We start from the raw sequence: 57,422 nt of genomic DNA, 5'->3' as shown, positions 1-57,422 counted from the left end.
ACCACATTCCCCCGTTTGCCGAGCTGCTTGCTGAATTGCAGGTGGCCCGGGATGTGGCGGGTATCGCTGCGGCCGCATGAAACTGATCGACCTGCAACGCGCGCTGCTGGCATCGCTCGCCGGCGTAGAGGGCGCCATCGCGGCCGACCCTCGCGGCGTGCGTGTGTATGCCAACAACCATCGCGGCCAGTTGCTCGGCGCGTTGCGCGAAACGTATGAACGGGTCGCCCTGTGGGTGGGCGATGAGGTGTTCGACGCGCTGGCCCAGGGCTATATCGACGACAACCCCTCAGCGGCGTGGAGCCTGAACGACTACGGGCACGGCTTTCCCGCCTTTGTCGCCAACACGCTCGTGCAACCCGACCCCGCAGCGGAACTGGCGTGGCTGGATCACGCCCTGCGTCAGGCGTTCTATGCGCAGGATGCTTCCCCGCTGACGTTACGGGCCGTGGTGGTCGCCGACTGGGAACAGGCGACCTTCACGTTCGTGCCTTCGTTACGCTTCCGGCACCTGCATACGAATGCGGCGGCCATCTGGTCGGCGCTTTCCACCGTGGAGGGGCACCCAGCGCCTGCTCTTCTCCCAGCCCCCGTAGCGGTCAGGGTCTGGCGCAGCGACCTCGCACCGCGCTTTGTCAGCATGCCTCCGCATGAAACCGCCTGCCTCGACCTTGCGATGGCTGGGGGCACCTTTGGCGACCTGTGTGCATTGCTTGCGGCGCAACAACCCGATGCGGATATCGCTACCGTGGCTGGGCAGCTCTTGCGGGAATGGTTCGAGGATGGTCTTGTGGCATCGGTGGCCTGAGCGCTGCCCGGCACGCCGCGCCTGTACAAGACAGCGCGCGCCGCCACGGCAGAATGCCAGCGTTACACGACCATCAGGACCAGGAGCTCGCCGTGACCATCGATCGCTATCCCGCTGTTTCATTCATTGGCCGCCTGCTCATGTGCAGCCTGTTCCTTGTGTCTGGCATCGGCAAGGTGGCGGCTCCCGCGGCTACCAAGGCGTACATCGCCTCGGCCGGCCTCCCGTTGCCCGATATCGCCTACCTCGCCGCCATCGCTGTCGAGCTTGGCCTGGGCACCCTTCTGCTGCTTGGCTACCGCACTAAACTGGTCGCAGGGCTCATGGCGCTGTTTACCCTCGCGACGGCCTTCGCCTTCCACGCTCACTTCGATGATGCGAACCAGCAGATCCACTTCCTGAAGAACCTGTCGATCGCCGGCGGGCTTATCCAGTTCGCCGTGTGGGGCGCGGGTGCGTGGAGCCTGGATGGCCTGCGGGCTCGCCGGATCTGAACTTACAGCTTGCTGTGCTCCACCTGCCGTTCGCGCTGCATGAGCGTCCACTCGGCGTGTTCGGTGAGGGCCGCTTCACCCAGCGCGTGCAGGATCGCGCGTTGCTGGGCCGGGTCGTGGGCGCGGTCGAGCGCGCAGCGCGCACTCGTGAAAATCCGCTGCATGAAGCAGTACTGGCGCATGAGCTCACGATCGGCCTTGCGGTATGCGTAGGCCTCACGAACCGCCGCGATGATGGATAGCACCGCCATCAAGGTCACCAGGGTGACCTTGGTTTCCTCGCCGAGCCTCAGCGCGAACACGGCAAGGAACACACTGATCGCAATGCCGCCCCACAGACTGATGCGGCCCACGGTCTCGGTGATGTGATGCAACCCGGTGCGCTCGGCGGTCTTGGATTCGTAGTAGTGCAGCTGCCCTGACTTGCCGGATTCGCCGACCCATTCGTCAATGACTTCCTGCAGGCTCACGTCGCCGGGCTCTTCGGGGTGAGTGGACGGGTACAGGCTTGCCGCCCGCATCACGTTGCGGATCCAGCCCAGTTCGATGTTCTGCTTCTGCAGGAAGTTATCGTGCGCGAACTCGTGGTCGGCGCTGGCCGCTATGCCTGCGCGGCGCCAGCACGACTGGATGCGCAAGCCTTCCGCCAGGGCGCGGTAATCAAGGTACTTGCGATGCCATCCACGCCTTCCTGCCAGCATCGCGACGAAACCGCCCGTGGCGAACAGCAGGAGGAACCCGTAGATGAGCGAATTATTGCCTGGCAGGTGAGCGTAGAACGTAAACGCGATACCCATCAGCGCGGCGACCGTGTATGTGGCGCGCAGCGCCAGCACCACGCGCTTGCGGAAATGGATGGCAAGCCAGTCGGCTTGGTGGAACACCTCTTCGATGATGGCTGTGGCGCCAGAGGGGCTGCCATGCAGGCTGCGCGGTGCAGCGTCGATCTCGCCGGCATGGCGCTTCGCGTCATCGCTGAATTCCGCCATGCGCTCGAACATGAGGCGGAAATCCCCGGGTAGCTTCGGCTGGAACGCCATGTCTTCGGCAATCCGCCAGCCTGCCTCCCACCGGTTCAGGCCCTCGGCCACAGGTTCACCCGCGCGCGGGCACACGATGTGGTAAAGCAGGCTTTCGTCGCCACCCGCCAACACATGACGCATGCGGTTGTGATGCAGTGTCGGCCCAGGCAGCCCACCCGTCAGGTGGTAGTGCACGATCTGCGCGGTGCCCCCTACCCCATTGGCCTCATTACCGTCCCACAGGGCAAGCAGCACATGGCAATGGCTGGCAATGTACACGCCGGCCTTCGCGTACTGCCGGTCGCGGGCCGCCCCCGGTGAGCCCACGATATGCCGCGGTATATCCATCAACCGCGGCAGCAGCACCACCTCCGCCCGTTTCCGCAGCGATTCGAAGGTGGCGTGAACTCCCGCGTCATCGAAGTCGTCGACGTACAGCTCGGGCGGCAGGGGCAAGGGCGCAACCAGTCGCGCCCCCACCCCAAGCGCTTCTTCCGCCACGAGCTGGTCACCTCCTTCGGCCAGCGCAGAGAGCACGAGCAAGGGTAGCCCCGGGAAATCTTCCTGGAGTTGCGCGAAGAATGCCCGGACCTTTTCGCGAACCGGCTCGATGTCGCCGGGCGCGATATCGCGATGGCTGGTGACACCGACGACCAGTGGGATCATGAGGGTTTGATGCCTGGCTTCCTGGTGACCAGCGCCTCTTTCAGGTTCGCGGGCATCGGGCTGTCGGAATCATCCGGGTTGTTATCGCGGAGGTCGTGGCGATCTTCGCTGCTGGGTTCGTCATCGGGCTTATCGGACATGTCGTTCTCCTGGTGCAGTGGTGGATCATTAACGGTCCCTGCTACCTGCCTCCCACCGTCGCGGCCACCAGCTCGCGCTGGAAGGCCTGGTTGACGGGGTAATCGATGTGCGCGCGACGTAGTTGCTGGACAAGCGCGGGGTCGCGGTAGCCCGCGTTCCATAGCGTGCGGATGAGCGGTTCGGCCTCGGCGTGTCGTCCAAGTGCAAGCATCGCCTCTACCTGGAACGCGACCAGGCGGGGATCCGTTTGCCCATGGGTCGGCGTCGCGGCATCATGCAATGCGCCTTCGCGAAGCGCGCGGGCCTCGGCCGGATCAGGCGAGACATCCGCTGCGGCGAGGTGCGCCGATAATGTCGCCAGCAGCGTGGCGCGATCACCGGGTTGCGCGGCCTTCAGTGGCTCGAGCACCGCCATCGCCTCCGCCGCACTAGCCCTGGCCAGCGCTGTATCGCCACGCTGGCCGGCCTGCAACGATTCCTCTGTACGCGCTTCGGCGTATTCGCGCTGCCAGCCGGCGTTATGCGCATCCTGCTTTCGTAGCCCCATGAAAATGGGCAGCGCCGTGGCCATCAGCTCACGTGCCGCGGAGGCGTCACCCGTCAGGCGTCGCAACCGGGCCAGGTGGGTAGAGAACAGCGCGACATGCTCCTGCGCATCCGTGTTGGTCGCATCGAGCGCCACAAGGGTGTGTGCTGCATCGACCGCTCGTTGCAAGCGTTGCATGCCAGCCGGGACGTCGCCGGCCAGCGCCTGTGCACGCCCAAGAATCGCCTGCACGGTAAGCAAGCTGTCCTTACGATTGGCGTCCTTCGGGTCTGCACTGCTGAGGCGGGCCTGGATCGCCTCGTCGGCCGAGTACTGCGCAATGGCGTTTGCAATCTCGCCGCGCAACAGCGCGACCTTGCCAAGGTTGTAGTGCGCCGAACCCAGCCACTCCGCGACGTCCGCGTCGTGGGGTTCGGCTACCGCGAGCCGCTGCATCCGCGCGAGCATGTCGCCGTAGTGCTTCTCGGCTTCGTCGATCGCACCCCGTGCCTCCATGACACGGCCCATGTTGTTATCCAGCATGGCGAGCTGGAAATGCAGGTCGTTGTTTTCTGGCGCCGTTTGTTCGGCCCGCGCAAGCGTGGCGCGCGCATCGGCGAACGCATGCTGCGCATCATCCAGCCGCGCCTGGCGCCAGTGCACCATGCCGATGAAGGTGACGATTTCCGCGAGCAACACCTGGCGCGGGATGTTCGCAGGGTCCTTCGCCGTGAGGTTGGCGGCTACGGAGCGCGCAGCTTCATAGGATGCCAGGGCCGCATCGAGCCTCCCCTGGTCAAGGCGTACACTCCCGATCTTCTCGAGCGCGGTGGCACGCTGGAGCAGCGCCCTGCCACTCACCTCATGCGTGGGCTGCGCCTGGAAATAGGCCATGGCGCGATCATCCACCGCCTCGAGGATATCCAGGCGGGAGACTTGCGCCAGCTTATCGTTGAGGTCGCCGAGCATGAACGCGACGAGGTCTTCCGCATCCTTCTGCCTGCGCTCAGCCACATGACTGGCCGCTACAGCATCCCGGCGCGCGATGGTCGCGCTGATCGCAAGAATCGTTGTAACGATCATCACAGCTACGGCAACGGTCGATATCGCGACGGCTCGCCGGGCCCGACGCTGCAAGTCCCTGCGTTTAAGCTCATCCAGTCCGACGCCAAGCATGCCGGCCACGAGCTTGCAGAGGGCGTCGTGCTTGCCATCACCACCGAGACGCACATCGGCCGCCAAGGGCTCGATCACATCATCGGTGAGGTTGCCTTCCGCGTCGTAGCGCTGCCTTAGTGCCGGCGGGAAGCATTCCTCTGCGCCACGCCCGGTCATCCGGCTTGCGTTGGGCTCACCCGCCACAACCAGGCAGAAGATGCGTTCCGCGCCGCCGAGGCGTTGGTAAGTGCGGATTTCTTCGTCGACCCAACGTGACAGTGCCGCCTCGGGGGAGCACACGACCAGCAGGCATGCCGACTGCGCAAGGGCATCGCTTACTTCCTTACCCAGGTCGCGCGCGGTGGCCAGTTCATCGGTGTCGCGGAAGATAGGCACCAGGCGTTTGGGCACGGCCCCACGATCCGTGACGCGCCCGATGAGCCGGTGCGGCACGGCGTACGTTTCCAGCGCACGATGCAGCCACGCCGCCCAGGTCTTGTCCCGGTGGCTGTAGCTGATAAAGGCCCGGTAGCGGACCGCCTGCGCCGTCGACCGTTGCGCCACCACGCGTGCTCTCCCCACGACCTGCGCCGAGGACGCCCCATCCCCCCCCAAGGGATAAGGCACGGACCTGTCCGCCTGCCCGGACACGCGAGTTCTTACGCTAGCACCAAAACGTGACCACCATCACACACTCTACGTATTACCCGGGTCAAACAATGCTCTACCTCGACTTTTTGAGCAGCCACAGATTTCTTCCATAGAGGGCAGGCAAAAACACGTAGCTGAGAATGACAGGGAGTTTGTCCAGATGGACGGCGTAGACGAGGGATACAAGGCTCCCCCAAAAACTGAGGTGCCAGAACGCGGAAGGAACGACGATTCGTCCCTTGCGCTCGGAGCGCAGCCATTGGATCAGGAAGCGGCTGCTGAAGAGGAAGCCTCCGAACAGGCCAACGCAAGTCCAGATCGGAGAGTCGGCATATAGCCACGAGACAACAGGTTCCAGGTGTTGTCTCAGCAAGGATTCGTTTGTCATTTTTATCGTCGCGCTGGGTAACTAGGTGGGCGCGTGCTAAGCACGCGCCCACTTCTTAGATGCCGGACCGGAAGAAGGAGCCCAGCCAACGGTCAATCCAACCGCCTTCCACCTGACCGTCGCCAGGAATGCACATCAGGATCTCGTGGTTACCCTTGAGCGACGCTTCCAGTTTGCGTTCGTATTCGTTCATTGCTAGTCCTTTTGCATGGATGAAGATCCTTCACCAGGAGCACGGTCATCACGTTCCGTGCTCAGCGATGATCGCGTGACCGGCGCATGATCGAAGCAACTCTCGGACCGCGTGTGGCACAACTGGTGGTTGCGCCATCAAGGTAATAGCGGGTCTCGCGACACCACTTACGTCGACGCCTTTGAATGGGCACCTGCATAGGTGGCGGTTTACCACGCACGCTCAGGACGCTCGACGCTTCTCGGCCAGGATCCGCTTTGCGGCATCGATGCCGATGACCCACGCGCCGGCCATCATGAGGGTGTCCTTCAGCACCAGGCGCCCGGCGCCCGAGAGGTACGGGAAGCCGTGTTGTGCATCGCCGAGTGCAGGCACCCATGCTTCAGGCGTGGTGATCAGGAACGATAGCGTTACGACGGTCGTGGCGAACGAGAGGAACGCGCCCAGCAGCCCGAGTCGCTTCGAGAACGGGAACGACAGCACAAGGGCGGCGATCGTCAGTTCAACGACGCCAAGGCCGCGGGAAAAACCATAGGTGTTGTTCTGTTCTTGCCACGCGCGTTGTTCGGGAACGAGCTGGCCTTCACGCGTCAGGTGCGGCTTGTATTCCGTGGGGTGCTCGTAGAAGAACGACATCACCGGGCTGTTTGCTACGAACGGGGTGATGCTGTCGGCCTCGAAAGGTACGAACTTCAATGCGCCGATCCAGATAAAGACGATGGCGATGGCAAGGCGAATGAGGGTTGGCCCCACCGATTCGAGGCGGACAAAGCGCTCCAGGAGGGAACGAAAGGCAGTGGTCATGGCAGCTCCAGGGTTCATCGGGCGGTGTTGCCCGGCTGGTGCACATGGTCCACCGCGAACTGCGAGACGATAAGACTCTTGATACTCATGTTCTGGCGCAATCGTCTCACGCGACCGTGAACGTTTAGATGTCGTGTTTTCCATTCGATTCAGCCGCTCGGCTGGGTTTCGTGCCATGCTGGCCCCACGTTTCACCTAACACGTCGAACACCGACAGGAGCAGCAATGAAGCGTTTCACGATCCTGGCAGCGATTCTTGGCACGGCCGCCTCCCTTTACATCGCGGGCTTCGCCACGGGCGCCATGTTCCTCTTCGCCGCTGGTGCGCTTTTTGAAGGCGCCTTCTGGATCACCCTGCTCCGCAAGCCGCGCCCGGTACGCATCGTGGTCAAGCGCGATGAGCCGCCGCGCCGTCGCTACCGCTGAACCGTTAATCCCGTCGCCACGACGGGCTTTGCCATGCCGCCAGCGCATCCAGGAATACCTGCAGGCGCTGGGGCATGAACCGGCGGGTGGGATAGACGGCGTGCACCGGGAACTCCGGTGATGACCACTCCGGTAGCAGCCGCACCAACTCGCCCGCGGCGATCTTCTCGTCGCAATAGGCCGATGGCAGGAAGCCCACGCCATGGCCGCGATAAACGAACGCACTTACCGAATTGAAGTCGCGGCTGGTTAGCGGCCCGCTCACGTGCACGCGCTCGGCGTGCCTCCCCTTGATCAGCAGCCACTCGGCCTGGTTGTTGCGGGCGTTGATCATCACGCAATCGAACGCCTGCAGGTCCTGCGGCTTTTGCGGGAGCTTGCGCCCGGCGAGGTATTCCGGCGTCGCTACGATATAGCGGAAGCTCGTGCCGAGGCGACGTGCCACCAGCGCCGAATCGTGCAGGTCGCCGTAGCGGATGGCCACGTCGATGTTTTCCCCGATCAGATCGAGGAAGGCATTGGTGATGTGCAGATCCACCCGGATGCGCGGGAACGCGCGCATGAATTCCGACACGAACTCAAAAAAGGGCGCCTGGCCCAGGATGACCGGAACAGATACGCGCAAGAGGCCTTCCGCGGTCTTCTGTGTCTGCGTCAGCGCCCGCTCCGCGTCATGCAGTTCGTTGAGCGGCTCGCTGCACTGCTCGTAATACGCCCTGCCCTGCACGGTGAGGCTGAGCTTGCGCGTGCTGCGCTGGATCAGCGTGACTCCCAACTCATCTTCGAGCGCCGTGACCCGCCGGCTTACGGTCGATACCGGCATGCCCAGCGCCTGGGCGGCACGGCTGAAGCTGCCCAACTGGGCCACCCGGATAAACACCGCGATGTCGTTGAGGTCGAGCATGTCGCGACTTTTGCACAGATGGAAAAGAGATTCCAGACTTTTCCGTCTAATCAAGTAATGCGGATCGGCGGAGGATACCCATCCAGCAAGACACCTCCCCTACCGATTCGGAGTCACTTATGAACGCTAAAACCATCATTGTCACCGGCGCTTCGCAGGGCATCGGCGCCGGGCTCGTCAAGACCTTCCTCGATCGCGGCTATAACGTGGTCGCGACGTCGCGCAAGGTCAGCGAGTCGAAAGAGCTGCCGGTCTCCGATCGCCTGATCCGCGTGGACGGCGATGTCGCCGACGCCGCCACCGCCGAAGCCGTCGTGAAGGCCGCCGTGAAGGCGTTCGGCAAGGTCGATGGCCTGGTCAATAACGCCGGCATCTTCATCGCCAAGCCGTTCACCGATACCACCGAAGAAGACTACCGCCAGCTGCTGTCGATCAACCTGGATGGTTTCGTGTACATGACCCAGCGCGTGATCACGCAGATGCTTGCCCAGGGTACTGGTGGCGCCATTACCAGCATTACTTCGCCCCTGGCCGATCACCCGATCGCGGGCGTCCCCGCCGCGGTGGCCATGATCACCAAGGGTGGCATTGAGTCGGCCTCACTGAACCTCGCCATGGAATACGCGCAACAGGGTATCCGCGTGAACACCGTCGGCCCCGGCATCGTCGATACGCCGATGCACGCCAACGGCCCGAAGGACATCCTGGCGACGCTCTCGCCGATCCATGGCATCTCGGCCATCCAGGAAGTTGTCGATGCCGTGGTGTTCGTCACCGAGGCGCCGCGCGTCACTGGCGAAGCGCTCCGTGTGGATGGCGGCGCCCACCTGGGTAAGTGGTGATGAACGCCCCGCAAGCGCAGGCCGCTGGCGCAGAACAGCGGCTGGTGGAACTGGGTATCACGCTCCCCCCGCCACCGTCGCCGTTTGGCAAGTACGTCGAAGCGGTGCGCGTTGGCAACATGGTGTACTTCAGCGGCATGCTACCCGCCGTGGGCCATGACCTGCCCCTGCTGGGCCGCGTAGGCGAGGCGCTGACGGTAGCCGATGGCCGCAAGGCGGCAGAAATGGCCGCCCTCAGCGCACTGGCCGCCGCGAAAGCGTTCCTGGGCTCGCTCGATAGGGTGACGGCCGTCGCGAAGCTGGGCATCTACATCGCAACGGTTGGTGATTTTCGCGAGCATCCCGCGATCGCTGACGGCGCCTCGGAGCTGATGGCCAGCGTGTTTGGCGAGGACAAGCTCGCTCCTCGCGTTGTCCTGGGCATGGCCAGCCTGCCGCTGGGCGTGCCGGTGGAACTGGAAGTACTGCTCGAAGTCGCGTATTGATCGTGACCTGGCGGGCGGCTCAAGTTTTTGCGCCGCCCGTCGTTACCCAAGGGAGCCATAAGACGAAGGATCGTTGTGAATCCCCTGCTGCTGAAAACGACTCAAGACTCGCCTGCCGCATCGTGGCAGGACAGGCTTTACGCGTTGACCTCGAAGCCTGCTGCGTCGACCCACGCGCCGATGAAGCCATCGGTCGTCTACGAGGCAAGCACGCCCGCACCTGACCCCACCTATGGCGGCGCGGCGACGGCAACCGTTGATCCCTCGTCGGACGATGCGCTCGCCGCCCTGATGGCGCGCAACAGTGCATCCAGCCAGCCCGCCGGTCTTTTCGCTGGGCTTGGCCAGGCGCTGCTGGGCCGCTTTGCCACCGATGGGGCGAATTTCGTCTCCGACGCGCCGGGTACAGGTAGTGCTGATGCGTCCATCAGCCTTGGCATCCGCACGGCCAGCGGCGCCACGGTCAAGCTCTCCTTGAGCGGGACCCAGAGCGGCCTCTCCGTTAGCCTTACCTCCGACCGAACCCTCACCGATAGCGAGAAGCAGGCAGTGGCCGGCCTTGCCCGTGCCTTCCAGGATGCCGTCGATGGCCTTGGCAAGCAGCCGCCCACGCTTTCGCTCGATGGCCTGATGTCCGCCGATCCCTCGGTGCTCACCAGCGTGGACCTCAACGCATCGATCGCCACCGCGCCAGGTGTGCACGAATCCATCGCACTTCACACCGGTAGCGACAGCCGCTCGCTCAAGGTCGATGGCGCAGGTGGCTCAATCGCGCTGGACCTCGACATGAGCAACCCCGCGACCTGGGGCAATCGTGCGCAGCGCGATGCCTCGGTGGCCAGCTACCTTGACCAGATCGATGCCGCTGCGCGACGCGGGCATGCCGATGCGTCGCTGGTAAGCCTGTTCAAGGATGGCTTCAGCCAACTCAACAGCAACTACCCGCCATCACCCTCGGACGCGGCAACGCGGGCCAGCGTTCGCGGCCTCTCGGGCAACGATCATGCGTTGTTAACGGGGCTCGCGGATTTCGATGTATCCATCTCGCAGGCAACCCAGGCGTCCAACCCACGGCAAGGCAGCGAACTGGATACGTTCAACTACGACGCGTCCCAATCCACCACGCTCAGCGGACGCAACGCCAGTGACCGCCACATCGCGCAATCGCAAACCAGCCACCTGACCGCGAGCTTCCACACCTCGCCGTGGCCAGACACACCCCTCAACCTCACCGACAAGCTCGGCTCGCAGAACTACAACTACACGACGATCGACGACTCCGCGCACGCCAGTACAAATATCGCGTACGCCAAGGGCAAGCTGATTACCGCCTCCGTGAGCCACGATGCCAGCCAGGATACGCACGTACTCAAGTACATGGTCGGCCAGCTGGTTGATGACACGGATACACCGGCACACCAGGAAGCCACGCGCGACCTTCTGCCGCTGCTGACGGAAAATGCACGGCACCCCGGCTCGGCGGCGGACCAGGCCAATGCTGCCGATGTGCTCCATGCGTACAGCAAGCTGCAGGCGGATCCGTCACGACTGGGACCGCGCGGCTAGAGCTTGTACTTCTCCATGACGTCACCCCGCCAGACGTGCAGCTCGAAGCGCCGGCGGGTGAGCGAGTGAACCACCTCGACCATCGCGTGATCGGCATCCGCAGCCAACGCTTCCGCGCGGGCGCGTAACCCCTCGGGCAATGCCGACAACGCCACCTCGTACTCCACTTCCGGGGCTTCATCGCGGCGAAGCTCCAGCGTGGCCACGCGCCCGAACCCATGGATACGGGCATCGACGCCGCCGTGGACACGTCGCGGCTCGACCGCAAGCCCATGGCGTGCGACCAACTCACTACCCGCGCCTAGCAGCATCGCGGTGCCGGCAATCACCATGGAGGCGTAGCCCACCCGGCGAAACACGGATTCGCTGATCAGCGGAAGCACGTAACGCACGCCAAGTGTCGCGGCGATCGCCCCCGCACCAAGGACCCCGCCCGCGACAAGCGACTCGCCTGTCACCAGACCGAAATACGCATAGATCGCCAGTTTCACACCATGCAGTGCGATCTCGTTGGCCGCGCGCGTGGCCACCAGGTGCTCTTTCGACAGGCCGTAGCGAAGGTAGAAGCCGTTGAACAGCAGACCAACCGCGCCCGTAAATCCGGAAACCGCTCCCGCCAGTACCCCGACGCAAACCAGCAGCGGCCGTGCCGGGGCACGCTGCGCAACGCCACGCTGCGGTTTGCGCCACAGCATGGGGAAGTTCGCCACAAGGAACAGGCCAACCATCCATTGTGCGTAGGCGGGACTCACGTACTGGAGAAGCCACGCACCCATGAGCGCGCCCGGCAAGGAACACGGAACAAACCAGCGCACGATCCCCCACTCGATGTGCCGGCAGAACGCGCCGATACGTGCGATCGAACTGGCTGCGCTGCCCAGCGATAGCGCGACCGGCACTTGCTCCATGCCGAGCCCCATCCTTAGCACTGGCATCAACACCAGGCCGGCACCGCCGCCACTGACAGCACTAACCGCGAACGCCGCCACCGTGCAAATGAAAAGTACGACCAGGAACATGCAACGCCTCCATGAAGCGGGGCAGCATCGCGGCGCGACCTTAGCGGGAGCTTCGGCTTGACCCTGTGCATCACGCGATCGTTCATCTAAGGCCGTACTAAGTAAGCATCCTGTCATACGGCTGACAGGAGGCTCTAAGGTGACGACGGCAAGGTGTGCGCAACGCTCACTCCCTCCGCGCCACCGGAATCTGCATGCCCATGATCGCCGCCGCTTCACGCACCGCGACCTCCCCGGACGGGAAGCGCACGCCCATGCATGGACGACTGCAATCATTTCGCCGGCAAGCTGCCGCGTGGATGGCGAAGCGGGTATTTCCGCATGCGGCCAACCTGGTCGCCCCAGGCGAACTGCCGCGGGGCGGCATCCAGCGCATCCTCGTGTGCCGGCCGAACCACCGGTTAGGCAACACCTTGATGGTGACGCCGCTGATCGCCGAACTGGAGGCGCGTTTTCCCGGCGCTGAAGTCGACATCCTCGGCTCAGGAGGCGCAACGCAAAGTGTGTTCGCGGGCTATCCCTCGATCGGTGAACTCTTTCTTCTGGACCGGCGTGCCCTGCGCAGGCCTATCGCCACCGCCCGCACCATCAGCCGCCTGCGCACGAAACGCTACGATCTGGTGATCGATGCCGCGTCCGGCTCGTCGTCCGGGCGCATCGCCTCCAGCATGGCGCAGGCGCGGTTCCAGGTACGCGTCGATGGCACGCCGGGCGCGCCTGCGCACTTTGCGATGCGCCCGGTGCACGCGTTACGCGTGGCACTGGGTATGCCTGCTGCGGATTGGCCATCGCTCGACCTGCGCTTGCGCGATACCGAACGCACCACCGGCATGGAGACACTGCAGCGCGTCCTGCGCGCAGGGCCCGAAGGCAGCACCGCCCCTGTCCTCGCCATCTTCCCGAACGCCACGGGCGCCAAGCGCCACGACACTGCGTGGTGGCAACGCTTTATCGCCGTGCTCACGGCGGGCATCGGCGAGCGCCGGATCGTTGAACTGGTCGCGGCCGACGGCATGTCACGGCTGGACAACGCCTACCCCACCTACTTCACGAGCGACCCGCGCAAACTTGCTGCCTTTATCGAGGCCGCGGGCACTTACATCAGTGCCGATTGCGGCGTGATGCACCTTGCCGCTGCGACACGTGCCACCACGATTGGCCTGTTCAACCGCACGGATCCAAAACGGTACGCACCCTTTGGCGACGGGAACGCTGCCGTGCCCTGTGAGGATGGCTGCCCGGAACGCACGGCGGCGCGGGTCGCCACGATCCTCACGAGCAAAGGCACCTTCGCTTAGCTCACCCATCCTGTACCGTACGCACGGCGAGCGGCAGGCGGACACGCACCCGCAAACCACGTCCCCACGGCGCGTCATCCAGGCTTACGACGGCGCCGTGCAGCTGTGCCACGCGCTGCACGATGGAAAGGCCCACGCCAAACCCATCGCCCAGGCCGGTCGCTTCGCGATGGAAGCGCCGGAACACGGCATCACGCCGTTCGGTCGGAATGCCCGGTCCGTCATCGACCACGTCGATCATCGCTTCACCATCGCGGGCTTCGATCACCAGCATCAACCGGCCGTTCGCGGGTACATGCCGCGCGGCGTTTTCGAGCAGGTTCCGGAGCATCGCGGCGAGAGCCTCCGGGTAACCCATGACCGTCACCGGTTCATCCGGCATGCGCACCGTCAGCGTAAAGCGGGTGCAATCGACCGTCGGGGACCATTCGGCGAGAACGTCGCGAGCGACGCGCTGCAGTTCGACCCGCACGAGCGGCAGGTGCGCGTGGTCGTCCAGATGGGCCAGTACCAGTAGTTGCTCCGTGCGGCGTGAGAGCTGACGCAGGCTGGCCAGCGCATCAGGCAATGATGCAGGCGATGTCCCCGCCGTGCCGAACGCTACTGCGCTATCGAGGTTGATCATGGTCGCGGCGATCGGCGTCCGCAGCTCATGGGCCACATCGGCGCTGAAGCGGCGCTCGCGATCCAGGGCGGCTTCAATGCTGTCAATCTGCGCATTGAGTGCATCCACGATGGGCGCGATTTCGCGTGGTGAATCGGCCACCACGACCGGCTCACGGGCGCCGGGCTTACGCCTGGCAAGCAACGTAGCAAGCTTTGCGAGCGGCCGCAGCCCCCGCCGTACCGCCCAGCGCAGGGCGATAAACAACAACGGCAAGCCGATCAGGATGGGCAGCGTCCGTTCCATCGCCACGGCGTTGGTCACGTCACGGCGCGTGTCGTGCCGTTCGGCCACGCTGATCGTGACACCCAGCGTCGGATCCATGCGTGTGTAGACGTGCCAGCGGCGGCGGCGCACTTCGAGCGATACCACCTTGCCATCTGCAGGCAGGTCGCGGGGCAGTTCGCGCATGTTGTCGGTGATAAGGATCGGATCGCCATCCCTGTCGGTGACCCGGTAACCCACTTCGGCTTCATAGGTCGACGCCGGCCCTACGCCATTCGCGATCACCGGTACCGAGGGCAGCGCTTCAAGCCGCGCGTGATTCTGCACCGCCATGACGCCGGTCTGGCGCAACAACGCATCAAGGGTCTCCGCCGTCTGGCGCAGCCGTACGTCGGAGAGTTCGTTGAGTTCGGAGATGGTCCGGTAGGCGGCCAACAGCCCGAGCGGCAGCAGCACCGCGAGAACGGCCACGGCAACACGCCGGCGGAGCCGCCGCTGGAGCGAACCGTCGCTCACGCAGGATCGGCCGGCACCATGTAGCCGAAACCGCGCACCGTGCGGATGCTATCGGCCCCCAGCTTGCGACGGAGCGAGTGCACCAGCACTTCCAGTGCGTTCGGCCCTACGTCGGATTCGCTGCCATAGACCGAACTCTCGATGGTATCGCGGCGGACAATGCGCCCTGCCCGCTCCATCAGCACATGCATCAGGGCGAATTCGCGCCGGGTCAGGTCCACGCGCTCGCCGGCCATCAGTAGCTCCATGCGGCCCACATCAAGGCGCAAGGGGCCAGCCTCGATCAGGTTATCGGCCAGGCCCTGGGCGCGGCGAGCGATGGAACGAATGCGCGCGGCCAGTTCGTCCAGGTGAAACGGCTTGACCAGATAGTCATCCGCGCCAGCATCGAGCCCTTCCACCCTGGCCTCGATGCTGTCACGTGCCGTGACCACGAGAACGGGCGTGCGGATCCCGGCCCGGCGCGCCTCGCGCAGCACCTGGACCCCGTCCTTATTCGGCAGCCCAAGGTCGAGCAGGACCAGGTCAACACTCTCCTGGCGCAGCGCCTCCAGCGCCTCGTTACCCGTGCGCAGCCACATCACCACGTGGGTGAGCTGCTCCAGTGCGCGCTTGATCGCGGCACCCAGCCGTTCGTCGTCCTCGACCACGATGATGTTCACAGGGACCTCCGGGGCTTCATGGCCTCTATTCTGCTACATCAAAGCCGAACGAAAACCTGCGGCGTCAATGTCCCGGTGCCGAACGGGCGTCTTCCTTATCGTGGGTACCCAGGCGCGCGACCAGCGTGGCGCTCGCACGATTCAGCCCGCGAACCTCAACCGGTATAGCGCGATCACGGAATTTGAGCACCACCTTGTCTAGCGCCCCCACCGCGGTCAGGTCCCAAAAGTGGGCCTCCTCGACGTCGATGACCACGCCAGAAAGGCCATCCTCATGCCCATCGAACGCCTCGACGAACGCCTCGGATGACGCGAAGAAAATCTGCCCTTTGACCGAATACGTGCGTTCGCCCTGACCGGAGAGCGAGCTATCCACATCCAGCAGCCGCCCCACCTTCGTGGCAAAAAAGACGGCCGAGAGCAGCACCCCGGTCAGTACGCCCCGGGCAAGGTCATGGGTCCACACGGTAACCACCACTGTAGCCAGCATGACTACGCTGCTGGAGGTGGGGTGCGAACGGAGCGTAGCCAGCGAGCGCCAGCTGAAGGTGCTCAGTGACACCATGATCATGACGGCGACGAGCGCGGCCATCGGGATCTGGCTGACCCAGGGCGCGCCAAACACCACGAGGATGAGCAGCACCACGCCAGCTACGAGTGTCGAAAGACGCCCACGACCGCCCGATTTTACGTTGATCACGGATTGGCCGATCATCGCGCAACCCGCCATGCCGCCGATCATGCCCGTGGCGATATTCGCCAGGCCCTGGCCCACGCACTCACGATTCTTGTCCGAGCGCGTATCGGTCATGTCATTGACGATCTGCAAGGTCATCATCGACTCGAGCAGGCCCACCACCGCCATGGTCAAGGCATGCGGCAGCACGATCTGCAGCGTATCCAGGTTCAGCGGCACATCGGGCCAAAGGAACCGTGGCAGTGAATCAGGCAGTGCGCCCATATCGCCCACGCGGTGGATATCCATGCGGAACACGACGGCGACAATCGTGAGCACGACGATGGCCACCAGCGGCGAAGGTACCGCCTTCGTCACATACGGGAACAGGTAGATGATCGCGAGACCTGCCGCGCACATGGGATAGACCATCCAGGCCACCCCCACCAGTTCCGGCAACTGAGCCAGGAAGATCAGGATCGCCAGCGCGTTGACGAAGCCGGTCACCACGGAACGCGAGACGAAACGCATCAGCGAACCGAGCTTCAGCGCACCGATAGCCATCTGGATCAGGCCCGTGCAGATCGTGGTGAGGAACAGATACTGCAGGCCGTGCTCCTTCACCAACCCCACCATGAGCAGGGCCATGGCGCCGGTGGCGGCCGAGATCATGGCCGGGCGCCCGCCGGCGAATGCGATCACCACCGCCATCGAGAACGAGGCGTACAAGCCGATCTTGGGATCCACGCCCGCGATGATCGAGAAGGCGATGGCTTCGGGAATAAGGGCAAGCGCGACGACGAGGCCCGAAAGGACGTCGCCACGCACATTGAAGAACCATTGCTGGCTCCAACGGGTGGTATGCATGGGTATGTTTTCCAGATGCGCCGGCGGAACGCGCGGCAAGCGTCAACCCCGCGGCCAGTGGCCGCGGCCGTTACAGGGGAAACGGCGGTGGATCAGGGTGGCGTAAGCACCGGGGAGGACTCAGATAGCGTGAATAGCCCATAAGAATAGCACGCGCTTGCGCTATTAGGCCTGCGTCAGGGATTACATTCGGACGCGAGGCACGCTCACCCCGTGGGAAGAAAAGCCCTACAATCAAGACGTAGCGACTCAGCCAGACTGTCCAGCCCCGCCAAGGCGCCGCTGAGACCACCCCATGGAAGCCCTCCGCATGTCAGATGACGACTTCAGCAGCAAACTTCGACACTTTGCTCAGGAGCGAACGGCTAAACCTTCGATTGATTGGGATGCAAGACGGACCTGGTGGAAGTCACGTGTCGAAGAGCTTTTCCAATCCATCGCCCACTGGATCGCGCCGCTCCTCGACGACGGGACCGCAGAACTCGTCTGCGGGACCCTGACCCTGAAGGAAGATTTCATCGGCACGTACCCTGTCACGCAGGGTGTGATCCGCGTAGGCGGCGAGTCGGTCGAGATCGTACCGCAAGGCACACTTATCGTCGGCGCAGTGGGTCGCGTGGACCTGAAAGGACCCGCCGGCGATGCCATGCTTTTACTCATACATTCGGGCACGCCAACGACCCAGCCGGCATGGGTCGAGTCGTCATGGCACCTGGCGAACGCACAGTCGCGGACAGCGCTGATTCCTCTCGATCAGCACGCGTTTCAGAACACCTTGCTCAACATCCTGGGCATTGAGTCCTGACCATGCTTTTCTCTGATCCATCCAGAACCGACCCTGGCAGCATCGTCGCATGGCACAAGGTGTGTGAGTCGGGAATCGATCGCGAGCTGCTGGAAGCGAAACACGCCGTGATCCACGCTCGACCCTTGGGCACTTCGGCAGCCGAGGTCATCACGCCACACTCCACGCTAAATCAGATTGATGCCTACTTTGCGTCAAGCAAACGCGAGATAGAAATTGCCGCCATACTCACACTGATTGCATCAATGGAAGCGAGGATACGGCTGGACGCAGCTTTCCGATCAAACAATTCCTCTGCTAATGGCTTCCTCGGTGGCCGCCTGAAAATCCTGTTCGCCAAATCTCAACGTACGTGGCAAGTACCGCTCTATGAACGAGGGATTCTCGATGAATGGAAACTCGCAGGCAACGCACTGAACACCCCGGGCCTCGCAATGACCATTGGAAGTTTTTCCGATCTTCTCAAGATCAGACACTGGACCGCGCATGGACGCTATTGGCTGCTAAAAACAAACCTCGAAGTCACCACCAGCATCCAGGCATCGAACACGATCTTGAACCTCGAGAAGCAGATGAACCAGTTCTGTGCGGCGTCGGGCTGGGCCCCATTCCCCTCGCGGTGACTGTCCCATCACCTCGTCGTCGCTGGAGTAACTAAAAGTTCCGGCATCCTTGTAGGAGCGTGCTTGCGCGCGATGGGTGCTTGCGGCTAGATCGATCGCGCGCAAGCGCGCTCCTACAAGGGCTTTCAACCTGCTGGCTTAGTAGTCGTAGGTGATGGAGAAGCGCACGTAGCGGGGGTCCTGAAGGTAGAGCGGGGTGCGGTAGAGCGGGTTGGGTGAGCCCGTGGCGTCCTGGTAGTAGTGCGGGTTGATGCTCAGCTCAGCCTGTTCGTTAGTCACGTTGAACACGTCCAGGTTAAGGCCCAGCTTGTGGTCGGCGAAGGCAGGCGTCCAGTGCAGGCCCAGGTCGAGCTGCCGCTGCCACGGCATATTGCCGGTTGAGCCCGGGGGCGCTGGGCGGCCATCGCAGAAGTGGTAGTTGGAGTTGTAGCCGGCAGGGTCGGAGTTATCGCTGCCAAACAGTCCCAGGCAAGTGGAGGGGCTGCCTGAAATAAGCGACAGATTGCCCGACACCATCCACTCCGGGTTGATCTGCCAATACCCGTACATCTTCAGCTGATGCTTGTGGTTGTTACCCTGCAGGCCGTTGCTGTAGACCATCAGCGCCGGGAAATCCCAGTCCTCCGACTGCGACGGACCATCAGACTGCACGTTCGACTGGGTCAGGCCTTCCGTATTGCCGTAGCTGCGCGAGTACGTGTAGTCGACACGGCCATACCACGAGCCATCGAAGGGATGCTCCAGGAAGGTATCCAGCGCATAGTAGTTACGCTTGATCTTCGGGAATCCCATCTCCGCATTGCTGAGCTTTACATCGTGGGCATTGCCCGCGTCATCCAGCACCACGAACGTGTTGGCCTTGCCGGGGTTGATCAGGTAACAGCTATTCACCGACGCCGCGGTGATGCCCTGTGCCGCTGCCGCATTCGTGATCCGGTCCACGTCGCAGAAATCATCGATGCCAGTACGCAGTACGCGCCGGGAAAGCTTGGCACCGTAGACCCAACGGTTATCGATGCTCTTGCTGAAGCCCAGCATGTATTCGTCCTGGTACTCGGACTTCAGGCTTTTCGCGGTCACCGTGCGCGGATCGGGCGGGACGCCAAACGCGTTATTGGCCGACACCGGCCCGGACAAGGCAGTGAGGCCCGAGGGCGTGCCATCGGCGCCAATGCCCGAGTAGGTGAAGTACTGGGTAGTGCTGGTGTAGCCGGCTGCCGCACTCAGGGCCGGTGCCAGCGGCGAGCCGAGGTAATAGCGCCCCGCGTTACCGTACACCTTGAACGAAGCGTCGCCTTCCACATCCCAGCTAAAGCCAAGACGGGGCGCCCACTGCGGCTTCGTCTGCGTGATATACGGCTGGCTATCGCTGTTGTAGTTGGTGAACTGGTCGTTGCGCAGGCCCAGCGACAATAGCAGGCGGTCAGTGGCCTGCCACTGGTCTTCGATGTACTGGGCCCGCTCAGTCGTGCGCACGGTGGCCACCGCCGAGGAGACGTTCTTCATCACGTAGTAGCCGCCTGCGCCGTCGGGCGTGCTGTTCGGCGGCGCCACACCCAGGCTGGGCGCCGGGCTATTGCCGGGCAATGTCGTGAACCCGTATGACCACGAGTATCCCGGGCCTGACGTACGCGCGCCCTGGTCTTCGGCCGTGGCCTTGAGGTTATCGATACCGGCCGTGATCGTGTGATCACCCAGTTGCCAGGCCAGGCTCACCCGCAGGTTGTTCGAGCGGTTGCCCTGGTTCGGATCGTAGATGCTCGATACCGTCTGCCCCGCCGTCCGCGGCAAGCCGCCGGTGAACGCGGGGTTCTGGTTCTCCGTACCACTCACGTAGGTCAGCGCTTCGTTGTAGCCGACCGGCGCTTCGTAGTTCAGCGTGTGCATCTTGCCGTACTGCGCGCTCAGGGTGAGCGTATCGGTAAGGTATCCCGTGTACTTGGCGGTCCACAGGTTGCCGCCCGTCTTGATGGTATCGGCGTGACCTATCTCGTCGCCGCGCTGCAATGCGTTGAAATCGTACTTGTAGATATCCCCGCTGGTTTCGCGGGTGTTCGATGCGCCGGTCACTTCAAGGATATTGCTATCGGAGATATTCCAGTCGAGCTTGCCGTACCACTTCGGCATCTTGTACTCGTACGAAGTGTACGGGCTGGTCGATGTCACCGCGCCGAGCCTGTCGCCCTCGCTCTTGGCCCATTCGCCGGAGGCGAAGAAGAACAGCTTGTCCTTGATCAGCGGGCCGCCGACATACGCGTCGTATACCGTGTTCCAGTTGCTGTTCTTGCTGCGCGGGGAATACAGGTTGCCCGCCACGGGCACGGGTGGCAGGCCATTCTGGTAGTACGTGTTGTCATATGAAGCGCGCAAAGAGGCCGGATCCCAGCTGAGCTTGCCGCCGAAGTGCCAGTCGTTGGTGCCGCGCTTGCCCACCATATTCAACACGCCGCCATCGGAGCGGCCGTACTGCGCGCTGTAACCGCCTGTGTAGACCTCCTGCTGGTCGATGGAGCCGTAAGGCAGCGTCAGGCCACCGGCCGCCTGCAGGGGATCCGTCGTGTTGAAACCGTTGATGTAGTACGCGTTCTCGTTGGCTGCGGAGCCACCAAAGCTGATCAGCGATTGGCCGGTGGGCCCGGTGAAGCCACCCGCGTTACCAACCACACCGGGGGCCAGGCGGGCGGCGGCTTCGGCATTGAAGCCCAATGGCAGCTTCGCCAGCTGCTGCGAGGTAATGACCGTACGCGAATCGACGCTGGCCACATCGATCGGCGGCAACGCACTGGCCGATACCGACACGCCCTCCAGGTTCTGGGTCTCGGAGGCCGCGGCAGGTGCCGCGAAGGAAACATCGGTCGCCGCACCGACCCGCAACGCCACGTTCTGATGGCTCTGCACCGTCGCGCCCGCCTTGCGCAGCGATACCGTGTAGTTGCCCAGCGGCAACTGCGCGATGGCATAGCGGCCACGCGCATCCACCGGTACATCACGCTGGAACCCCGTGCCGCTTTCAATGTGCACGGTGTCGCCCGTGCCCGGTGCCACCTGGCCGCTGATCGTGCCAGTGGTCGATTGTGCCAGCGCACCCCCGCTGGCCAGGCCCGCCGCGATCACCGCGGCCAGAACACGCTTGCGATACTTCATGCCCTGCTCTCCCCATTTTTAGGCAACACTCCTCCCTCGCGACCATGCCCCCCCGGCGTGCGCGTGAGATGAGCGATGTGGACGCCCCCGTGGCACGGGGGCGTGGTTGTGGTTACGGCGTTAGTTCGAGAGTCATCACCTGGAACGGCTGCAACGTGATCGTGGTGGGCGTATCGGCGCCCAGCGACTGCGCCGGCTTGCCTGCATCCACCTTCCACGGGCTGCGGGCCTGGAAGTGGCGCTTTGCGCCTGGCGGCAGTTCAAGCTGGCGGTCCAGGTCGACAACGAATGCCTGTGGCTTATCCGAGGGATTACGCAAGGTCAGGATGGCCTTGGCAGGCGTCCACGAAGCCCAGCCATACACATCCAGCCGGCCCGGATCGCCGCCGACCCAGTGCGTATCGCGGAGAACGCCGGCATTCGTACGCGACCAGCGCGCGGCTTCCGCCAGCGTGTCCCAGTCATCGGTCGAAAGCAGTTCCGGCGTGATGTACAGCTCCTGCAAGGCCGTGCCGCTGCCAAAGTACGAATGCACTTCGTTGGCGAAATCGTGCCCCGGGTCGGTGTTGAGCTTGCGGTTCTCCCGCGCGTAGATGATCCCGTGGAGCATCAGCGAGTTCAGCGGGAAGAGCGGACCCTTCTCCACGATGTTGTGGTACGTCTCGCGGTCGCGGTACGTGATCCAGCGCTCGCGCTTGCTGCCCACGCCGACCAGTTCATCATCCTCGCCATCGCGCCAGATCGAATCGGCGTACATCAGCCAGAACGGCGAGGCCAGCGTGCCGGTGGTGAGGTTGATGAAGAGATCCGGCTTGGCCGTGCGCAGGTCGTCGATCAGGTGGATCGCGGCATCGAAGTCACTATCGAACACGCTGCCCGGGAACACCTTGTTGGCGTTGCCGGTGCCATCGAACTTGAACTGATTGACGCCGTTATCCTTCACCAGCGCCATCGTCACATCGTGGAAGCGCTGGTAATACTTTGGCCCGGAAAGTGCCATGCCCTTGTCGACGATCTCGTAGCCAGCTTCGCCGGCGCGCTTTGCGCGCTCCTTTGAGGGCGGGCCATAACCACCCCACGGCGACAGCCACATGCCCGGCGCCGCACCGTACGCCCTGGCGGCCTCGGCCAGCGGCTTGAAGCCGTGCGGGAAATCCTTACTGAACGCCCAGCTGCCGCTGTAGTCGTCCCAGCCGTCATCGAACAGGAACGAATCCAGCGTCACGCCACGCTTCGTCGCCAGCTCATCGCCGATGTGGTGAATGCGCTCGAGCGCCTGCTGCTCGGTGTACGGCGTGAAGTAACCGATGTCATACCACGAGTTGTAATGCAGGAACGTGCGGTAGGGGTGGGCGCGCTCGCGTTCGATATAGGTCAGGAAATCGCGACGAAGCTGGTTATCGTGGGTGGCGCCGATGGCCGCCGAATACGTGACCGAGGTGCCTTTGCGCAGCGGTAGTTCGCGTTCCACCCACATCTGCACCTTCGTGCCACCGCTCACCAGGCTCTTCGACAGCGGGTTCTCGAAGCCCAGCCAGTCGTGGCCAGAAATGACCGGCGAGCCGTCAACACTGCCGACCACCTCTGAATCGGGGATCTTCGCCTGCAGCAGGTCCACGCGCTGGACCGACTCATCCGCCTTCAGCGCACTGATCGTCACCACTTCACGCAGGTAATCGGAACCATCGCGCTGCACCCAGGCCACGTCCACGCGGAAGCGCCCGCCTGCGTCGGTAAAGCTGGCCTTCAACACCTGGCCGGGCAACCGCTCCGAGCCCCGCGAGGCCTTCGTGTCGGCTTTCAGTGTTTCGGTGCGCCACGTGCCGGTAATACGGAAATCGTTGGGGCCCAGCACGCTGCCATCGGCCATCGTGAGCTGGAACGGCACGGCGATGGGAAGCTCGCGCTGGTTGATGTGGTCGGTGGCCACCACGTTGGTGACCTTGCCCTCGGCGACCTGCCAGGCCAGTGTCATGGCGCCCTTGCCGAACTCATCCGCCGCCGCCAGCGGCGCCAGCGTCACCGCGCATGCCGCTGCCAATGCACGTATCCGAAACCCTGCCTTCCCCATCCACTCTCTCCCAAGCTCGTTAACTACACATCCAGTGGCTCGACACGGACGAGCGGCCGCAGGCCGTCCACCGTTTCGAGCCTTACGAATCCTGTTTCTTCGCCCAGCGCATTGGCGGCACCGCAGGCGACGGCGAGGCGTAACGCATCGGCAAGGCCCTCACCCCGGGTCAGCCCCGCGATGAGGCCGCCAAGGAAGCAATCCCCGGAGCCCACTGTGTTGCGTACACCTTGCACCTCCAGCGCCGCTTGCCAGGCGCCGTGCTCGTTCACCGCCACGGCACCCTGCCCGCCCAGCGTCAACACGGCATGCCGTACGCCTCGCGCGTGCAGCGCACGTGCGACCGCTGCGGCATCGCCGATCGTGTTCACGGGCGCGCCGAGCAGATCCGCTGCCTCTGCCGCATTGGGCTTCAGTACCCAGGGCGACGCCTCCGCGGCCAGGCGCAACGCGTCGCCACTCGCGTCGATCGCGCAGGGCAGCGCCAGCTCGCTGGCAACCCCGGCGTAGTAGGCCGGATCAAATCCCGGTGGCAGGCTGCCGGTGCATACCACGGCGTCGCTTTCCAACGCCCAATGCCTAAGTACCTGGTCGAGTACGAAACGGGTGTCCTCACCCGGATCGTCACTGCGCTCCAGCACCTCGGTGATACGGCCGCCCGCCTCACGAATGGCGAGGCACTGGCGTAGCGGCACCGGCGAGCGCACGGCACGAAAATCGACGCCGCGCAGGCGCAGGCGCTCGTTGAACTCTGCCGCGTGTGCGTCATCGCACAAGCCGACAAGCGTGACCGGGAGGCCCAAAGCCGCCAGCGTCTGGGCGACATGCACGCCCTTGCCACCGGGCCGCTCATCAGCGGGGCTGGATCGGTTCACTTCGCCGGCCCGCAAGGTGCCTACGTCGACAAGGCGATCGATGGCGCTATTGAAGCCGGCGACGGTAATCATGGACACGCCTCCAGGAGCGCACGCACCTCAGCCACACCGGCTTGCGCGGGGGTACCCCCGAGCGCTCGCGTCGACAGGGCCCCGCACGCGGCGGCCCAGCGCAGGCAATGCGCCAGCGGCTGGCTACGCAGCCACGCATACAGGAAGCCCGCATTGAAATTGTCCCCGGCACCGGTGGTATCCACGGCGGCGACGGTGAATGCAGGGACGCGCACGACGCGCTCGCCATCGAGCGCCAGGCACCCTTCGCGCCCGTGTTTCACGATGACCGTGGGCCCGATCGCCGCGAGCGTGCGCAGCGCGGTCTCCACGTCATCGGTGTGTGCCAACGCGCATGCCTCCACCGCATTGGGCAGGAACACGTCCACAAGGCGCAATGCGGCAAGCAGACCCGCATCCCAGGTCCCTTCGGGATCAAACCCCGGATCGAGCGACACCGTAAGGCCAGCGGCACGGGCGCGCACCAGCAGATCGATGATGCCGGCCTGCAGATTGCGCTGCAGGAAGTACGAGGAGATGTGCAGGTGTGCCGCGCCGCGAAGCAATGTATCGGGAATATCGGCGCCACCCAGGTCGGCGATGGCACCTGGGAAGGTGACCAATGCCCGGTCGGTAGCACACGAAAGTGCGACGGTCAGGCCCGTCGCCTGGGCGCCGTCGGTGATCACCGCATCCGTTTCAATGCCGGCATCGCGCAGGGCTGCAACGCAGAAGCGACCACGTTCGTCATCGCCGACACGGCCCACAAAACGCACGGTATCGCCCAGCTTCGCGAGCCCAAGGGCGCAGATCATCGACGAGCTGCCCGGCACCTGGCTTGCACCCCCGGCGAGCATCTCGGTGCCGAACGCCGGCAGCGCGTCGATCCCGGTCAGGATCAGGTCGACGTTCATCTCGCCGGCGACGACAATGGTGCTCACGCAGCGCCCCCCTCGTGCAGCGTGAACTCACCGACCACGCGGGTAAGCACGCCTTCCGATGGCGCATCCGGGCGGTGGCCCAGCTGCAGGCAGCGGAAGAAGGCGAACAGCTGGCCTACCACCGTATGCACCAGCAGTTGCTGGGCGGGGGGCAACGCATAGAGTCCGGGCAGATCCACCGCGAGCCCGCGCGGCCCCGCCAGTTCCGGTTCGATATCCTGGCTGACGACGATACGCGTACCGCCCAGCCCCTTGCCGTTGAGCTCGCGCAGCAGGTCCGCTTCGTACGCACGCACGCTGGCATCACCGGAAAGGAAAGCGACCAGCACCCCGCCGCGATTCAGCCAGGCCATGGGTCCGTGGCGGAAGCCGAGGAAACTCTCCGCCAGCGTCACGGTGTCACCGCCGCTCATTTCCAGCATCTTCAATGCCGATTCGCGCGCCGCCCCGTAAGCGCCGGCGCTGCCGAGGTATACCGCCGTGTCGCGTTCGCCGGCAGCGACGGCCGCCAACGCATCCGCGTACACATCGAACACGCGCTCAACCAGCGCCGCCGCACCATCGGCCGGGCGCGTCGCAGCCAGCGCACTGCCCGCCAGCAGCATGTTGGTGAAACTGCTGGTCATCACCAGGCTGCGGTCGTTGGTGCGCGGATCGAGCACGATCACCGCCACGCGCGGCTCATCGACATAGCGCGTGGCGAGGCGGCCGTTGCCGTTACAGGTGATGACCAGATGGCGCCAACCCGGGGCATGGGCCAATACCGCATCGACGGCACCCACGCTTTCCGGGCTATCGCCGGAGCGGGCGATCGACACCAGCAGGCCATCCGGGCCCGGCAGCACGCCGGCGCGGTGCGTAAGCAGGTCGCCGGCCGGAATGGCACGAGCCGGGATACCCAGCTCGGCCTGGAGCACCGGGGCGAGGGCTTCCCCCACGTACACGGAGCTGCCCGATCCGGTAAGGGCCAGCTGCGCGGGGCGCACGGCTGTGACGCGATCCAGGATCGCGCGGAAGGCCGCACCCTGCGAGCCGGCGGTGGTCCGCCAGGTGGCGGGCTGTTGCAGGATCTCGCGCAGCGTGTCCACATACCCCAGTTCAAGCTGTCGGGCATCGGGCATGCCACGCAGGCCGGCGAGGGTGGGAACGGATTCGTTGGAAGGGACGGTCATCGTGGGGCTTGACTTACGGTAGGTTGAAAACGAAAGATAACGAAACTTTCGATTGCAGAGTAGCCCCGAGGAATCACGACATGCAAGCCCCGACCCACGAGACCCCCACGCTCGCCACCCTCGACCTGCCACCCGGCAAGCGTACGCGCCTGCAGCGCATGCTTTATGGCCACGGGCCGGGTAACGGCACCCTGCTCGTCCTGCCGTTGGACCAGGGCCTGGAACACGGGCCCACGGATTTCTTTCCCCACCCGCCAGCCCTCGACCCGACCTACCAGTTCCGGCTGGCCGAGGCCGGCGGCTTTTCCGCCATCGCACTGGGCATTGGCCTGGCCCAGAAGTACATCGGCCAGTACGCCGGGCGGGTGCCGCTCATCCTGAAGCTCAACGGCAAGACCAACATCCCTGACGATGGCGACGCCACGTCGCCGCAGTTCGCCTCGGTGGAAGATGCCGTGCGCCTGGGCGCCGATGCCGTGGGTTACACGCTGTACGTCGGCTCGCCGCGCCAGCACGACGAACTGCGCCAGCTACGCCAGGTGCGCGAAGACTGCGATCGCTTCGGCATGCCGCTGGTGCTGTGGTCGTACCCGCGCGGCGCCGCTATCGATGCACGTGGCGGCAAGGGCTCGCTCTATGCCCAGGATTACGCCGCCCGCGTGGCACTGGAAGTGGGCGCGGATATCGTGAAGCTGCACGAGCCGGATGACCGCCGCGATGGCGTGCCGGGCCCGTACGCTTCACTGGATGAAGATGCTGCCGGACGCACGTCGCGCGTGGTTCGCTCCGCTGGCCGTACCATCGTGCTGTTCTCCGGCGGCGAGAAGAATGACGACGACGACGCGGTGCTGCGCAAGGTGGAGTTCTACATGCAGCAGGGCGCGACTGGCGTGATGTTCGGCCGCAACATGTGGCTTCGCCCGTTCGAACAGGCCGTGGCGCTCACCCGCCAGGTGCATGAGATCATGAAGCGCTACCCGCGCTGAAAGGCTCGCTGATGACTGATGATCGCCACGACGAGGCCTGGGCTGGGTGCCTGTGCTGTTCACCGCCCGCCGCCCAGGCATCGGGTGGCGGGGAGGCAGGCAAGAACCCGCTCGAGACGGCCCCGGTCAATGCCAGCCTGCGCCTGGTCGATTTCGCCCCGCGCAGCATGCTGGCCCCCACGGGCACGCGCATCGAGACGCCACGTTTCCCGGTGATCGACATGCACACGCACCTGACGTGGATGAAGCGGACCCGTGGCGGTGTATCGCTGGGCGAGGAGATGGTGCAGTTCGCCGCACCGGACGACCTGCTGCCCTTGATGGACCGCAAGGGCATCCGCTGCATGGTGAACCTCACCGGCGGTGTCGGCCGCGGCCTGGAGGACTCCATCGCTCGCTTCGATCGTGCCGCGCCAGGGCGTTTTCTCACCCTCACCGAACCGTCGTTCCACCTGTTCGGTGAGGCGGATTACCCCGCCCTGCAAGCCGACGCGTTGGCGGCCGCCGCACGGCTCGGCGCGCGCGGGCTGAAGCTGCTGAAGACGCTTGGCCTGTACCTGCGCGAGGGCATCGATAGTGGCGCGCTCGTCGGCCTGGACGACCCGCGCTTCGATCCCATGTGGGAAACCTGCGCGGCACATGGCTTGCCGGTATTTCTTCACACCGCCGATCCGCTGGCGTTCTTCGAACCCACCGACCGCCACAACGAGCGCTACGAAGAACTGGCCCAGCACCCGGACTGGTCGTTCTACGGCCGCGACTACCCGTCGCACGCCGAACTCATGGCCGCCCGCGACCGGGTGATTGCGAAGCATCCGGGTACCACCTTCGTGCTCCTTCACGTGGGCAACCAGGGCGAGCGCCTGGATGACCTGGCCGCCACGCTCGCCCGCTTCCCGAATACCCTGGTGGATATCAGCGCGCGCATCGGCGAACTGGGCCGCCAGCCCCGGCGCAGCCGGGCTTTCATCGATCGGTTTCAGGACCGCGTCCTGTTTGGCACCGATGCGGTACCCCCGCCCTACGGCAACGCCGTGCCGCAGCAACTCCTGTGCGATGAGCTGTACGAGATCTACTACCGTTTCCTCGAAACCGAGGACGAGTACTTTGATTACGCTCCGGCGGACACGCCGCCGCAGGGGCGCTGGTCCATCTACGGGCTGGGCCTTTCTTCGGCTATCCTGCGCAAGGTCTACCACGACAATGCGGCACGCCTGCTGCGCCTGGACTAGAAAAGCGAATGAGCGAACGACGCGGCAAGGCGCCGCCGAAGAAACTGCTGATCGAGGAGCGCCGGCGCGCCATTGTCGAGCTCCTCCGCCAGGAAGGCCGGGTTACCGTCGATAACCTGGTGGCGCGCTATGGGGTTTCCGCCGTGACGATCCGCGGTGACCTGGAAGCCCTGGAGCTAGCCGGGTCGGCCAAGCGCTCACATGGTGGCGCCGTGCCCGCCGAGCCCTCGCCGCAGGATGTGCCCCTGCTGATCAAGGAAACCCGCCGGCTGGCCGAGAAGCGTCGCATCGGCGATGCGGCCGCGCGCATGGTGGGGGATGGGGAAACCATCATCCTGGACTCAGGCTCCACCACGGTGGAAATCGCGCGCTGCATCCGCCAGCGCAAGTGGACTTCGCTCACGGTCATCACCAATGCGCTGAACATCGCCCTGGAGTTGAGCGGGCTGCCCACGGTACGCGTGATGATGCTGGGCGGCATGCTGCGGCAAACCTCGTACTCCCTGGTAGGCATGGATGCCGAACGCGCCCTCTCCCGCCTTTCCGCCGATCGCCTGTTCCTGGGCGTGGATGGCCTGGATACGAAGATAGGCGTGACCACGCCGGATCCGCAGGAAGCCAGCCTGAACGCGCTGATGGTGAAATGCTCGCGCGAAGTGGTCGCCGTGCTCGATGCCAGCAAGATCGGCCAGCGTAGCCTCGCCGTCATCACCCCCATCACCGGCCTGAACGTGGTCATCACCGACACGAGCGCCCCGAAGGACGCCATCCACGCGCTGCGCGAGCAAGGTGTGGAAGTCCAACTCGTCTGATCACGCTCTTTTAGGAGCGCGCGAGCGCGCTCCTACAGTCACATTACGGCGAGGCGATCGCGGGCCGTGGCCAGCAACGTGGCGATCCGGGCGGCTGCATCCTTTGATTGAGCGGCCAGCGTGCGGACTTCATCGGCCACGACGGCGAAGCCCTTGCCTTCGGCGCCTGCACGCGCGGCCTCAATGGCCGCGTTGAGTGACAATACGTGGGTCTGGAAGGAGATTTTCGTCACCGTTGCGGCAATCGACTCCACACGATCGGTGAGATCCAGCACATGCTGGCTGGCGTCGTGGCGCGCGGTTACATCGTGGCCATGCATCACCAACCTGGTCGGCTGACCTTCCGCATCGCGTAGCACGCTAACGGTGGCGGCGATGCGCACGCCCTCGCCATCACTACGCTCCAGCACCAGTGCCCCGCTCGCATCGCGCTGGTCAGCCAACGCCTCTCGCCCTGCCCTGCCCATGCTGTCGAGCACATTGGCCGGCACAGCGGGGGCATCGGCACCCAGCAGGTCGCGCAACAACGGGTTGCCCGTAAGCCAGCACCCATCCAGCGCCCATTCGGCCACGAGATTCGTGCGGTCGATCGCCTGCAATCGCACGCGATCGTCCTCGCTGCGCAGCTTGGTCGCGGTGATGTCGGCGATTACGCCCACGTATTTCTCGATCGTGCCGTCTGCGGTGCGGACCGGATTTACCACCATCGAGGCCCAGTACGCCGTGCCATCCTTGCGGTAATTGAGCACCTCGTCATGGATCGCTTCACCGGCTAGCAGCTTGCGGCGCACGGACGCCACGGTCATGCGATCTGTCGCGCGGCCTTGCAGGACATCGCCCGGCTTGCGCCCCACGACCTCGGCGGCCGCATAACCGGACATACGTTCAAACCCGTGGTTCACGTACTGGGTGATCCCACCCGCATCAGTGATCACCACCGCGTTATCCGTATGGTCGGCCACCATCGCGAGCAGGCGCAGCATCTCGCGGCGCGCCACCTCCTCACTTACGTCGCGGACGAAGGCCGTGTAGTGGATGCCGTCCGGCAACTGGATACGCGACATCGCGAGCGATACCCAGAGCAAGGTTCCATCTGCGCGTTCCAGTTGCACCTCACGGCTTTTGCCAACGATGCGATCGGGGCGACCGGCGCGGTTGGCATTCACCATGGCATCGTGGCTGCCCTGGATGGCAAAGGGCACCAGCATGGAGACGTTGCGGCCAATTACCGCGTCGCGCGGGTAACCCCATAGCCGCTCCGCCGCCGCGTTGTAGAAGGTCACGTTGTTGGCGGCATCGATGCTGACTACTGCGTCAAGCGCCTGTTCCAACGTTTGCTCGAAGGTGATGTAGGCGCGCCGGCCTGCCTCATCCTGCATTGCCGGTACCGGTGCCCGACGACGTTGCCACCAAACGCCAAGCCTTTCCATCCACGAAACCATCCACTGCTCCTGTTACTGCCTGGGGAGCCCGCGTAACGGCGCACCAAGGCGTCAGCTTGATGCGATATCAGGCGGCTGCGGCGTTCCGCCACGCAAGATGCCCTCGGGAAACATATGTTCACTGAAGAAATCGATGAATACGCGAAGTTTGGGCAGTACGTGCCGTCCCGACGGCCACAGCAGGTGGAAGCTGCTCGATGCGTCCAGGAAATCATCGAGGAGCGTGACGACCGAACCGTTCGCCAGCGCTTGCCGTGCGGAATGATCCGGCACGAACGCGATACCATGGCCGCGCGCGGCGAAATGCACGCGGCTCTGGATGTCGTTGCACACCAGCGATTCGGGCAAACGAAGCTCCGTGGCATGGCGCAGCGGCCACACCTCAAGGCGGCCCGTGCTGGGGTAGCGATAGTGCATGCACTTGTGCGTAACGAGGTCCGCTGGCGTTCGCGGCGTGCCGTGGTCATGCAAGTACGCGGGGGATGCGATGAGGTAGCGGTTGAAGCTGCCCAGGTAGCGCCCGGCCAGCCGCGAATCCGCCGGCTCGCCAACGCGAAGTACCGCATCGAAGCCTTCCTCGATCACATCCACCATGCGGTCGGTGAAATCCAGATCGAGCACGATATCGGGGTAGGTCGCGACGAAATCCGCCAACACGGGCAGCACGAGGTCGTTGACGGTAGGCAGGCTCACGCGTAGCCGCCCCTGCGGATTGCCCACGCGCTCGGAGAGTTCGGTCTTGGCGGCCTCGGCTTCCGCGAGGATCCGCCGGCAGCGGGCGAGGAACAGATGCCCCTCGGCCGTGAGCGTCACGCTACGCGTACTTCGGTGGAACAGCCGCACGCCCATCGAGGCTTCCAGGCGGGCGATGCTTTTACCTACCGCGGCGGCGGACACGCCCAGCATGCGCCCCGCATCGACAAAGCTGCGCGTCTCGGCGACACGAACGAAGGTGTGCAGGCTGCCGAAGCTATCCACGGCGAACTCCCGATTGCGGACATTTTTGTCCTTTATGCGGCGAACTCTACCCGTCTTTATCCGCTATCGCATCCACCCTATGCTCCTTGCCATTGTTTTTCATGGAGATTCCCGATGACCCGGATGCAGCGGGAGGCCACGGCCGTACCCCACGTTTTTCCCTGGACAGGCTTACTGTGCCTGGCCGCGGCCGGCTTCATCACCATCATCACCGAGGCCCTGCCCGCAGGCCTGCTGCCCACGATGAGTGCCAGCCTGGGCGTGAGTGAGGCTCTGATTGGCCAGTTGGTGACGGTGTACGCCCTGGGTTCTGTCCTGGCGGCCATTCCGGTGGTTGCGCATACGCGACGCTTCAACCGGCGGCCTCTGCTGCTTACGGCCATCGCCGGCTTTGCCGTGGCGAACACGATTACGGCGCTGTCGGGTTCTTACGCACTGATTCTCGGGGCACGCTTCGTCGCTGGCGTGAGCGGCGGCCTGCTCTGGGCGCTGGTGGCGGGACACGCCCTGCGCATGGTGCCCGGAGAACGGCAGGGCCGTGCGATGGCCGTGGCGCTGGTCGGTGCCCCACTCGCCTTGTCGCTGGGCATTCCCGCAGGCACCTGGCTGGGTAACGCCATCGGCTGGCGCGCCACGTTCGGGATCATGTCGGCCTTCAGCGCAGGCCTGTTCGCGTGGGCGCGTTTCGCGCTGCCGGATTACCCGGGGCTGGCCAACCCGGGCCCGCTGCGCCTGCGCAAGGTGATCGCGCTGCCGGGCGTCGCCCAGGTGCTCGGCACCCTGCTCGTCTTCATCCTGGCCCACAACATCATCTACACCTACATCGCGCCACTCGTGACCATGGCGGGCGCAGGCGCGGCCGTGGACAGGTACCTGCTGGTGTTTGGCGTGGCCTCGGTGGCTGGCATCTGGCTCGCGGGGGCATTCGGAGACGCACACATGCGCCGGCTCGTGGTTGGCGGCGTCATCGGGTTCCTGGCATCCGCGCTGGCCATCGCGATATTCCCGCATGTACTGCCGGTGCTCGTCGTTGCGCTGGCCGTATGGGGCGTCGGCTTTGGCGCCACACCCACGCTGTTGCAGACCGCACTCGCACGCAACGCTGGCGAATCGGCGGACGTGGCGCAGTCGCTGCTGGTGACCGGCTGGAACCTGGCGCTCGCCCTGGGTGGCATCGTGGGCGGGGCCGTGCTGGCTCGCACCGGTGCGGGCGCACTGGCGTGGAGCACGCTGCCACTGATCGTGGTGGCGCTGGCTATCGCATGGCGGCCAGCGGCATGGCGCCGCCCGGCCGCCTGAGCCTGTGGATCAGGTGCCGTCCGCCGGCACTTCCACCACGTCGCGCACGCTATACACATCAATCGCGTACGGCGCGGCGGCGTCGCCGGTGGACTTGAAGCGACCGAACACCGTGGCATCCGCCCGGGCGTTCTTCTCCGAGATGATCCGGCGGAAGCTGGATACATCGCGCTTGCGGCCGTTGCCATCATCGATGGTCAAGGCCACGCCGCCCTTGCAGGTCGCGTCGGCCAGCGTCGCGACCTTGCCCTCGCTGGTGGCCACGCCACGCACCGTTACGGTGGTACCGACATAGCGCGATGCGGTGCCCAGCACCGTGCACAGGCTATCGGGCGGTGTTTCGTCGCCCCTGGCAAAAGCCGGGCTGGCGGCGAATACAAGGCCCAGGGTGACCCCCGTCACCCGGATGAAGGTTGGCACATTCATGGTGATTCCCCCGTTGTCACAGGCCGAAAAGGCCCCGCCGTTTGGACGGCTGAACGGAAGATCACCCCAATGCCGCAACGCGTCAATAAGAAAAATGGGCATGCAACTGGGCTTAGAATGGCTTCCATGGCCGCTTTCCCCGCCCAACCGGACCTGAGCCTGCGTAGCTACGAAGGCGACACCGGCACCGATCGCCACGACTGGGCGCAGCTGGTGCTGCCCGTGCGCGGTTCGCTCACCCTGGATATCGCAGGCCGCGAGGGCCGCCTGGGCGTGGCGCGCGCTGCCTACGTGCCTACCCAGGCATGGCATACCACCATCGGCGACCGGCCCAACCAGTCACTGGTGCTCGATGTGGCCGGCACCGATATTCCGGATTGCCTTGCGGACCAACTGGCCAGCGAGGCCTTCGTGCCCATGGCGCCGCCGGCAATGGCGCTGGTGGAGTACATGCGACTGCTGGTTGAAGATGGCGCACCGGCCACCGGGCAACTCGCCCGCTGGGTTCCCCTTCTACTGGATGCGCTGGGCCGGCAGCGCCCACGCCCGCTCAGCCGGCTCCAGGCCACCCTGGCCGCGGCGGAAGAATCGCTCGGCCATCCGTGGACCACTGCACTCATGGCCCAACATGCCAACCTCAGCCCGAGCCGGGTGCACGAGCTGTTTCGTGCCGAGCTGGGCACGACGCCACGGGCATGGCTCGCGGAACGGCGCCTGGCGCGTGCGCGCGAATGGCTGGCGCGAACCGATCGCTCCATCGCGACGATCGCGAGCGATGCGGGCTACGGCGACCAGAGTGGCTTGACCCGCGCCATGCGCGAGGCCATGGATACGACGCCCGCAGCCTACCGCCGCCAGCAACGCGAGACCGCGACAAAGATCCCGTAGCCCGCGCCAAGCGCCTGCGGGCGCCACGCTGCCATCATGGCCATGCGTACTTCAAGGAATCCGCGTGGACGGCAAGGCGAACCTACCCCTGGGCATCCTCTTCGGCATCGTGGCCGGAGCACTATGGGGCACCGTATTCGTAGCCCCGCAACTCGCCCGCGACTTCACGGGCCTGCAGCTGGCCGCGGGGCGTTACCTCGTTTACGGGCTCGTGTCGGCCGTGCTGCTCATCCCCCGCTGGCCGGCGTTGCATGGCTGGATCGAAGCGCGGCATTGGCGCGCCCTTGTCGGGCTGAGCCTGCTGGCGAACATCATCTACTACATCGCGCTGGCCACGGCGGTGCAATGGGGTGGCGTCGCCATGGCCTCACTGGTGATCGGCTTCCTGCCGGTCGCGGTGACGGTGGTGGGTAGCCGCGCCGCCGGTGCCGTAGCGCTACGTCGCCTCGCGCCGTCATTGTTCTTCAGCGCCATCGCCATCCTTTGCATCGGCGGGCAAGCGCTGGCCGGGGGCGGCCAGTTCGACTGGCGACGCGTCGCGGGTTTCCTGTGCGCCGTCACGGCACTGGTTTCCTGGACCATCTATGCGCTGCGCAATGCCAAGTGGTTGCATGCGCTCCCCCACGTTTCCGCACATGACTGGAACCTGCTGACCGGCCTGGTCACCGGCGCGCTATCGCTGTTGCTGATACCCGCCGCGTTGTACTTCGATGCCACGACGCATAGCGCCGGCGCGTGGACGCGCTTTGCCGCTATCAGCGCGGGTATGGCGGTGTTCGCGTCGATCCTGGGCAACAACTTCTGGAACCACATGAGCCGCATGCTGCCGCTCACGCTGGTCGGGCAGATGATCCTGTTCGAAACCCTGTTCGCCCTGCTCTACGGTTTCCTCTGGGAGTGGCGCCTGCCCGTCGTAACCGAATGGATTGCCATGGCCTGCGTGGGCCTGAGCGTGGCCACCTGCCTGCACGCCCACCGCCGTTGACGAATCAGGCCTTGCCGGCTGCGATGTTCACGCTGATCGCGATGATGAACACGTTGAAGAAGAATGCGATGGCGCTGTGCATCAGCGCGATCCGCCGCAGGTAGCGCGTGCAGATCTGCACATCGGAAACCTGGAACGTCATCCCGATGGTGAACGAGAAGTACGCGAAGTCCCAGTAATCCGGATCCTCGTCGCCGGGGAAATCCAGCCCCTTGTGCTTGTCGCCGAAGTTGCCGTAGAACCCGTGCGCGTAGTGCAACGCGAACAGCGTATTCATGAACGCCCACGCCAGGATGATGGTGCTGGCCGCCACCGCGATGGCAACGACCCCGCCCTTCTGCGCGGACTCCAGCTCCGTGCTTACGGCAACGAGAACGGCGGAGGAAAGCACCACACCAGCCAGCAAGGTGGTCCAGCGCCCCACGTCCTGCGCCTTCGCCTGCGCCTCGATCGTCGCCTTGTCGGCGTGGAGGAAGATGCGCAGGATGAGTAGCAGGTAGACCAGCGCACCCAGGTCGAAGCCCAGCATGAAGGACAGCGCATGCGGGATGCGCGTGGTCTCCAGGATGGCGATGGTAACGGCGGCGACGAGCGCGCCTACCAGCAAACGGGGGCGGGCCTCGACGTAGCGTCGGGCCCACCAGTGGGGTTTGGGCTGTCCGGTCATGGGGCGGACTATAGCCGGTGGGTGTGAAGCCGGTGCGAGAGGTGTTCGCGGTGCCGGAACGGGCATCGCGCGCGAGCGCGCTCCTACAGGAGCGTGGTCGCTTGCTTCAGTACCGCCGTGGCCTTGCGAGTGGCTTCGGTGGTTAACGCAATTTCTTGCTTTGCCTGGGCCCAGTCCTTTGCGCCGATGGCATCGCCGATGCCCGGGAGGGGTGCGACCTCTTCACCTTCCTTGCGGCTGGGGGCCTGGAGCAGGTGGCGGTACCACGGGCGCTGCGGCAGGCCTGCGGGCTGGAGCCAGGTGGTGGCGAACTCGCGGAGGGCCGCGTTGACCTTTGCCGCTTTTGCCGCCGGCACATCACCTGCCCTGCCGGCGGCTTCGTCGTACGCCCTGGCCGCCGCCAACAAGTCTTTCTGCGCTGCCTGCAGGTCGGAGAGGTCGAGCGCTTGCCACCCCTCGTCGACGCGTGCCGGTGCCTTGAGCTGCCGGTAGCTCACGGAAGCAAGCCGGTACGCATCGCTCTCCACGAGCGCGTTGTGCCGTACCGCGTCCTGGTAATCCTTCTGCGCGCCGGCCTGCAACCGGTCGATATCGTTGCCCAGCGACCGCGCGAAGGTGGTGTACCGCCACGGCAGCACATCGGCGTTCGCCGTACGCAGTACAAGGCGCGCGTTGGTCTTCGCCAGCAGGCTCACGTAGGCGAGCCCGGGGTCGCCAAAGCGCTGGTAGTGGGTGTAGGTGTCGTACAAAGAGTGGTAGATCGGCACGCTCTCCTCGTCGCCATCGCGGTCGTAGCCATAACGCACATGGAGCGAAGGCACGCCAAAGCGATGCGCGAACGGCAGGTAATCGGAACCGGTACCGAGGCGCTCGGGGATGATGCTCGGGTCGGCATCCTTGCCCTTCTCCGCAGCGTCCACGGCGCGCTTGGCCAGCCGGCGCGCCTGCACCGTGGCGCCGGTTTCCGGATCGTGCAGGTCCGCCGCCACGCCGTCGATCAACGCTGCCAGCGACGGATCACCACCCGCCGACAGGAAACCGCGCCCGGTGGTGTCGTTGTTGAGGTAGAACACCGCGTGCTTCGCCAGTTCGCTGGCGTGCCGTTCGGCCCACGCCTTCGAGCCCAGGATGCCCAGCTCCTCGCCATCCCAGCTGGCGAAGACCAGCGTACGTTTCGGCCGCTGCCCGGCTTTCGCAAGCTCACCCAGTGCCTTCGCCTCGGCAAGCAAGGCGGTGGTGCCGGCTAGTGGGTCCCAGGCGCCATATACCCACGCATCGTGATGCACGCCACGGATCACCCACTCGTCGGGCCACGTGCTGCCCTTGAGCGTGGCGACCACGTTGTACAGCGTACGCCACTCCCAGGGTGAGGCCACCTCGAGATGGACAGCCGCATCGCCACCTAGGTGGTACGTGAGCGGCAGGCCGCCCTGCCAACGCAGCGGCACAGCCTTGCCACCCAGGGCGCCGAGGAAATGCGCCGCATCGCCATAGCCGATGGTTACCACGGGAATCGACAGGTCGGCGGTGTGGTGCTCCGCCTGCAGGGTCTTCGCACCCTTCGCGTCCAGCACGCTATCGATACCCAGCGTGCCCCGCTGCACCGTGCGCTCGGTGCGCCACGCACCGGTGGGGTACACATCACCCTTCGGGAAGCCATCCGCCTCGGGGTCGGAGTAGATCACGACGCCCACGGCGCCATGCTGCTGCGCCAGGCGTGGCTTTACCCAACGACCCGCGCCGCTGGATTTCACCAGGGCCACCTTGCCCTTCACCGACTCGCCGAGACGCTCCAGCTCATCGTAATCGCGCGCCAGGCCCTCGTTGACGAACACCAGCGGCGCATCGACCCGGCCATCCGGGCTGTACGACTCCATGCCCGGCAGCACACCCTCGCGGTGTGCCGTGTCGGGGTCTCCCGCCACCTCGGGTTCGGTGAAGTCTGCGGCGTAATGATCACCGCCGCTCAACGACAGCTTCTGTGTCGTCGGGTAAGCCACGAGCACCCGTACCGGTTCCACGCGCACATCCCAGCCCCAGCTGCGCAGGCTGGCGGCAATGAAGTCTGCGTTTTCCTTGTTGTGCGGCGAGCCGACGTGATTGGGCGCGGAGGTCAGCTGTTTGAGCCAGCCATCGAGATCGGCGCTGGCGATCGAACCATCCACGCGCTGCTCGATACTGCGCTCTGCGACGGAAGACGATGGCCCGAAGCCCACGAGCGCGGCGTCCTTTGCGGCGACGACGCCAGTGGCCACGGAAAGAAGAAGCGAAGTTATAAGGACACGCATGCTCATCACTTCCAACGGTAGGTCACGCTGGCGTAGTAATAACGGCCGTTCCAGCTCAGCGGCGAGAACAGGCTGTACTTGAAGTTACCATTGGTGGAGTTGGCGTACTTCACCTGCTCGGGGCGCGCATTGGTCACGTTGTCCGCGCCGGCGGTGAATGTCCAGCTATCCAGCGTGTAATCCGCGGAAAGGTCGAGCGTCCAGCGGTGGTCGAAGTTCTGGTCCAGCGCTGCGCCGCTGTTGCTGTACACCGTATAGCTACCGTAACGCTGCACATTGGCGTGACCGGCCCAGCGCCCGTGCAGGTAATCAAAACCCACATCCAGCTTGGTGCGGGGGTTGGTATCGCCCAGCAAGCCCAGCCGTTCGCGGCGCTCCACGCGCTGCACGGCCACGCCAAGGTCATCGAGGATGGCCGGATTGGGCTTCACCTTGGTCACTTCGTTTTCGTTGTACGCCCAGCCCAGCGTGGTGTTCAGGCGGTCGCCATTCGAGAAATCGAAGCCGTACTGGCTGACGAAGTCGATACCACGCGTGCGGGTATCCACGGCATTGGTGAAGTAGCGGATGGACTGGTAGTTCGCATCCACGCCGTTCGCGGCGAGGTACGCGTTCACGGCCGGGGTGTTCACCGGGATATTCGACGACAGGTTGATGCGGTTGGTGATCTTGATCCAGTACGCATCCACGCTCACATTCCAGCCGGTGAGCGGCTCAAGGACGAGACCCAGTGTCGCGCTACGCGATTTTTCGGGCTTTAGCTTCTGGGCACCCAGCAACGAGGCCGCCGCCGCGTCCACCGGGAACGTGCCCGATTGCACCAGGACCTGGCCCTGCCCCAGGTCCTGCAGCTGCGACGAGATATCGGCGTAGTGCTGCTGCACGAGCGTGGGCGCACGGAAGCCGGTGCCCACGCTGCCGCGCACCGCTACACGCGGGGTGAAGTCAAAGCGGCCCGACAGCGAGCCCGAGGTCGTACCGCCGAAATCGCTGTAGTGCTCATGCCGGCCCGCCAGCGACACCGCGAAGCGATCGGTCAGGTTGGTTTCCAGGTCGATGTACTCGGACACATCGTGGCGTTGCCAGTTGCCCTGCAGGTCGCCGGTGATGCCGCCGTTGGCGCCGTATTGCGAGACGGCGTCACCCGGGGTCACCTTGTAGGCCTGGCGCAGGTATTCCAGGCCGAACGACACACTCACCGAGTTCGGCAGCCACGACGGCGTGAATTCCTTGCTGATATCGACGTTGCCGGTCTGCTGCTGGGTCTTGTAATCCGCCCCCTGGATAAAGAACGGCGTGTAGCCGTAGGCCTTGTACCAGTCGGCGTTGATCGCGTGGCTGCGCTGGTCGTATTCGTTCGAACCGTGCGTGGCCGACACGTCGTAATGCCAGCCATCGCCGAGTTCACCACGCAGGCCTGCGGTCAGCGTGGTATCGCTCACGATCGGGATGCTGATCGGCAGGTAGCCCTCCGGGTAGATCGAGGGCACATTGGTCGAATCGCCGCGGTGGCGGTACAGACTGGCTGTCTCATCGCGATCGCGGCGATAGATCGCCGTGAAATAGACCTCGGCCGCCTTGCTGAACGCGTACTGCCCCGTGAGCGAGACCTTGTTCGACTGCACGGCGGGATCACCCAGCCAGTAAACCTTCTTGCCGTACGTCGTACCCACGGCGGAACTGCCGTAGTCACGGCCGGCGCGATTCGTGCCGTCGTTGTTCTGGGTATCGATGGCCACATGGATCGATCCCTTCTCGCCGAGCTTGAACCCGGTATCAGCACTGAGCTGGCGCTGCAGGCCATCGCCCGCATCGTAGCCACCGAACTTCGCCGTGACCTGGCCGCCCTCCCCGCCTTTCTTCAGGATCACGTTGATGACGCCGCCGATCGCATCCGAGCCGTAGCGTGCCGATTGGCCATCGCGCAGCACCTCGATACGTTCGATGGCGGAAATCGGAATGGCGTTCAGGTCCACCGGGTTCGAGCCGCGGCCAATGGCGCCGCCCAGGTTAAGGAAGGCGCCCGCGTGCTGCCGCTTGCCATCGATCAACACCAGCACCTGGTCCGGGCTGAGGCCCCGCAGGGTCACCGGGCGCGCCACCTCGGCGCCGCTGATCGTCGTCGGCTGCGGGAAGTTCAGCGAGGGCACCAGGCGTGCCAGCGCTGCCGTGAGCTGAGTAGCGCCGGTCTGCTGGAGCTGCTGCGGCGTGATCACATCGATCGGTTGCAGCGAGCTGGAGACGGTGCGTTCGGTACTGCGTGTACCGGTGACGATCACGGTATCGAGGTTGCTGGCCCGAGTGGCGTCCTGGGCCTGGGCAGCACTGGCAAGCGCCAGCGAAACGGCAACGAACAACGGCGCACGTCGGCGGATGGAACGGTGAGACATGAGGTGCAATTCCCCTGGAGATGGAAAACGAAAGCAACGAGCGCCCGTGGCGGCGCTAGCGCGACACCAGGGTTACGAAGGGATGGATGGCAGGGACGGCGACGCAAGCCGCGGGCGAACCCGCGGTCTGTGCTGCGTCAACGCGCTACAAGCGTGGAGATGACGCCAGGATCAGCCCAGGCAACAACAACACGCGCGCACCACGAAACATCGCGGCATAGCCACGGAGATGTTCGGGAGGTTGGGCGTGTGGGTGTTGTGTGTGTTCACTGGGAGGTTGATTCGCCTGGCTGGTGCCGCCCGAAGGCGGCGGATGGCAGTGGGCAGCGGCATCGCAACATCATGCCGCAGCCCATTTGTTGCACTGCACAGTGCATTTGTCAACCACCCCACACCACGCACGGCAACCCCTGCGCCGATTCTGTGTAAGAAAGTTCTCACTCGATTTCTCGGCAAAGACCCACACGAATCTCGGATTTACCGGACAAGCAACGGGGAGATCGGCTGATAGCGTCATCTTCCGACGCCTCATTGTGAGGCAACTTGGGACGGCACCATGAAAATGCTCTTGATCGGCATGCTCGTCGCTACGGGTTCGGCATTGACATCGGGCGAAGCTGCGGCCGTAGTGACACAAGGCCATACATACGTTTTCTACAACGGTACGCAGTTGATCGGCCAATCGCTGCTTTACTGTAATAACGCGCAGCGCCACTGGGGCGACGCCTCTCAACACAACCTCGACAATGCGATATCGGTGAGTTACTCGTGTGACGATAGCCGGGCCATTCACGTCGGTTATCCGGCGAACATCGATCCCTGGGTGAAAGCCAACTTCTGTTCCCAAACGGGCGTTTGCGACGACGGTCCCGAACCGACGCTCGGAGCGCCGGCGTTGCAGTCACTCCTCTGGTCCGACTAACTATCTGGCGTTTGAGGCCAGGGGCGCTGACCCGCCGGCCGAAATAGCGGCGCGATCGCGTTCAGCGGTCGCGCCGGTTCATTCGCTAACGCGAATGCATGTTTCATGCGGCTTACGCCGACTTAGGCTTGAGCCGTGGAGGACTCGGGGGTGGGCAGGCCCTTGGTGCCGCCAGTCGCGGACCTTCGGACCGGGCCGTAGGCACCCTCATCGCTACCATCGATGCGTGGCGCGGCCCTCCGCTCATGTCGGCCCCAAGGGCCTGCCCACCCCCGAGTCCACAAGGCGCGTTTCGTGCCGCACAAGCCTGCACACGGTAGCCCCGCGCCCTGTAGGAGCGCGCTTGCGCGCGATCAGCCAACAAGGCGGTAATGCCCTGTCGCCCGCAGATCGATGTGCCTCGGTAGGAACGCGCGATGGTACGCCATGACACCCGACGTCCACCCCGAGGCGCGAAGCATCGGCGCTGTGCGGTTACGGCGGTGACGGGGGTGGTGAAGGTGACCGCAATGACATTTCGTCGCCCGCGACGGCTGCGGTCGTCGCACCGTGCGTCGGTCTGCCGAGCTAGCGCACGGTATGGCGTAACCGCTTCGTTGGCTTTTCGCGCGCAAGCGCGCTCCTACAGGGCGTAGCGCACATATCAGCGTTTGACTGCGTGCTCTCCGGCAAGCGACCTCATCGTGGGGTGCGCGGGTGGGCAGGCCCTTGGGGCCGACATGAGCGGAGGGCCGCCGGGCGCTCTGCGTTTCGCGATACGGATGCCTACGGCCCGGTCCGAAGGTCCGCGACTGGCGGCCCCAAGGGCCTGACCATCCGCGCCTTCCTCAACCCGACAAGCAGGAGGCGGCGTAAGCCGCTGGAAGCATGCCGTCGCACAGCGAATGAACCGCTTCAAAAAGAGCCTGCAGCGTCAGCGACCCCGCAAATGCGCGATGAACCAAAAAAAAGCGCCACCGTTTTGCACGGCGGCGAGGGGAGAGATGCACAGGGCCATCGAGGGCCCGGCTGTTGTTATTGCCGGTGCTGGCAGGCGGACATCTCCGGTCCACCATGCCAGCACACGACATGGGTTGACGCTGTTTAGAAGTCGTACGTCGCCGTCAGGCGGGCGTAACGCGGCGTCTGGTAATACACACCCGTGTTGTAGCTGTTCGACACGGTGAAGCGGTCGTCCTCGTAAGTGGCATCGGTCGACAACGGCTTCTGCTCGTTGGTCACGTTGAACACCTGGAAGCCAAACGCCAGCTTGTGGTCGGCGAACTCCGGACGGTATTCCACCGCCAGGTCGAGCTGCTTCACCCACGGCTGGCGCTGCTCGCCCGGCGCATACAGCTTGCCGGCGCACGAGTGGTACGACGAGCCGTAACCGATCGGGTCATCATCATCCGGGCCGAAGAAGCCAAGGCACGACTTCGGCGCGCCGGAGGTGAGGCGAACCGAGCCGGAGACCATCCATTCCGGGGTGAACTGGTAGTAGCCGTACGCCTTGAACTGGTGCTTGCGATCGTTGGCGAGCAGGCCGTTGCTGTGGACCATCAGTGCAGCGGCATCCCAGTCCTGCGTCTTCGAGATGTCGTCCTGGCCGATATCCGACTTCACCTGGCCCTCCGTGTTGCCGTAGCTCTTGGAGAAGGTGTAATCGACATGGGCGAACCACTTGCCATCGAACGGATGCTCAAGGTAGAGGTCGAGGGCGTAGTACTTACGCTTCGCACCTTGGGTGAAGCCCCAGTCGTCCTTGCTCATCTTCACTTCAGTACGGCCATTGCCATCGGCATTGGCGAAGCTGAAGTTATTCGACTTGCCCGGGTTGAAGATGACGCAGCCCGGAATCGTCACGCTATCCGGATCCACGCCCATCGACAGAAGCTTCAGCTGCACCTTGCCGGTGCCATCGCCATTGGCCGTATCGCACACGTCATCGATAGCAGCCTGCAGGCGGCGCAGGGTGAACTTCGCACCAGTGACCCACTGCGTGCCCAGGGTCTTGTCGAAACCGAGGATGGCTTCATCCTGGTACTGGGATTTCAGGTTCGTTGCCGTGATCGACTTCGGGTCGTTCGGCTGGCCGTACTCGCCGTTCGACGACACTGGGCCGGGGCCAAAGCCGGTCAGGCCGGTCGGTTCACCGTTGGCATCGATGCCGGTGTAGGTGAAGTACTCGTTGGTGAAGATGGAAGACGACGCACCACGGATGGCCACGCTGTTCGGCAGCGCGAGGTAGTAGCGACCCAGGTTGCCGTAGATCTTCAGCGAGGAATCGCCGAACACATCCCACGACGCACCCAGGCGCGGAGCCCACTGGTTACCGCTGTTGACGTAGCTCTTGCCATTATTGTTGAAGTTCTTGAACCGATCGTTGCGGACACCGGCGGTGATCAGGAACTTATCCGTGACCTGCCACTTGTCTTCAACGAAATACGCCTTCTGATCCACCGACATGCTGGTGGTCGTGTTGAAAATATAGCGGCGGGCGTAATAGCCATCACCACCCGGCGCACCTACGCCAAGGATGGGGTTGAGGTCCACGGTCGGATCGTTGGCATGCCCATAGATCCACAGATAGCCCGGACCCGTGGTCGCTACGCCCTCGTTGTGGGCGCTATAGAACATGTTATCGATACCGCCTGCCAGGCGGTGGTCACCGACCTGCCATTCGAGGTCGGCACGCAGGCCGCGGGTCTTGCTGTTCGCATCCGCGGCGTTCTTCTGCGTCGTCGCGGTCGAATTGCGGATCGGATCGCCGCCGTTAAAGGCCGGATCCTGGTTGGTCGCCCCGCTGATGAAGGGTAGGCCGAGGTCGCCCGGGTTACGGCGGATATCGTCGGTGTGGCTCTTGCCGTAGGTCGCCGAGAACGTCAGGTCATCGGTGATGTAACTGGTGTACTTGGCGATGCCGTACTTCGCTGCGATCTTGGTGGTATCCGGGTACTGGCCTTCGAAGCCCGTATGGATCCGGTCGTCGTAATCGAAGGTGCTGTACACGCCCTCCTCCTCGTCCACCGAGCGGATGCCCGTCAGTTCGAGGATGTTGCTGTCGTTGATGTTCCAGTCCAGCTTGGCGTAGTACTTCGGCAGGTGGTACGTGTAATTGTTCGTCGCAGGCGTTTGCAGGACCGTGTTGGTCGACTTGCCTTCCGTCTTCTCGGTTTCGGCAGCCACGAACATGTACAACTTGTCCTTGATCAGCGGGCCGCCCGCGTAGCCGCTGATGGTGCGGGTCCACTGCGTATCGCCTTCACGGCTGCGGTATAGCGTGCCCGGCAGCGTGTCATCGGTATAACCGTAGGGTGCCGACAGGTTTTCGTTCGGGAAGAACTGGTTCGGGCGCGCAGCGCGCGTGAACTTCGGCTCCCACAACACCTGGGCGCCAAAATGCCACTCATTGGTGCCACGCTTGCCGACCTGCGAAATCACGCCGCCATCGGAACGGCCGTAACGTGCGCTGTAGCCGCCCGTATAGACCTCCTGCTGGTCGATCGCGCCGTACGGCAGGCTGATACCGCCCAGGTTCTTCAGCGGATCCGAGGTGTTGTAGCCGTTGATGTAGTACGCGTTTTCAGACACACCTGCACCGCCGAACGACACGGTGCGGCCAAACGCGCCGTTACCGGTGACGACGCCGGGCGCCAGCAGCGCGATGGCCTCGGCGGTGCGACCCAGCGGCAGGCGGGCGAGCTGTTCGGAGGTGACGACGGTACGCGAATCGACCGCGGAGACGTCGATCGGCGGCAGCGCGCTGGCGCTGACCGTCACCGATTCCAGCGACTGGGCATTGGCGGCGGATGCGCCGACGAAGGAGACTTCCGAACCCTGCCCCACGGTGAGGCCGACGTTCTTTCGCGAATCGACCACCTGGCCGTTCTGTACGACATTGACGGTATAGCTACCCAGCGGCAGGTTGCCGATGCGGTAGCGGCCATCCTGGCCTACGGCGACTTCACGGGTGACACCCGTGGTACCCGAAGCCTGGACAGTGGCGCCAGGCGTGGCCTGGCCAAAAATTTCGCCGGTGGTTGCCTGCGCGAGCACCTCTCCCGTGCCGCCCAGACCTGCCGCGAGAGCAAACGCCAGCGCGGAACGGCGCAGGAACTGCGCCTTTCGGATGTTGCCTGAATTCATTTACCGCTCCCCAAAATGGCCACAGTGGCCTACAGAACGCCGGCGATGGCCGGCCATCTCACGTAAAGGCCGCCGTATCAAATTCACGCTCTCCCCAGAGCGTGCAAAGGCGGTTTTACGTTCCGTCACACATCAAGATCTTGCGACACCCCGAACATAGAACCGCTTTAATTGTTGCGTCAACAGCTACAAATCCGATTTTTAATGCGAAATGCACATTTCCGTAAAATTTCTTAGGTAAGTACTTATGTCACATAGATTTTCCTAGTTAACTACATAATTTCCTAGGATTTTTTCCAGTCTCATTACTTTGAGATATTTCTCAGGACCATGAACAACGCCGGTTAACACGTTTTTTCTTGCGACACCGGCACACAATCGGCACGAAACCACGTGTGCGATCATTCCGCCCCTCTTCGGCAGGCCCATTCCCCATGAGCGATTACGACGACGATTACGACTACGAACGCGAGCACGACGACGACGAGGAAGACAGCGTGGAATCGCAGGTCTGGCACCTTCTCCTGCTGATCAACCCCGGCGACGAAGACGCGGCCATGCAGCAGTTCACGGCCTACCGCGATGATGTCGAAGAGGAAGGCGAAGACGACCCCATGGCCATCGTCGCGAAGGTCACCGACTGGCGCTCGGGCTTCGAGGTAGACGCGGACGACACGCGTGCGTTGATTGATGCGATCAAGGAACTGGTTTCGCGCTGGAGCGGCGTGGAAATCGACTGGGGTGGCGACCCCGATGATGACGAATTCCACGAAGAGGTCGACGGCCCCGAGATCTTCTCGCGCGCCTTCGATTCGCTGAACGAGCGCGGCTACACGCTGTGGTCGCGCGAAGCCGAGGACGACGACGTCTACGCCGGCTGGATCACCTCGTCGCGTGATGACGAACAGATGCGCGTGCTCGCGACCCAGTTGGGCATCAACCTGCGCCTGGGCAAGGATGTGATGTAACGGGCGCGCCTCACGGCGTGCCCATACGCTCCTTCAAAAGATCGATGAAGGAGCGCACTTTCACCGTAGGCTGCCCAGCGTACACGGCATACACGCCGCCCAGGGGCAACTCGTACCCGGGAAGTAGCCGCACCAGTTTCCCTGTCGCGATGTCATCGTGAGCCATGTAATCGGGCAGCACGCTAATGCCCATGCCGGCCATGACCATCGCATGCGTCGCCAGCGCGCTGTTGGCGCTGGCGGCGGGATTAACCTGCACGGCCGTCTTCGCGCCCGCCGCATCGGTGAACGTCCACCGGGTTGGCGAGGGCAATACCGTGAGCGCGACCCAGCGATGCGCGGCCAGATCTTCCGGGATAACCGGCGCACCGTATTCAGCGATATAGGCCGGTGTCGCCACCAGGCATTCGCGCATATCCGCCAGCCGGGTGGAGCGCAGGGAAGAGTCGCGCAGCCAGCCAATGCGGATGGCAACATCGAATCGCTCCGCGATGACATCCACGAGGGTATCGCTCGCCACCAGCTCCGGGCGCACCTGCGGATAGCGGCGTACGTACTCGGCAAGCGCTGGCGCGACGATCAACGGCCCGTGATCCCCGGCGGCAGCGATGCGCAGGCTGCCCATCGGGGTATCGCGACATTCACCCAGGCGGGTAATGGCGGCCTCGGCATCGGCCACCACCCTGGCGCAATCCTCGTAGAACCGCTCGCCCGCATCCGTGAGTGACATCTTCCGGGTACTGCGCAGGACCAGGGTCATGCCCAATTCCTCCTCCAGCCTGGCCAGATGCTGGCTGACCATGGCCTTGGTGGTACCCAGTTGCTCGGCGGCTGCCGTGAACGAGCCCGCCCGGATCAGCGTGACGAAGACCGCCAGACGATTGAGGTTGATGTCGCTGGCCATGGGAACGCCCGCCTACTGTAAAGCCATACTTTACGATGAATTGCGCAATAAGGTGTTTTTTCGAAACGATCTGAGGCGCATGCTGACGGCCAGCTCCCATCCCATCGCAAAGGACCCTCCATGAACATCGTGCTCTTCGGCGCTACCGGCAACATCGGCAAGGTGATCCTCCAGGAGGCTCTGGACCGTGGCCACCATGTCACGGCCATCGTCCGCGACCCGGCCAAACTCTCGGTGCAGAACCCGAACCTGAAGGTCGCCACGGGCGACCTGCTCCGCCCGGCCAGCTACGAAGCCTCGCTCGCGGGTGCCGATGCTGCGATAGCGAGCGTCAACGATCCGGATCCGGATAACGTGCCGAAGCAGGCCCAGGTGCTGCTGGATACCCTGGCGAAGGCGGGCGTGAAGCGCTTTGCCTGGGTGGGCGGTGCCGGTTCGCTGGAAGTGGCGCCGGGCGTGCGCGTCATCGACGACCCGAACTTCCCGCCGGCGTGGAAGCCGTCTGCGATGGGCATGGTCAAGGCGCTGGACGTCTTCCGTGCCAGCAAGGCGGATATCGACTGGACCTTCATCAGCCCCGCGGCGCATATCGAGCCCGGTGAACGCACGGGCAAATACCGTGTCGGCGGCGACCAACTGCTGGTAGATGCCCAGGGCAATAGCCACATCTCGCAGGCGGATTACGCCATCGGCCTGCTCGATCGCCTGGAAAAGGGCGACGCGGCGCGCAAGCGGATCACCCTGGCTTATTAACCCGAGCGGCTATACTCGCCGCATGAACTATCGCCACGCATACCACGCCGGCAACTTTGCCGATGTCATGAAGCACATGGTGCTCGTGGCCCTTATCGATTCGCTGAAGCAGAAGGCCACGCCCTTCTGCTACATCGATACCCATGCCGGCAGCGGCCGGTACGACCTGCGCGGCGTGCAGGCCCGCAAGACCGGCGAGGCCGATGAAGGCGTCGCCCTGCTGAAGACGGCTACCGGCCTGCCGCCGCTGCTGTGGAAGTGGCTGGAGACCGTGCGCGCCTGCAACGAAGGCGACGATATCCGGTACTACCCGGGTTCGCCGTGGATCGCCGCGCACCTCATGCGCGAGAACGACACGGCCCAGCTGTGCGAACTGCACGGCGAGGAAGCTTCCAGCCTGCGCCAGCTTTTCCACCACGACAGCCGCATCCACGTGCATAACCGCGACGGCTACGAGGCCATGAAGGCCCTCGTACCGCCAAAGGAAAAGCGCGGCGTCGTGTTGATCGATCCGCCCTTCGAACAGCAGGATGCCGAGTTTCGCGTGATCGAAAAGGCACTCAAGGCGGCCATGGAAAAGTGGCCCACCGGCATGTTCGCCGTGTGGTACCCGATCAAGCTGCGCAGCCACGTACAGCCCTTCCATCGCTGGCTGGCGACCAAGAGCGGTGCCAAGCGTGTGCTCATGGCCGAGCTGCTGCTGCACAAGGATGACTCCCCGCTCCGCCTCAACGGCACCGGGATGGTGATCGTGAACGCGCCGTGGAAGCTTGATGAAGCGCTGCGCGATAGCCTGAAGGTACTGCCCAAGCTGCTGGGCCAGGCCGGCGAAGCCGAATACCGGCTGACCTGGCTCGTGGAGGACGGCAAGGACCCGGCGCCCCTACACATCGCGCATCCACCACGTTCAGTACCAAGGCGCTAAAGTCAGCCCACACGCCAGGAGCCGACCCATGCGCCATGCCACCGTCCGTCTCGCTGTCCCTGCTGCCCTGCTCACGCTGGCCCTTAGCGCCTGCGCGCCAGCGCCCATCTACAAGGCCACGCCGAACACGGTGTCGGTACCACCCGCACAGGTATCGCGCGAACCGGAGCGCTACGGCAGCTCCGATGTGATCTGGGGCGGCCGCATCGTGCAGGTCAAGAACTACACCGACCACAGCGAGGTCGAGGTGCTGGCCTACCCCCTGGATAGCTCCCAGCGGCCAAAGGCCGATGACACGGGCAGCGGCCGCTTCATCGCCGCCATGCCGGGCTACGTCGAAAGCCTCGACTTCCCGGCCGGCGGCCTGGTGACCTTCGCCGGCCGCCTCAACGGCACGCGCACGGGCAACGTCGGCCAGGCCAGCTACACCTTCCCGCTGGTATCGGTGAATCAGTCACACGTATGGACGGCCAAGGAAATGCAGGGCGGCCATCCGAACGTGAGCTTCGGTGTGGGTGTCGGCGTCATCCGGTAAGATCTTGCGATCTTTCAGGGACTAGGGAACCACATGTCGGGCCACGCTGATTCAAAGCGCGCGATCTTCCTCGCGCTCGGCGCCAACTTCGCCATTTTCGTCGCCAAGCTGGTGGCCGCCCTGTTTACCGGGTCCGGCGCCATGATGGCTGAAGCGGTGCACTCGCTGGCCGATTGCGGCAACCAGGGCCTGCTGTTGCTGGGCATGCGCCAGGCCAAGCGGCCGCCCTCGCCCGATTACCCACTGGGCTGGGGCCGCGCCCTGTACTTCTGGTCGTTCCTGGTCGCCATCCTGCTCTTCAGCGTGGGCGGCATGTTCTCGGTGTACGAAGGCGTGCATAAGCTCACGCATGCCGAGCCGCTGAGCTGGCCGTGGCTGGCGGTGGGCGTGCTGGTGTTCTCGATCGTCACCGAAGGCGTATCGATGCACGGCTGCATGCAGGAAGTGAACAAGGCCCGCGGCGAACAGCCGCTGTGGCAGTGGTTCCGCGAAACCCGCGCCAGTGAGCTGCTGGTGATCTTTGGCGAGGACCTGGCCGCATTGATCGGCCTGTGCCTGGCGCTGGCCGCCGTGATGCTTACCATGCTCACGGGCAACCTGATCTTTGATGCCATCGGCACCATCTGCATCGGCGTGCTGCTGATCGTGGTGGCCATCGCCGTGGCCCGTGAGGTGAAGGCCCTGCTGATCGGCCAGGGCGTTGAGCCGAAGCGCCGCGCCGAGATGGTGGCCTTCCTTGAAGCCCGCACCGAGATCGACCAGGTCTATAACCTGCTCACCCTGCAGATGGGCCCCGATGTGATGGTGGCGATCAAGGCCAAGATGGCGCCGACACCGACGCCACGCGCCATGATCGAAGCCATCAACATCGTCGAAGCCGACTTCAAGGCTCGCTTCAAGGATGTGCGCTGGAGCTTCTTCGAGCCCGATTACGCGGATTGAGCGGGCGGCGGGCCTACAAAGCGGTGACGCCCTGCCCTGTACAATGGCCGACTACCCTGCTTCGAAGACGCTGCCAGAACGATGCCCGTAGCCCTGCCCCGCCCGCCGCTTCCCGCCAACGCCAAAACCCGCCGCTACTGGGCCGTGCCACATGGCTCCGCCTGGGCCCTGGAAGTGGCCGAGGCGGCCCGGGCGCACGATGGCCTGCTGGTGGTCGTGGTACGCGATACCCGCAGCGCGGATAACCTGGAAAGCGAGCTGGGCGTCTTCGCTGGCGAGCTCCCCGTGCTGCACTTCCCTGATTGGGAAACGTTGCCCTACGACGTGTTCAGCCCGCACCCCGAGGTGGTCTCGCAGCGCATCGCCACGCTCTATCGCCTGCCTTCGGTAAAACGCGGCGTACTGGTGGTGCCCGTCGCCACGCTGATGCAGCGGATCGCGCCACGCACGCACATCACCGGCGCGGGCCTGGTGCTGCGCAAGGGCCAGAAACTCGATATCAGCGCCGAGCAGCGCCGCCTTGAGGCAGCCGGTTATCGCAACGTCCCGCAGGTCACCGAGCCCGGCGACTTCGCCGTCCGTGGCGCACTGATCGATATCTACGCCATGGGCGCGAGCGAGCCCTACCGCATCGAACTGTTCGATGACGAGATCGAATCGATCCGCACCTTCGATACGGAAACCCAGCGCTCGCAGCACCAAGTGGAAGGCGTGGACCTGCTCCCCGCCCGCGAATTCCCGGTGACGGACGAGGCGGCCAAGGCCTTCCGCGCCGCGCTGCGCGACCGCTTCCCAATCGATGTACGCCGCTGCCCGCTCTACCAGGACATGAAAGAAGGCGTGACGCCGGGCGGCATCGAGTACTACCTGCCCATGTTCTTCGCCAAAACCGAGACCCTGTTCGAGTACATCGCCGATAACGCGATGTTCGTGCTGGGCGAAGGCGTACTCGAATCCGCCGCCGCGTTCTGGCAGCAAGTGGGCGACCGCTACGACCAGCGCGCGCACGATATCGAGCGCCCGGTGCTGCCACCGGCCGAGATCTACCTTCCGCCGGATGCGCTGCGCGAGCAGCTGAACAAGCAGGTGCGCATCGATGTGGTCGAAAAGGGCCACGAGCACGCGGTGGACCTGGGCACGCAGCCGGCCCCCGAGCTGCCGCTGAACCGCAAGGGCGAGGAGCCTGGTACGGCCCTTCGCCATTTCCTTGCGCACTACCCCGGTCGCACCCTTATCGCTGCCGATTCGGCGGGCCGCCGCGAAGCGCTGATCGAGCAGCTCGCTGGTGCGGGCATGAAGCCGGTGAACATCGACGGCTGGAAAGGCTTCCTCGCCAGCGACGAGAAGTTCGTCATCACGGTGGCATCGCTCGAGCAGGGCTTCGCGCTCAACGAACCCGCCTTCACGGTCCTGACCGAGCGCGAGTTGTTCGGCGAGCGCGTGCGCACCGAGCGGCGCAAGCGCGTCGGCGCCGCTCGCGATCCCGAAAGCATCATCAAGGACCTGACCGAGCTGCAGATTGGCTCGCCCATCGTCCACATCGACCACGGCGTGGGCCGCTACCAGGGCCTGCTCACCCTTGATGTGGGCGACATGCCCGGCGAGTTCCTCACCATCGAGTACGCCAAGGGCGACAAGCTCTACGTACCCGTGGCGCAGTTGGGCCTGGTCAGCCGCTACACCGGTACCGCGCCGGAGCTGGCCCCCCTGCACTCGCTGGGTGGCGACGCCTGGGAGCGCGCGCGCAAGAAAGCCGCCGAGAAGGTCCGCGACGTGGCCGCCGAGTTGCTTGCGATCTACGCGCAGCGCGAGGCCAAGGTCGGCGAGGCGCTATCGGTCGACCGGCAGATGATCGAAGAATTCGCCGCCACGTTCCCGTTCGAGGAAACGGCGGACCAGCAACGCGCCATCGATGCCGTGATCGTGGACCTGGCCGCGCCGCGCGCCATGGATCGCGTGGTCTGCGGCGATGTGGGCTTCGGCAAAACCGAAGTAGCCCTGCGCGCCGCCTTTGCCGCAGCGACGGCCGGCAAGCAGGTTGCGGTACTCGTGCCCACCACCCTGCTCGCCCAGCAGCACTATCGTAACTTCGCCGATCGTTTCGCTGACTGGCCGGTACGCGTGGAAGTGCTCTCCCGCTTCAAATCGAAGAAGGAAGTGGGCAACGCGCTGGAACGCCTGGCCGACGGCCAGGTGGATGTGATGGTCGGCACGCACAAGCTGCTGCAGCCGGATATCCGCTTCAAGAACCTGGGCCTGGTCATCGTCGATGAAGAACAGCGCTTCGGCGTGCGCCAGAAGGAGCAGCTGAAGAAGCTGCGCGCCGAGGTGGACCTGCTCACCCTCACCGCCACGCCCATTCCGCGCACGCTGAACATGGCCATGAGCGGCCTGCGCGACCTGTCCATCATCGCCACGCCGCCCGCGCACCGCACCGCCGTGCGCACGCTCATCTCCACCTGGCAGCCGGCACTCATTCGCGAAGCGATCCAGCGCGAGCTGGCCCGCGGCGGCCAGGTGTATTTCCTGCATAACGAAGTGGAAACCATTGAGCGCCAGGCGCGCGAACTGGGTGAGCTGATTCCCGAAGCACGCATCCGCGTCGCGCACGGGCAAATGCCGGAACGGGAACTGGAACAGGTCATGGCGGATTTCCACCGCCAGCGTTTTAACGTGCTTGTATCCACCACGATCATTGAATCGGGTATCGATATCCCGACCGCCAACACGATCGTGGTGAACCGCGCCGACCGCTTCGGCCTGGCCCAGTTGCACCAGTTGCGCGGCCGTGTCGGTCGCTCGCACCACCGCGCCTATGCGTACCTGATCGTGCCCGATCGCAAGGCCATGACCGCCGATGCCGAGAAGCGTCTCGAGGCGCTGGCTTCGCTGGAGGAACTGGGCGCCGGCTTCACCCTGGCCACCCACGATCTCGAGATCCGCGGCGCCGGCGAAATGCTGGGCGAAGAACAGTCCGGCCAGATCCAGGAGATCGGCTTCGGGCTGTACACCGAATTGCTCGACCGCGCCGTGCGCGCGCTGCGCTCGGGCAAGATCCCGGACTTTGACCTGACCTCGGAACACGAGACCGAAGTCGAGCTGCACCTGCCCGCGCTGATTCCCGACGATTACCTTCCCGATGTGCACACGCGCCTTACGCTGTACAAGCGCATCGCCAGTGCACGCAACGATGAAGGCCTGCGTGAGCTGCAGGTCGAAATGATCGATCGCTTCGGCCTGCTGCCCGACCAGGCCAAGTGCCTGTTCGCCGTGGCGCAGCTGAAGCTCATGGCCACGCCGTTGGGTATTCGCAAGGTGGATTTCGGCCCCAGTGGCGGCCGCATCACGTTCCGCGAGAAGCCCGATATCGATCCGGTGGCACTGATCCGGTTAATCCAGCAGCAGCCGCGCATCTTCAAGATGGACGGCCAGGACAAGCTGCGCGTGATCATGGAGCTGCCCGGTAGCACGGAGCGCATCCGCGCGGCGCAGGAAACGCTGGTTTCGCTGGGCGCCCGCCGCCCGTCCTGAATAGGCGGCGCATCAGCCGCCATGACCGCTCTTGTAGGAGCGGGGGGGGGGGGGGGGGGGGGGGGGGGGGGGGGGCGCCCCGCCCCCCCCCCCCCCCCCCCCCCCCCCCCCCCCCCCCCCCGCTCCTACAGGAAGCCAGCTGTGCAACGACTGGCTTATGTCGCCGGCGGCAAATCGAACACGCGGCGCAGGTACGCCAGGTAATCCAGGTCCTCGCACATGCTCTTGCCGGGTGAATCGGAGAGCTTGGCCACGGGCTGGCCGTTGCAGCGGGTCATCTTGATCACGATGTTGATCGGATCCGGGCCGGTATCGTTAGTGAGGTTGGTGCCCACGCCGAACGACACGATGCAGCGGCCTTCGAAGTGCTTGTGCAGCTCCATCACCTTGGGGATATCCAGGCTGTCGCTGAAGACCAGCGTCTTCGTACGCGGATCGACGCGGTTCTTTTCATAGTGAGCGAGGATCCGGTCGCCCCAGGCGAACGGATCGCCCGAGTCATGCCGCGCACCATCGAACAGCTTGCAGAAATACATGTCAAAGTCGCGCAGGAACGCATCCAGGCCGTACACATCGGAAAGCGCGATGCCCAGGTCGCCACGGTATTCGCGCGCCCATGCTTCAAGCGCCGCCACCTGCGAATCGCGCAGGCGCGGGCCCAGCGACTGGAAGGCCTGGAGGTATTCGTGGGCCATGCTGCCGATGGGGGTCATGCCCTGCTGCTTGGCGAACAGCACGTTGCTCGTACCGGCCAGGTGCTTGCCCCACTCGGCCCGCATGATGCCCAGCGCTTCTTCATGCCATGCCCCGGAGAAGCGGCGCCGCGTACCGTAATCGGCCACGCGCACCTTTTCGAACCCCGGCGTATCGCGCAGCAGTGAAATCTTCGCGTGCAGGCGTTTGCGGCCTTCGGTGAGGTCGTGATCCGGGTAGGCCTGGCGGAAATACAGCTCGTTGATGATCGCGAGCAGTGGCACTTCGAACAGGATGGTGTGCAGCCACGGGCCACGGATCACCAGCTCGATCTCGCCGTTGCTTTTCGCCGACGGGGCGATCTCCACGTACTTGGCATTGAGCTGGAACAGGCCGAGGAAATCGACGAAGTCGCTGTCGATGAAACGCATGGCGCGCAGATAGGCCAGTTCGTCCTCACTGAAACGCAACGAACACAGGTGCGCGAGCTCTTCCCTGATGGCTGGAATAATCGGCACCAGGTTGATGCCGGGCGTGCGGCAGCGGAAACGGTATTCCACCTCGGCCGCCGGGTACTGATGCAGCACCACCTGCATCATGGTGAACTTGTAGAGGTCGGTATCCAGCAGCGAGTTGATGATCATGCGCTGGCTCCGGTCAGGGCGATCTGCTTCTCAACGGCTTCGAGGAAGCTGTCCGTCCCGGGCCAGGACGTGATGCGACCGAGCTTCTTGCCCCGGTGGAACAGGAAGAACGCAGGGATGCCATGCAAGCCGAAGCGTGTGGCCATCTTCGGATCGTCGTACACGTTGTCCTGCATCCAGCGCACCTCGGGCTTCTGGAAGCGCTCCTGGGTCAGCAGCATCTGCCGCTTGGCGATATCGCAGTTGGGGCAGTCACGGCCCCACAGGAACAGGATGGCGATGCGGTTGTCATCAGCCGCGAGGTCGGCATCCAGCTCGCCACTGGTGATCTTCGGCATGGGGAAGCGCGCGAAGAACTCGGGAACGGTGGTATCGGACATGGTGGATCCGTGATCGTGTGAACTGCCCTCATGGGGGCGGGAGGGCCATAATTCGAGGGTACCGCGGCCATTCGCCCTGCCCAAGGATTCCCCGTGCGCTTCTTGCTAGCCCTACTCCTCGCCGGCGCTACCGGCCTGGCCCAGGCCGCCAGCCTTTCGATCGATACCGGCCACGGCGCCAACGCCCTGACCACCCAGCAACTGCTCGTGCGCGCCGATGCGCGGACGATCGAGGTGCCGGGCGATGTCTCCTACCACCGCACCATGCGCTACAAGGCGGTGCCGCTGAAAGCCCTGCTCGGGGGTGTGGCGGCCGATGCGCACCTGCAGTTCACGGCACTGGATGGCTTCGCGGCGGAGATCCCTGCGGCGCTGATCCTGGACGGGCACGGTGCCGAGGCATGGCTGGCCGTCGAGGACACGGCATGGCCCGCGCTGGGTGATGGCAAGCCCTCAGCGGGTCCGTTCTATCTGGTCTGGCTGCACCCCGAGGCCGGCAAGGTAGGCCCCGAGCAGTGGCCGTACCAGATCGCCTCCGTACGCGTGCTGGCCGACCCGGCCGCCCGCTTCCCGCTCATGCGCCCCGCCGCCGGCCTGGCGAAGGACAGCCCCGTTATGCGCGGCTTCGAGGTATTCCAGCGCAACTGCATCACCTGCCACACGCTCAACGGCCAGGGCGATGCGAAGCTCGGCCCCGACCTGAACATTCCGCACAGCCCCACCGAGTACCTGCGCGACGGCATGCTCCGCGTGCTGGTGCGCAACCCGCAAGACCTTCGCCATTGGCCGCAGGCGAAGATGCCCGGCTTCAACAGCACGGTGCTATCCGATCGGGACCTGGATGACCTGGAGGCCTACCTGAAGCACATGGCCGGCCGAAAGGCCAAATGAAGCTCAACCCCCTGTAGGAGCGGGGGGGGGGGGGGGGGGGGGGGGGGGGGGGGGGGGGCGGGGGGGGGGCCCGCGGGCGCGGCCGCGCCGATGGCAGGGGGGCGGGGGGGGGGGACTGGGTGGGCGGGGCGGC

At 64.5% G+C, this 57,422-nt stretch carries 50 protein-coding genes (1 of these 50 running past the window's edge); 24 read left to right on the top strand and 26 right to left on the bottom strand.

Annotated features, from left to right (window positions below):
* The 3 genes from bufB to ABIE56_RS18815 all read left to right on the top strand — a co-directional run.
* On the top strand, nt 1–80 hold the 3' end of the coding sequence (gene bufB / locus ABIE56_RS18825; RefSeq protein ID WP_429245338.1) for an MNIO family bufferin maturase. It extends 757 nt beyond the left edge of the window; the window shows 80 of its 837 coding nt (coding positions 758–837); the start codon falls outside the window, past its left edge; the stop codon is at nt 78–80.
* Complete coding sequence (locus ABIE56_RS18820) at nt 77–808, top strand: DNA-binding domain-containing protein (protein ID WP_429245337.1); 732 nt, start codon at nt 77–79, stop codon at nt 806–808. The genes bufB and ABIE56_RS18820 overlap by 4 nt, the downstream gene beginning before the upstream one ends.
* Nucleotides 809–900: 92 nt before the next feature.
* Nucleotides 901–1,302 (top strand): DoxX family protein, encoded by a 402-nt coding sequence (locus ABIE56_RS18815; protein WP_429245336.1) that lies wholly within the window; start codon nt 901–903, stop codon nt 1,300–1,302.
* Nucleotides 1,303–1,304: 2 nt separating this feature from the next.
* Here ABIE56_RS18815 and ABIE56_RS18810 read toward each other — a convergent pair whose 3' ends face one another.
* The 6 genes from ABIE56_RS18810 to rclC form a co-directional block, all read right to left on the bottom strand.
* On the bottom strand, nt 1,305–2,990 hold the full coding sequence (locus ABIE56_RS18810; RefSeq protein WP_429245335.1) for a hypothetical protein: 1,686 nt from the start codon (nt 2,988–2,990) through the stop codon (nt 1,305–1,307).
* Nucleotides 2,987–3,130 carry a hypothetical protein gene (locus tag ABIE56_RS18805; RefSeq protein WP_429245334.1) on the bottom strand — a complete coding sequence of 48 codons (144 nt, stop codon included), beginning with the start codon at nt 3,128–3,130 and terminating at the stop codon, nt 2,987–2,989. The genes ABIE56_RS18810 and ABIE56_RS18805 overlap by 4 nt, the downstream gene beginning before the upstream one ends.
* A 41-nt stretch (nt 3,131–3,171) precedes the next feature.
* A complete protein-coding gene (locus tag ABIE56_RS18800) occupies nt 3,172–5,379 on the bottom strand; it encodes a TIR domain-containing protein (RefSeq protein WP_429245333.1) in 2,208 nt (735 codons plus the stop codon).
* A 160-nt stretch (nt 5,380–5,539) separates the two neighbouring features.
* Nucleotides 5,540–5,854, bottom strand: coding sequence for a lipid-A-disaccharide synthase N-terminal domain-containing protein (locus ABIE56_RS18795; RefSeq protein ID WP_429245332.1), 315 nt, complete (start codon nt 5,852–5,854; stop codon nt 5,540–5,542).
* 55 nt (nt 5,855–5,909) lie between these two features.
* Entirely contained in the window at nt 5,910–6,047 is a 138-nt protein-coding gene (locus ABIE56_RS18790) for a hypothetical protein (protein WP_429245331.1), read from the bottom strand.
* Between the two features lie 222 nt (nt 6,048–6,269).
* Nucleotides 6,270–6,851: a reactive chlorine resistance membrane protein RclC gene (rclC, locus tag ABIE56_RS18785; protein WP_429245330.1), complete on the bottom strand. Its 582-nt coding sequence runs from the start codon at nt 6,849–6,851 to the stop codon at nt 6,270–6,272.
* Nucleotides 6,852–7,076: 225 nt separating this feature from the next.
* On the opposite strand from rclC, the gene ABIE56_RS18780 reads away from it, so the two are divergent.
* Nucleotides 7,077–7,277, top strand: coding sequence for a hypothetical protein (locus tag ABIE56_RS18780; protein ID WP_429245329.1), 201 nt, complete (start codon nt 7,077–7,079; stop codon nt 7,275–7,277).
* Between the two features lie 4 nt (nt 7,278–7,281).
* Here ABIE56_RS18780 and ABIE56_RS18775 read toward each other — a convergent pair whose 3' ends face one another.
* Nucleotides 7,282–8,181 (bottom strand): LysR family transcriptional regulator, encoded by a 900-nt coding sequence (locus ABIE56_RS18775; RefSeq protein ID WP_429245328.1) that lies wholly within the window; start codon nt 8,179–8,181, stop codon nt 7,282–7,284.
* Between the two features lie 119 nt (nt 8,182–8,300).
* On the opposite strand from ABIE56_RS18775, the gene ABIE56_RS18770 reads away from it, so the two are divergent.
* From ABIE56_RS18770 to ABIE56_RS18760, 3 genes are all read left to right on the top strand, one after another.
* Nucleotides 8,301–9,023: an SDR family NAD(P)-dependent oxidoreductase gene (locus ABIE56_RS18770; RefSeq protein ID WP_429245327.1), complete on the top strand. Its 723-nt coding sequence runs from the start codon at nt 8,301–8,303 to the stop codon at nt 9,021–9,023.
* Nucleotides 9,023–9,508, top strand: coding sequence for a RidA family protein (locus ABIE56_RS18765; RefSeq protein WP_429245326.1), 486 nt, complete (start codon nt 9,023–9,025; stop codon nt 9,506–9,508). Before ABIE56_RS18770 ends, ABIE56_RS18765 begins: the two co-directional genes overlap by 1 nt.
* A gap of 75 nt (nt 9,509–9,583) precedes the next feature.
* Nucleotides 9,584–11,074, top strand: a complete 1,491-nt coding sequence (locus ABIE56_RS18760) for a hypothetical protein (RefSeq protein WP_429245325.1) — start codon at nt 9,584–9,586, stop codon at nt 11,072–11,074.
* Here ABIE56_RS18760 and ABIE56_RS18755 read toward each other — a convergent pair.
* Nucleotides 11,071–12,093: a sulfite exporter TauE/SafE family protein gene (locus tag ABIE56_RS18755; protein WP_429245324.1), complete on the bottom strand. Its 1,023-nt coding sequence runs from the start codon at nt 12,091–12,093 to the stop codon at nt 11,071–11,073. The two genes, ABIE56_RS18760 and ABIE56_RS18755, sit on opposite strands and share 4 nt — an antisense overlap.
* A 194-nt stretch (nt 12,094–12,287) precedes the next feature.
* Here ABIE56_RS18755 and ABIE56_RS18750 point away from each other — a divergent pair, with 194 nt between their 5' ends.
* Nucleotides 12,288–13,391 (top strand): glycosyltransferase family 9 protein, encoded by a 1,104-nt coding sequence (locus ABIE56_RS18750; RefSeq protein ID WP_429245323.1) that lies wholly within the window; start codon nt 12,288–12,290, stop codon nt 13,389–13,391.
* 1 nt (nt 13,392) lies between these two features.
* Here ABIE56_RS18750 and ABIE56_RS18745 read toward each other — a convergent pair whose 3' ends face one another.
* The 3 genes from ABIE56_RS18745 to ABIE56_RS18735 all read right to left on the bottom strand — a co-directional run bounded on the left by ABIE56_RS18745 (nt 13,393) and on the right by ABIE56_RS18735 (nt 17,001).
* A complete protein-coding gene (locus ABIE56_RS18745; protein ID WP_429245322.1) occupies nt 13,393–14,796 on the bottom strand; it encodes a sensor histidine kinase in 1,404 nt (467 codons plus the stop codon).
* Entirely contained in the window at nt 14,793–15,458 is a 666-nt protein-coding gene (locus ABIE56_RS18740; RefSeq protein ID WP_429245321.1) for a response regulator, read from the bottom strand. The genes ABIE56_RS18745 and ABIE56_RS18740 overlap by 4 nt, the downstream gene beginning before the upstream one ends.
* Before the next feature lie 64 nt (nt 15,459–15,522).
* Entirely contained in the window at nt 15,523–17,001 is a 1,479-nt protein-coding gene (locus ABIE56_RS18735) for a SulP family inorganic anion transporter (RefSeq protein ID WP_429245320.1), read from the bottom strand.
* A gap of 310 nt (nt 17,002–17,311) precedes the next feature.
* Between ABIE56_RS18735 and ABIE56_RS18730 the strand changes: the two genes are divergently transcribed.
* Nucleotides 17,312–17,806 (top strand): hypothetical protein, encoded by a 495-nt coding sequence (locus ABIE56_RS18730; protein WP_429245319.1) that lies wholly within the window; start codon nt 17,312–17,314, stop codon nt 17,804–17,806.
* 2 nt (nt 17,807–17,808) lie between these two features.
* Complete coding sequence (locus ABIE56_RS18725) at nt 17,809–18,429, top strand: hypothetical protein (protein WP_429245318.1); 621 nt, start codon at nt 17,809–17,811, stop codon at nt 18,427–18,429.
* A 138-nt stretch (nt 18,430–18,567) separates the two neighbouring features.
* Here the strand turns inward: ABIE56_RS18725 and ABIE56_RS18720 are convergent, their stop codons facing one another.
* The 5 genes from ABIE56_RS18720 to ABIE56_RS18700 form a co-directional block, all read right to left on the bottom strand.
* Nucleotides 18,568–21,573, bottom strand: coding sequence for a TonB-dependent receptor plug domain-containing protein (locus ABIE56_RS18720; protein WP_429245317.1), 3,006 nt, complete (start codon nt 21,571–21,573; stop codon nt 18,568–18,570).
* 112 nt (nt 21,574–21,685) lie between these two features.
* A complete protein-coding gene (locus ABIE56_RS18715) occupies nt 21,686–23,614 on the bottom strand; it encodes an enterotoxin (protein WP_429245316.1) in 1,929 nt (642 codons plus the stop codon).
* Between the two features lie 53 nt (nt 23,615–23,667).
* Nucleotides 23,668–24,591 carry a 1-phosphofructokinase family hexose kinase gene (locus ABIE56_RS18710; protein WP_429245315.1) on the bottom strand — a complete coding sequence of 308 codons (924 nt, stop codon included), beginning with the start codon at nt 24,589–24,591 and terminating at the stop codon, nt 23,668–23,670.
* Complete coding sequence (locus ABIE56_RS18705; RefSeq protein ID WP_429245314.1) at nt 24,588–25,511, bottom strand: carbohydrate kinase family protein; 924 nt, start codon at nt 25,509–25,511, stop codon at nt 24,588–24,590. The genes ABIE56_RS18710 and ABIE56_RS18705 overlap by 4 nt, the downstream gene beginning before the upstream one ends.
* Nucleotides 25,508–26,683 (bottom strand): SIS domain-containing protein, encoded by a 1,176-nt coding sequence (locus tag ABIE56_RS18700; protein ID WP_429245313.1) that lies wholly within the window; start codon nt 26,681–26,683, stop codon nt 25,508–25,510. Before ABIE56_RS18700 ends, ABIE56_RS18705 begins: the two co-directional genes overlap by 4 nt.
* A gap of 80 nt (nt 26,684–26,763) precedes the next feature.
* On the opposite strand from ABIE56_RS18700, the gene ABIE56_RS18695 reads away from it, so the two are divergent.
* From ABIE56_RS18695 to agaR, 3 genes are read left to right on the top strand one after another with little or no spacing between them, the layout of a single operon-like run.
* Entirely contained in the window at nt 26,764–27,669 is a 906-nt protein-coding gene (locus ABIE56_RS18695) for a class I fructose-bisphosphate aldolase (protein WP_429245312.1), read from the top strand.
* 11 nt (nt 27,670–27,680) lie between these two features.
* Nucleotides 27,681–28,901 carry an amidohydrolase family protein gene (locus ABIE56_RS18690; protein WP_429245311.1) on the top strand — a complete coding sequence of 407 codons (1,221 nt, stop codon included), beginning with the start codon at nt 27,681–27,683 and terminating at the stop codon, nt 28,899–28,901.
* A gap of 8 nt (nt 28,902–28,909) precedes the next feature.
* A complete protein-coding gene (gene agaR, locus ABIE56_RS18685) occupies nt 28,910–29,713 on the top strand; it encodes a transcriptional repressor AgaR (protein WP_429245310.1) in 804 nt (267 codons plus the stop codon).
* Nucleotides 29,714–29,751: 38 nt separating this feature from the next.
* Here the strand turns inward: agaR and ABIE56_RS18680 are convergent, their stop codons facing one another.
* Both ABIE56_RS18680 and ABIE56_RS18675 read right to left on the bottom strand, forming a co-directional pair.
* Complete coding sequence (locus ABIE56_RS18680; RefSeq protein WP_429245309.1) at nt 29,752–31,092, bottom strand: PAS domain S-box protein; 1,341 nt, start codon at nt 31,090–31,092, stop codon at nt 29,752–29,754.
* 114 nt (nt 31,093–31,206) lie between these two features.
* On the bottom strand, nt 31,207–32,133 hold the full coding sequence (locus ABIE56_RS18675; RefSeq protein WP_429245308.1) for a LysR family transcriptional regulator: 927 nt from the start codon (nt 32,131–32,133) through the stop codon (nt 31,207–31,209).
* Nucleotides 32,134–32,247: 114 nt separating this feature from the next.
* Between ABIE56_RS18675 and ABIE56_RS18670 the strand changes: the two genes are divergently transcribed.
* Nucleotides 32,248–33,432: an MFS transporter gene (locus tag ABIE56_RS18670; protein WP_429245307.1), complete on the top strand. Its 1,185-nt coding sequence runs from the start codon at nt 32,248–32,250 to the stop codon at nt 33,430–33,432.
* A 9-nt stretch (nt 33,433–33,441) separates the two neighbouring features.
* Here ABIE56_RS18670 and ABIE56_RS18665 read toward each other — a convergent pair whose 3' ends face one another.
* Entirely contained in the window at nt 33,442–33,858 is a 417-nt protein-coding gene (locus ABIE56_RS18665; RefSeq protein ID WP_429245306.1) for a hypothetical protein, read from the bottom strand.
* Between the two features lie 126 nt (nt 33,859–33,984).
* Between ABIE56_RS18665 and ABIE56_RS18660 the strand changes: the two genes are divergently transcribed.
* Complete coding sequence (locus ABIE56_RS18660; RefSeq protein ID WP_429245305.1) at nt 33,985–34,746, top strand: AraC family transcriptional regulator; 762 nt, start codon at nt 33,985–33,987, stop codon at nt 34,744–34,746.
* A 64-nt stretch (nt 34,747–34,810) separates the two neighbouring features.
* Nucleotides 34,811–35,731 (top strand): DMT family transporter, encoded by a 921-nt coding sequence (locus ABIE56_RS18655; protein WP_429245304.1) that lies wholly within the window; start codon nt 34,811–34,813, stop codon nt 35,729–35,731.
* A 4-nt stretch (nt 35,732–35,735) separates the two neighbouring features.
* On the opposite strand, the gene ABIE56_RS18650 is transcribed toward ABIE56_RS18655, so the two are convergent.
* The 3 genes from ABIE56_RS18650 to ABIE56_RS18640 form a co-directional block, all read right to left on the bottom strand.
* A complete protein-coding gene (locus ABIE56_RS18650) occupies nt 35,736–36,398 on the bottom strand; it encodes a DUF1345 domain-containing protein (protein ID WP_429245303.1) in 663 nt (220 codons plus the stop codon).
* 83 nt (nt 36,399–36,481) lie between these two features.
* The gene (locus tag ABIE56_RS18645) at nt 36,482–38,686 is read right to left on the bottom strand and encodes a transferrin receptor-like dimerization domain-containing protein (protein WP_429245302.1); all 2,205 of its coding nucleotides are present in this window, start codon (nt 38,684–38,686) and stop codon (nt 36,482–36,484) included.
* Nucleotides 38,687–38,691: 5 nt separating this feature from the next.
* Entirely contained in the window at nt 38,692–41,076 is a 2,385-nt protein-coding gene (locus tag ABIE56_RS18640; RefSeq protein ID WP_429245301.1) for a TonB-dependent receptor plug domain-containing protein, read from the bottom strand.
* A gap of 556 nt (nt 41,077–41,632) precedes the next feature.
* On the opposite strand from ABIE56_RS18640, the gene ABIE56_RS18635 reads away from it, so the two are divergent.
* The gene (locus ABIE56_RS18635; RefSeq protein ID WP_429245300.1) at nt 41,633–41,998 is read left to right on the top strand and encodes a hypothetical protein; all 366 of its coding nucleotides are present in this window, start codon (nt 41,633–41,635) and stop codon (nt 41,996–41,998) included.
* Nucleotides 41,999–43,081: 1,083 nt separating this feature from the next.
* Here ABIE56_RS18635 and ABIE56_RS18630 read toward each other — a convergent pair.
* Nucleotides 43,082–46,123 carry a TonB-dependent receptor gene (locus ABIE56_RS18630; protein ID WP_429245299.1) on the bottom strand — a complete coding sequence of 1,014 codons (3,042 nt, stop codon included), beginning with the start codon at nt 46,121–46,123 and terminating at the stop codon, nt 43,082–43,084.
* 434 nt (nt 46,124–46,557) lie between these two features.
* Here ABIE56_RS18630 and ABIE56_RS18625 point away from each other — a divergent pair, with 434 nt between their 5' ends.
* Nucleotides 46,558–47,091 (top strand): DUF6630 family protein, encoded by a 534-nt coding sequence (locus ABIE56_RS18625; protein WP_429245298.1) that lies wholly within the window; start codon nt 46,558–46,560, stop codon nt 47,089–47,091.
* Between the two features lie 10 nt (nt 47,092–47,101).
* Here the strand turns inward: ABIE56_RS18625 and ABIE56_RS18620 are convergent, their stop codons facing one another.
* Nucleotides 47,102–47,995, bottom strand: a complete 894-nt coding sequence (locus ABIE56_RS18620; protein ID WP_429245297.1) for a LysR family transcriptional regulator — start codon at nt 47,993–47,995, stop codon at nt 47,102–47,104.
* A 120-nt stretch (nt 47,996–48,115) separates the two neighbouring features.
* On the opposite strand from ABIE56_RS18620, the gene ABIE56_RS18615 reads away from it, so the two are divergent.
* From ABIE56_RS18615 to mfd, 5 genes are all read left to right on the top strand, one after another.
* Nucleotides 48,116–48,748, top strand: coding sequence for an NAD(P)-dependent oxidoreductase (locus ABIE56_RS18615; protein WP_429245296.1), 633 nt, complete (start codon nt 48,116–48,118; stop codon nt 48,746–48,748).
* Nucleotides 48,749–48,770: 22 nt separating this feature from the next.
* The gene (locus ABIE56_RS18610; protein WP_429245295.1) at nt 48,771–49,673 is read left to right on the top strand and encodes a 23S rRNA (adenine(2030)-N(6))-methyltransferase RlmJ; all 903 of its coding nucleotides are present in this window, start codon (nt 48,771–48,773) and stop codon (nt 49,671–49,673) included.
* A 28-nt stretch (nt 49,674–49,701) separates the two neighbouring features.
* A complete protein-coding gene (locus ABIE56_RS18605; RefSeq protein WP_429245294.1) occupies nt 49,702–50,208 on the top strand; it encodes a Slp family lipoprotein in 507 nt (168 codons plus the stop codon).
* Nucleotides 50,209–50,241: 33 nt separating this feature from the next.
* Entirely contained in the window at nt 50,242–51,150 is a 909-nt protein-coding gene (locus tag ABIE56_RS18600) for a cation diffusion facilitator family transporter (protein ID WP_429245293.1), read from the top strand.
* An 81-nt stretch (nt 51,151–51,231) separates the two neighbouring features.
* Nucleotides 51,232–54,681 (top strand): transcription-repair coupling factor, encoded by a 3,450-nt coding sequence (gene mfd / locus ABIE56_RS18595; protein ID WP_429245292.1) that lies wholly within the window; start codon nt 51,232–51,234, stop codon nt 54,679–54,681.
* 155 nt (nt 54,682–54,836) lie between these two features.
* Here mfd and pncB read toward each other — a convergent pair whose 3' ends face one another.
* Together pncB and ABIE56_RS18585 are read right to left on the bottom strand one after the other, a co-directional pair.
* Nucleotides 54,837–56,018, bottom strand: coding sequence for a nicotinate phosphoribosyltransferase (gene pncB / locus ABIE56_RS18590; protein ID WP_429245291.1), 1,182 nt, complete (start codon nt 56,016–56,018; stop codon nt 54,837–54,839).
* Entirely contained in the window at nt 56,015–56,398 is a 384-nt protein-coding gene (locus ABIE56_RS18585) for a hypothetical protein (RefSeq protein WP_429245290.1), read from the bottom strand. Before ABIE56_RS18585 ends, pncB begins: the two co-directional genes overlap by 4 nt.
* Before the next feature lie 93 nt (nt 56,399–56,491).
* Between ABIE56_RS18585 and ABIE56_RS18580 the strand changes: the two genes are divergently transcribed.
* Complete coding sequence (locus ABIE56_RS18580; RefSeq protein ID WP_429245289.1) at nt 56,492–57,289, top strand: c-type cytochrome; 798 nt, start codon at nt 56,492–56,494, stop codon at nt 57,287–57,289.
* Nucleotides 57,290–57,422 lie beyond the last annotated feature (133 nt).

This window comes from Luteibacter sp. 621 (assembly GCF_050435445.1).
GTDB lineage: Bacteria > Pseudomonadota > Gammaproteobacteria > Xanthomonadales > Rhodanobacteraceae > Luteibacter.
Note: the sequence above shows the minus strand (reverse complement) of the source record. Positions and strands in the feature narration are given on the sequence as shown.

What these genes read in the sequence shown, in the direction of transcription:
- ABIE56_RS18820 (WP_429245337.1), top strand. Translation starts at nt 77, where the DNA reads ATGAAACTGATCGACCTGCAACGCGCGCTGCTGGCATCGCTCGCCGGC.
- ABIE56_RS18810 (WP_429245335.1), bottom strand. Translation starts at nt 2,990, where the DNA reads ATGATCCCACTGGTCGTCGGTGTCACCAGCCATCGCGATATCGCGCCC.
- ABIE56_RS18805 (WP_429245334.1), bottom strand. Translation starts at nt 3,130, where the DNA reads ATGTCCGATAAGCCCGATGACGAACCCAGCAGCGAAGATCGCCACGAC.
- ABIE56_RS18795 (WP_429245332.1), bottom strand. Translation starts at nt 5,854, where the DNA reads ATGACAAACGAATCCTTGCTGAGACAACACCTGGAACCTGTTGTCTCG.
- ABIE56_RS18790 (WP_429245331.1), bottom strand. Translation starts at nt 6,047, where the DNA reads ATGAACGAATACGAACGCAAACTGGAAGCGTCGCTCAAGGGTAACCAC.
- rclC (WP_429245330.1), bottom strand. Translation starts at nt 6,851, where the DNA reads ATGACCACTGCCTTTCGTTCCCTCCTGGAGCGCTTTGTCCGCCTCGAA.
- ABIE56_RS18780 (WP_429245329.1), top strand. Translation starts at nt 7,077, where the DNA reads ATGAAGCGTTTCACGATCCTGGCAGCGATTCTTGGCACGGCCGCCTCC.
- ABIE56_RS18775 (WP_429245328.1), bottom strand. Translation starts at nt 8,181, where the DNA reads ATGCTCGACCTCAACGACATCGCGGTGTTTATCCGGGTGGCCCAGTTG.
- ABIE56_RS18770 (WP_429245327.1), top strand. Translation starts at nt 8,301, where the DNA reads ATGAACGCTAAAACCATCATTGTCACCGGCGCTTCGCAGGGCATCGGC.
- ABIE56_RS18765 (WP_429245326.1), top strand. Translation starts at nt 9,023, where the DNA reads ATGAACGCCCCGCAAGCGCAGGCCGCTGGCGCAGAACAGCGGCTGGTG.
- ABIE56_RS18755 (WP_429245324.1), bottom strand. Translation starts at nt 12,093, where the DNA reads ATGTTCCTGGTCGTACTTTTCATTTGCACGGTGGCGGCGTTCGCGGTT.
- ABIE56_RS18750 (WP_429245323.1), top strand. Translation starts at nt 12,288, where the DNA reads ATGCCCATGATCGCCGCCGCTTCACGCACCGCGACCTCCCCGGACGGG.
- ABIE56_RS18735 (WP_429245320.1), bottom strand. Translation starts at nt 17,001, where the DNA reads ATGCATACCACCCGTTGGAGCCAGCAATGGTTCTTCAATGTGCGTGGC.
- ABIE56_RS18730 (WP_429245319.1), top strand. Translation starts at nt 17,312, where the DNA reads ATGTCAGATGACGACTTCAGCAGCAAACTTCGACACTTTGCTCAGGAG.
- ABIE56_RS18725 (WP_429245318.1), top strand. Translation starts at nt 17,809, where the DNA reads ATGCTTTTCTCTGATCCATCCAGAACCGACCCTGGCAGCATCGTCGCA.
- ABIE56_RS18720 (WP_429245317.1), bottom strand. Translation starts at nt 21,573, where the DNA reads ATGAAGTATCGCAAGCGTGTTCTGGCCGCGGTGATCGCGGCGGGCCTG.
- ABIE56_RS18710 (WP_429245315.1), bottom strand. Translation starts at nt 24,591, where the DNA reads ATGATTACCGTCGCCGGCTTCAATAGCGCCATCGATCGCCTTGTCGAC.
- ABIE56_RS18700 (WP_429245313.1), bottom strand. Translation starts at nt 26,683, where the DNA reads ATGACCGTCCCTTCCAACGAATCCGTTCCCACCCTCGCCGGCCTGCGT.
- ABIE56_RS18695 (WP_429245312.1), top strand. Translation starts at nt 26,764, where the DNA reads ATGCAAGCCCCGACCCACGAGACCCCCACGCTCGCCACCCTCGACCTG.
- ABIE56_RS18690 (WP_429245311.1), top strand. Translation starts at nt 27,681, where the DNA reads ATGACTGATGATCGCCACGACGAGGCCTGGGCTGGGTGCCTGTGCTGT.
- agaR (WP_429245310.1), top strand. Translation starts at nt 28,910, where the DNA reads ATGAGCGAACGACGCGGCAAGGCGCCGCCGAAGAAACTGCTGATCGAG.
- ABIE56_RS18680 (WP_429245309.1), bottom strand. Translation starts at nt 31,092, where the DNA reads ATGCAGGATGAGGCAGGCCGGCGCGCCTACATCACCTTCGAGCAAACG.
- ABIE56_RS18670 (WP_429245307.1), top strand. Translation starts at nt 32,248, where the DNA reads ATGACCCGGATGCAGCGGGAGGCCACGGCCGTACCCCACGTTTTTCCC.
- ABIE56_RS18665 (WP_429245306.1), bottom strand. Translation starts at nt 33,858, where the DNA reads ATGAATGTGCCAACCTTCATCCGGGTGACGGGGGTCACCCTGGGCCTT.
- ABIE56_RS18660 (WP_429245305.1), top strand. Translation starts at nt 33,985, where the DNA reads ATGGCCGCTTTCCCCGCCCAACCGGACCTGAGCCTGCGTAGCTACGAA.
- ABIE56_RS18650 (WP_429245303.1), bottom strand. Translation starts at nt 36,398, where the DNA reads ATGACCGGACAGCCCAAACCCCACTGGTGGGCCCGACGCTACGTCGAG.
- ABIE56_RS18645 (WP_429245302.1), bottom strand. Translation starts at nt 38,686, where the DNA reads ATGCGTGTCCTTATAACTTCGCTTCTTCTTTCCGTGGCCACTGGCGTC.
- ABIE56_RS18640 (WP_429245301.1), bottom strand. Translation starts at nt 41,076, where the DNA reads ATGTCTCACCGTTCCATCCGCCGACGTGCGCCGTTGTTCGTTGCCGTT.
- ABIE56_RS18635 (WP_429245300.1), top strand. Translation starts at nt 41,633, where the DNA reads ATGAAAATGCTCTTGATCGGCATGCTCGTCGCTACGGGTTCGGCATTG.
- ABIE56_RS18630 (WP_429245299.1), bottom strand. Translation starts at nt 46,123, where the DNA reads ATGAATTCAGGCAACATCCGAAAGGCGCAGTTCCTGCGCCGTTCCGCG.
- ABIE56_RS18625 (WP_429245298.1), top strand. Translation starts at nt 46,558, where the DNA reads ATGAGCGATTACGACGACGATTACGACTACGAACGCGAGCACGACGAC.
- ABIE56_RS18620 (WP_429245297.1), bottom strand. Translation starts at nt 47,995, where the DNA reads ATGGCCAGCGACATCAACCTCAATCGTCTGGCGGTCTTCGTCACGCTG.
- ABIE56_RS18615 (WP_429245296.1), top strand. Translation starts at nt 48,116, where the DNA reads ATGAACATCGTGCTCTTCGGCGCTACCGGCAACATCGGCAAGGTGATC.
- ABIE56_RS18610 (WP_429245295.1), top strand. Translation starts at nt 48,771, where the DNA reads ATGAACTATCGCCACGCATACCACGCCGGCAACTTTGCCGATGTCATG.
- ABIE56_RS18605 (WP_429245294.1), top strand. Translation starts at nt 49,702, where the DNA reads ATGCGCCATGCCACCGTCCGTCTCGCTGTCCCTGCTGCCCTGCTCACG.
- ABIE56_RS18600 (WP_429245293.1), top strand. Translation starts at nt 50,242, where the DNA reads ATGTCGGGCCACGCTGATTCAAAGCGCGCGATCTTCCTCGCGCTCGGC.
- mfd (WP_429245292.1), top strand. Translation starts at nt 51,232, where the DNA reads ATGCCCGTAGCCCTGCCCCGCCCGCCGCTTCCCGCCAACGCCAAAACC.
- pncB (WP_429245291.1), bottom strand. Translation starts at nt 56,018, where the DNA reads ATGATCATCAACTCGCTGCTGGATACCGACCTCTACAAGTTCACCATG.
- ABIE56_RS18585 (WP_429245290.1), bottom strand. Translation starts at nt 56,398, where the DNA reads ATGTCCGATACCACCGTTCCCGAGTTCTTCGCGCGCTTCCCCATGCCG.